Source organism: Agromyces salentinus, from assembly GCF_009749395.1.
GTDB classification, from domain to species: domain Bacteria; phylum Actinomycetota; class Actinomycetes; order Actinomycetales; family Microbacteriaceae; genus Agromyces; species Agromyces salentinus.
In genome coordinates this window covers 55,542-112,571 of the sequence record NZ_WBIR01000002.1, presented here as the reverse complement: position 1 = coordinate 112,571, position 57,030 = coordinate 55,542, and the positions used below count along the sequence as shown (strand labels likewise).

50 protein-coding genes, 1 tRNA gene and 1 other RNA gene (2 of these 52 running past the window's edge) are annotated in these 57,030 nt (G+C 69.2%); 25 read left to right on the top strand and 27 right to left on the bottom strand.

The window, feature by feature from the left end; all coding sequences use genetic code 11:
• Positions 1–247: the start of a PadR family transcriptional regulator gene (locus GQQ95_RS03420; protein WP_157426254.1), read on the bottom strand. It extends 377 nt beyond the left edge of the window; the window shows 247 of its 624 coding nt (coding positions 1–247); its start codon is at positions 245–247; its stop codon lies beyond the left edge, outside the window.
• A 214-nt stretch (positions 248–461) separates the two neighbouring features.
• On the opposite strand from GQQ95_RS03420, the gene GQQ95_RS03415 reads away from it, so the two are divergent.
• Positions 462–983 (top strand): DUF3145 domain-containing protein, encoded by a 522-nt coding sequence (locus GQQ95_RS03415; RefSeq protein ID WP_157426253.1) that lies wholly within the window; start codon positions 462–464, stop codon positions 981–983.
• Positions 984–1,142: 159 nt separating this feature from the next.
• Here the strand turns inward: GQQ95_RS03415 and GQQ95_RS03410 are convergent, their stop codons facing one another.
• The 6 genes from GQQ95_RS03410 to aceE form a co-directional block, all read right to left on the bottom strand.
• On the bottom strand, positions 1,143–2,378 hold the full coding sequence (locus GQQ95_RS03410; protein WP_157426252.1) for a beta-ketoacyl-[acyl-carrier-protein] synthase family protein: 1,236 nt from the start codon (positions 2,376–2,378) through the stop codon (positions 1,143–1,145).
• Positions 2,379–2,457: 79 nt separating this feature from the next.
• Positions 2,458–2,706, bottom strand: a complete 249-nt coding sequence (locus GQQ95_RS03405; RefSeq protein WP_056731598.1) for an acyl carrier protein — start codon at positions 2,704–2,706, stop codon at positions 2,458–2,460.
• 66 nt (positions 2,707–2,772) lie between these two features.
• Positions 2,773–3,777, bottom strand: coding sequence for a beta-ketoacyl-ACP synthase III (locus GQQ95_RS03400; RefSeq protein ID WP_157426251.1), 1,005 nt, complete (start codon positions 3,775–3,777; stop codon positions 2,773–2,775).
• Between the two features lie 32 nt (positions 3,778–3,809).
• Positions 3,810–4,730, bottom strand: a complete 921-nt coding sequence (locus GQQ95_RS03395; protein WP_157426250.1) for an ACP S-malonyltransferase — start codon at positions 4,728–4,730, stop codon at positions 3,810–3,812.
• A 112-nt stretch (positions 4,731–4,842) separates the two neighbouring features.
• The gene (locus tag GQQ95_RS03390) at positions 4,843–6,009 is read right to left on the bottom strand and encodes a PucR family transcriptional regulator (RefSeq protein ID WP_212275253.1); all 1,167 of its coding nucleotides are present in this window, start codon (positions 6,007–6,009) and stop codon (positions 4,843–4,845) included.
• Positions 6,010–6,053: 44 nt separating this feature from the next.
• Entirely contained in the window at positions 6,054–8,780 is a 2,727-nt protein-coding gene (gene aceE, locus GQQ95_RS03385) for a pyruvate dehydrogenase (acetyl-transferring), homodimeric type (RefSeq protein WP_157426248.1), read from the bottom strand.
• A 170-nt stretch (positions 8,781–8,950) separates the two neighbouring features.
• Between aceE and GQQ95_RS03380 the strand changes: the two genes are divergently transcribed.
• The 5 genes from GQQ95_RS03380 (at position 8,951) to rnpB (ending at position 11,662) form a co-directional block, all read left to right on the top strand.
• On the top strand, positions 8,951–9,421 hold the full coding sequence (locus tag GQQ95_RS03380; protein ID WP_157426247.1) for a peroxiredoxin: 471 nt from the start codon (positions 8,951–8,953) through the stop codon (positions 9,419–9,421).
• Positions 9,422–9,496: 75 nt separating this feature from the next.
• Positions 9,497–9,569, top strand: a tRNA-Val gene (locus GQQ95_RS03375).
• A 35-nt stretch (positions 9,570–9,604) separates the two neighbouring features.
• Positions 9,605–10,432 (top strand): Nif3-like dinuclear metal center hexameric protein, encoded by an 828-nt coding sequence (locus GQQ95_RS03370; protein ID WP_157426246.1) that lies wholly within the window; start codon positions 9,605–9,607, stop codon positions 10,430–10,432.
• Positions 10,433–10,469: 37 nt separating this feature from the next.
• Positions 10,470–11,207 carry a zinc ribbon domain-containing protein gene (locus tag GQQ95_RS03365; RefSeq protein WP_157426245.1) on the top strand — a complete coding sequence of 246 codons (738 nt, stop codon included), beginning with the start codon at positions 10,470–10,472 and terminating at the stop codon, positions 11,205–11,207.
• A 79-nt stretch (positions 11,208–11,286) separates the two neighbouring features.
• Positions 11,287–11,662: RNase P RNA component class A (gene rnpB, locus GQQ95_RS03360), an RNA gene on the top strand.
• A 42-nt stretch (positions 11,663–11,704) separates the two neighbouring features.
• Here the strand turns inward: rnpB and ppgK are convergent.
• Both ppgK and map read right to left on the bottom strand, forming a co-directional pair.
• Complete coding sequence (gene ppgK / locus GQQ95_RS03355) at positions 11,705–12,460, bottom strand: polyphosphate--glucose phosphotransferase (protein WP_157426244.1); 756 nt, start codon at positions 12,458–12,460, stop codon at positions 11,705–11,707.
• A gap of 62 nt (positions 12,461–12,522) precedes the next feature.
• Entirely contained in the window at positions 12,523–13,386 is an 864-nt protein-coding gene (gene map, locus GQQ95_RS03350; protein ID WP_157426243.1) for a type I methionyl aminopeptidase, read from the bottom strand.
• 11 nt (positions 13,387–13,397) lie between these two features.
• Between map and GQQ95_RS03345 the strand changes: the two genes are divergently transcribed.
• Complete coding sequence (locus tag GQQ95_RS03345) at positions 13,398–13,583, top strand: SPOR domain-containing protein (protein ID WP_157426242.1); 186 nt, start codon at positions 13,398–13,400, stop codon at positions 13,581–13,583.
• A 15-nt stretch (positions 13,584–13,598) separates the two neighbouring features.
• On the opposite strand, the gene panB is transcribed toward GQQ95_RS03345, so the two are convergent.
• Positions 13,599–14,525: a 3-methyl-2-oxobutanoate hydroxymethyltransferase gene (gene panB, locus GQQ95_RS03340; RefSeq protein WP_157426241.1), complete on the bottom strand. Its 927-nt coding sequence runs from the start codon at positions 14,523–14,525 to the stop codon at positions 13,599–13,601.
• A gap of 86 nt (positions 14,526–14,611) precedes the next feature.
• On the opposite strand from panB, the gene glnA (GQQ95_RS03335) reads away from it, so the two are divergent.
• Both glnA (GQQ95_RS03335) and GQQ95_RS03330 read left to right on the top strand, forming a co-directional pair.
• Positions 14,612–15,949, top strand: a complete 1,338-nt coding sequence (glnA, locus tag GQQ95_RS03335) for a type I glutamate--ammonia ligase (RefSeq protein WP_157426240.1) — start codon at positions 14,612–14,614, stop codon at positions 15,947–15,949.
• 10 nt (positions 15,950–15,959) lie between these two features.
• The gene (locus GQQ95_RS03330; protein WP_157426239.1) at positions 15,960–18,977 is read left to right on the top strand and encodes a bifunctional [glutamine synthetase] adenylyltransferase/[glutamine synthetase]-adenylyl-L-tyrosine phosphorylase; all 3,018 of its coding nucleotides are present in this window, start codon (positions 15,960–15,962) and stop codon (positions 18,975–18,977) included.
• A 104-nt stretch (positions 18,978–19,081) separates the two neighbouring features.
• Here GQQ95_RS03330 and glnA (GQQ95_RS03325) read toward each other — a convergent pair whose 3' ends face one another.
• Entirely contained in the window at positions 19,082–20,506 is a 1,425-nt protein-coding gene (glnA, locus tag GQQ95_RS03325; protein WP_157426238.1) for a type I glutamate--ammonia ligase, read from the bottom strand.
• A gap of 147 nt (positions 20,507–20,653) precedes the next feature.
• On the opposite strand from glnA (GQQ95_RS03325), the gene GQQ95_RS03320 reads away from it, so the two are divergent.
• Positions 20,654–21,088, top strand: coding sequence for an RDD family protein (locus GQQ95_RS03320; protein WP_157426237.1), 435 nt, complete (start codon positions 20,654–20,656; stop codon positions 21,086–21,088).
• 114 nt (positions 21,089–21,202) lie between these two features.
• Here the strand turns inward: GQQ95_RS03320 and GQQ95_RS03315 are convergent, their stop codons facing one another.
• From GQQ95_RS03315 to lipB, 3 genes are all read right to left on the bottom strand, one after another.
• Positions 21,203–21,916, bottom strand: coding sequence for a DUF4191 domain-containing protein (locus GQQ95_RS03315; RefSeq protein ID WP_157426236.1), 714 nt, complete (start codon positions 21,914–21,916; stop codon positions 21,203–21,205).
• Between the two features lie 74 nt (positions 21,917–21,990).
• Positions 21,991–22,980: a lipoyl synthase gene (gene lipA / locus GQQ95_RS03310; protein ID WP_170296946.1), complete on the bottom strand. Its 990-nt coding sequence runs from the start codon at positions 22,978–22,980 to the stop codon at positions 21,991–21,993.
• Positions 22,977–23,618, bottom strand: a complete 642-nt coding sequence (gene lipB / locus GQQ95_RS03305) for a lipoyl(octanoyl) transferase LipB (RefSeq protein ID WP_157426235.1) — start codon at positions 23,616–23,618, stop codon at positions 22,977–22,979. Before lipB ends, lipA begins: the two co-directional genes overlap by 4 nt.
• 151 nt (positions 23,619–23,769) lie before the next feature.
• Here lipB and GQQ95_RS03300 point away from each other — a divergent pair, with 151 nt between their 5' ends.
• On the top strand, positions 23,770–25,347 hold the full coding sequence (locus GQQ95_RS03300) for a hypothetical protein (RefSeq protein WP_157426234.1): 1,578 nt from the start codon (positions 23,770–23,772) through the stop codon (positions 25,345–25,347).
• On the opposite strand, the gene GQQ95_RS03295 is transcribed toward GQQ95_RS03300, so the two are convergent.
• The 3 genes from GQQ95_RS03295 to GQQ95_RS03285 all read right to left on the bottom strand — a co-directional run bounded on the left by GQQ95_RS03295 (position 25,344) and on the right by GQQ95_RS03285 (position 29,874).
• Complete coding sequence (locus GQQ95_RS03295; RefSeq protein WP_157426233.1) at positions 25,344–26,861, bottom strand: 2-oxo acid dehydrogenase subunit E2; 1,518 nt, start codon at positions 26,859–26,861, stop codon at positions 25,344–25,346. The two genes, GQQ95_RS03300 and GQQ95_RS03295, sit on opposite strands and share 4 nt — an antisense overlap.
• A 67-nt stretch (positions 26,862–26,928) precedes the next feature.
• Positions 26,929–28,302 (bottom strand): dihydrolipoyl dehydrogenase, encoded by a 1,374-nt coding sequence (lpdA, locus tag GQQ95_RS03290; protein ID WP_157426232.1) that lies wholly within the window; start codon positions 28,300–28,302, stop codon positions 26,929–26,931.
• Between the two features lie 99 nt (positions 28,303–28,401).
• A complete protein-coding gene (locus GQQ95_RS03285; protein ID WP_157426231.1) occupies positions 28,402–29,874 on the bottom strand; it encodes a leucyl aminopeptidase in 1,473 nt (490 codons plus the stop codon).
• Between the two features lie 87 nt (positions 29,875–29,961).
• On the opposite strand from GQQ95_RS03285, the gene GQQ95_RS03280 reads away from it, so the two are divergent.
• From GQQ95_RS03280 to GQQ95_RS03265, 4 genes are all read left to right on the top strand, one after another.
• A complete protein-coding gene (locus GQQ95_RS03280; protein ID WP_157426230.1) occupies positions 29,962–30,888 on the top strand; it encodes a proteasome assembly chaperone family protein in 927 nt (308 codons plus the stop codon).
• A 328-nt stretch (positions 30,889–31,216) separates the two neighbouring features.
• Positions 31,217–32,527: an RNA polymerase sigma factor gene (locus GQQ95_RS03275; RefSeq protein WP_157426229.1), complete on the top strand. Its 1,311-nt coding sequence runs from the start codon at positions 31,217–31,219 to the stop codon at positions 32,525–32,527.
• 7 nt (positions 32,528–32,534) lie between these two features.
• Positions 32,535–33,806 (top strand): Mur ligase family protein, encoded by a 1,272-nt coding sequence (locus GQQ95_RS03270; RefSeq protein WP_157426228.1) that lies wholly within the window; start codon positions 32,535–32,537, stop codon positions 33,804–33,806.
• On the top strand, positions 33,803–34,546 hold the full coding sequence (locus GQQ95_RS03265; RefSeq protein ID WP_157426227.1) for a type 1 glutamine amidotransferase: 744 nt from the start codon (positions 33,803–33,805) through the stop codon (positions 34,544–34,546). Before GQQ95_RS03270 ends, GQQ95_RS03265 begins: the two co-directional genes overlap by 4 nt.
• 156 nt (positions 34,547–34,702) lie before the next feature.
• Here the strand turns inward: GQQ95_RS03265 and GQQ95_RS03260 are convergent, their stop codons facing one another.
• A complete protein-coding gene (locus tag GQQ95_RS03260) occupies positions 34,703–34,933 on the bottom strand; it encodes a DUF7455 domain-containing protein (protein ID WP_157426226.1) in 231 nt (76 codons plus the stop codon).
• A gap of 146 nt (positions 34,934–35,079) precedes the next feature.
• Between GQQ95_RS03260 and GQQ95_RS03255 the strand changes: the two genes are divergently transcribed.
• Positions 35,080–37,158: a DNA gyrase/topoisomerase IV subunit B gene (locus GQQ95_RS03255; RefSeq protein ID WP_157426225.1), complete on the top strand. Its 2,079-nt coding sequence runs from the start codon at positions 35,080–35,082 to the stop codon at positions 37,156–37,158.
• Positions 37,159–37,266: 108 nt separating this feature from the next.
• Here GQQ95_RS03255 and GQQ95_RS03250 read toward each other — a convergent pair whose 3' ends face one another.
• Positions 37,267–39,741, bottom strand: coding sequence for a DNA gyrase/topoisomerase IV subunit A (locus GQQ95_RS03250; protein ID WP_157426224.1), 2,475 nt, complete (start codon positions 39,739–39,741; stop codon positions 37,267–37,269).
• A 72-nt stretch (positions 39,742–39,813) separates the two neighbouring features.
• On the opposite strand from GQQ95_RS03250, the gene GQQ95_RS03245 reads away from it, so the two are divergent.
• Positions 39,814–40,962, top strand: a complete 1,149-nt coding sequence (locus GQQ95_RS03245; RefSeq protein ID WP_212275251.1) for an alkaline phosphatase family protein — start codon at positions 39,814–39,816, stop codon at positions 40,960–40,962.
• Between the two features lie 113 nt (positions 40,963–41,075).
• Here the strand turns inward: GQQ95_RS03245 and GQQ95_RS03240 are convergent, their stop codons facing one another.
• Positions 41,076–41,657: a DUF3043 domain-containing protein gene (locus GQQ95_RS03240; protein WP_157426223.1), complete on the bottom strand. Its 582-nt coding sequence runs from the start codon at positions 41,655–41,657 to the stop codon at positions 41,076–41,078.
• A gap of 36 nt (positions 41,658–41,693) precedes the next feature.
• Here GQQ95_RS03240 and GQQ95_RS03235 point away from each other — a divergent pair, with 36 nt between their 5' ends.
• The 5 genes from GQQ95_RS03235 to ctaF all read left to right on the top strand — a co-directional run bounded on the left by GQQ95_RS03235 (position 41,694) and on the right by ctaF (position 46,810).
• The gene (locus tag GQQ95_RS03235; protein WP_157426222.1) at positions 41,694–43,124 is read left to right on the top strand and encodes a dipeptidase; all 1,431 of its coding nucleotides are present in this window, start codon (positions 41,694–41,696) and stop codon (positions 43,122–43,124) included.
• A gap of 77 nt (positions 43,125–43,201) precedes the next feature.
• A complete protein-coding gene (erpA, locus tag GQQ95_RS03230) occupies positions 43,202–43,552 on the top strand; it encodes an iron-sulfur cluster insertion protein ErpA (protein WP_157426221.1) in 351 nt (116 codons plus the stop codon).
• Between the two features lie 199 nt (positions 43,553–43,751).
• Complete coding sequence (ctaC, locus tag GQQ95_RS03225) at positions 43,752–44,654, top strand: aa3-type cytochrome oxidase subunit II (protein WP_157426220.1); 903 nt, start codon at positions 43,752–43,754, stop codon at positions 44,652–44,654.
• A complete protein-coding gene (gene ctaD, locus GQQ95_RS03220; RefSeq protein WP_157426219.1) occupies positions 44,651–46,387 on the top strand; it encodes an aa3-type cytochrome oxidase subunit I in 1,737 nt (578 codons plus the stop codon). The genes ctaC and ctaD overlap by 4 nt, the downstream gene beginning before the upstream one ends.
• Positions 46,388–46,810: an aa3-type cytochrome oxidase subunit IV gene (gene ctaF / locus GQQ95_RS03215; protein WP_157426218.1), complete on the top strand. Its 423-nt coding sequence runs from the start codon at positions 46,388–46,390 to the stop codon at positions 46,808–46,810.
• Between the two features lie 170 nt (positions 46,811–46,980).
• Here ctaF and GQQ95_RS03210 read toward each other — a convergent pair whose 3' ends face one another.
• The 5 genes from GQQ95_RS03210 to ctaE all read right to left on the bottom strand — a co-directional run bounded on the left by GQQ95_RS03210 (position 46,981) and on the right by ctaE (position 52,086).
• Entirely contained in the window at positions 46,981–47,673 is a 693-nt protein-coding gene (locus GQQ95_RS03210; protein WP_170296945.1) for a methyltransferase domain-containing protein, read from the bottom strand.
• A gap of 212 nt (positions 47,674–47,885) precedes the next feature.
• The gene (gene qcrB, locus GQQ95_RS03205) at positions 47,886–49,493 is read right to left on the bottom strand and encodes a cytochrome bc1 complex cytochrome b subunit (RefSeq protein WP_157426216.1); all 1,608 of its coding nucleotides are present in this window, start codon (positions 49,491–49,493) and stop codon (positions 47,886–47,888) included.
• A complete protein-coding gene (qcrA, locus tag GQQ95_RS03200) occupies positions 49,490–50,566 on the bottom strand; it encodes a cytochrome bc1 complex Rieske iron-sulfur subunit (RefSeq protein ID WP_157426215.1) in 1,077 nt (358 codons plus the stop codon). Before qcrA ends, qcrB begins: the two co-directional genes overlap by 4 nt.
• Positions 50,567–50,603: 37 nt before the next feature.
• On the bottom strand, positions 50,604–51,398 hold the full coding sequence (gene qcrC / locus GQQ95_RS03195; RefSeq protein ID WP_157426214.1) for a cytochrome bc1 complex diheme cytochrome c subunit: 795 nt from the start codon (positions 51,396–51,398) through the stop codon (positions 50,604–50,606).
• 49 nt (positions 51,399–51,447) lie between these two features.
• Positions 51,448–52,086, bottom strand: coding sequence for an aa3-type cytochrome oxidase subunit III (ctaE, locus tag GQQ95_RS03190; protein WP_157426213.1), 639 nt, complete (start codon positions 52,084–52,086; stop codon positions 51,448–51,450).
• Positions 52,087–52,218: 132 nt separating this feature from the next.
• On the opposite strand from ctaE, the gene trpD reads away from it, so the two are divergent.
• Positions 52,219–53,271 carry an anthranilate phosphoribosyltransferase gene (trpD, locus tag GQQ95_RS03185; RefSeq protein WP_157426212.1) on the top strand — a complete coding sequence of 351 codons (1,053 nt, stop codon included), beginning with the start codon at positions 52,219–52,221 and terminating at the stop codon, positions 53,269–53,271.
• 60 nt (positions 53,272–53,331) lie between these two features.
• On the opposite strand, the gene glpK is transcribed toward trpD, so the two are convergent.
• Positions 53,332–54,846 (bottom strand): glycerol kinase GlpK, encoded by a 1,515-nt coding sequence (gene glpK / locus GQQ95_RS03180; RefSeq protein ID WP_157426211.1) that lies wholly within the window; start codon positions 54,844–54,846, stop codon positions 53,332–53,334.
• A gap of 94 nt (positions 54,847–54,940) precedes the next feature.
• Entirely contained in the window at positions 54,941–55,699 is a 759-nt protein-coding gene (locus GQQ95_RS03175) for an MIP/aquaporin family protein (protein WP_157426210.1), read from the bottom strand.
• A 203-nt stretch (positions 55,700–55,902) separates the two neighbouring features.
• Between GQQ95_RS03175 and dhaK the strand changes: the two genes are divergently transcribed.
• A complete protein-coding gene (gene dhaK, locus GQQ95_RS03170; RefSeq protein ID WP_157426209.1) occupies positions 55,903–56,904 on the top strand; it encodes a dihydroxyacetone kinase subunit DhaK in 1,002 nt (333 codons plus the stop codon).
• Positions 56,905–56,914: 10 nt separating this feature from the next.
• Positions 56,915–57,030 carry the start of a dihydroxyacetone kinase subunit DhaL gene (gene dhaL / locus GQQ95_RS03165; RefSeq protein ID WP_157426208.1) on the top strand. 532 nt of this gene lie beyond the right edge of the window, so the window shows 116 of its 648 coding nt (coding positions 1–116); it begins with the start codon at positions 56,915–56,917; its stop codon lies off the right edge, out of view.

Below are 57,030 nucleotides of genomic sequence, written 5' to 3'. Positions count from 1 at the left end.
CGCCGTCCAGCCACCGTGCCGATGCCGTCCTGCCCGCGGCGGTCAGTCGGTGCAGGGGCAGGCCGTCGGCCGTGTTGCCGGCCGGTTCGATGAGGCCCTGCTTGGTGAGGCGGTCGAGGGTGGCGTAGGTCTGGCCCACGTTGACCGACCGACGGCCGCCGGTGCGCTCGGCGAGGCCGCCGTGCAGGGCGAACCCGTAGGCGGGCCCCATCGTGAGCAGGACGAGGAGCGAGTCGCGAACGGCCACTGGGGCTCCTTCGAATCGGGAAACCGGAACTCTTCACCGAGCATAGTGTTCTTCCGCGGGATGCCGGGATCCTCGCCGTGGTGCGGCGAACCTTGTCAGACCGCCCGATCCGGGGCATAATCGCGGGAGACGGCTCGCCGTCCACAATCGAACACATCGCCAGCCGCAGTTCCGAGGTCGTAGGGGAAGACGCACCTCGAGAACGGAGACGGAGATGGCAGAGACGTTGTCGCGGGTCGTGCGCCCCGCGCAGGGAGTGCTGTTCGTGCACTCGGCACCGCGCGCGCTGTGCCCGCATGTCGAGTGGGCGGCCGGTCGCGCCCTCGGCACGGCGGTGAACTTCGACTGGACCGACCAGCCGGTCTATCGCGGCCTGATGCGCGCGGAGTTCCACTGGGAGGGCGACGCCGGGAGTGGGGCCCGCATCGCGTCGGCCCTGCGCGGCTGGGAGCAGTTGCGCTACGAGGTGAGCGAGGATCCGACCCCAGGCGCAGACGGCGCCCGCTGGATGCACACCCCCGAGCTCGGCGTCTACTTCGCCCAGACGGATGTCGCGGGCAACACGGTCATCGGCGAGGACCGCATCCGGTACGCCATGGAGGTCGCCGGTGCCGACCCCGTCGAGTTGCAGCGGGAGCTCAGGCTCGCGCTCGGGCAGGCGTGGGACGACGAACTCGAACCGTTCCGTCATGCGAGCGACTTCGCCCCGGTCGTCTGGTTGCACCAGGTGGGGTGAGCAGGGCCTCGGCCCGCGTGCTGGCGCCCCGCGCCGTCGGTGAGATGTTCCCGGCGGGCGCACGGACGAAACTCGCGGGCCGTCGACGAGAAGACCCCGGTGCCGAGATCGGCACCGGGGTCTTCGCCTGAGCGGATGCCGCGGCATCCGCTTCGGGGACTACGCCGACCGGAACACCGCGACGGCGTTGTGGCCGCCGAAGCCGAAGGAGTTCGAGATGGCCACCTGGGGTCCGTTGCCGAGCGGCTGGGCCTCACCCGAGACCCGCAGCGGGATGGCCGGGTCCTGCTCGGTGAGGTTGATCGTCGGCGGGGCGAGGCGGTCCTGCAGGGCGAGCACGGTGAAGACCGCCTCGAGTGCGCCGGTACCGCCCAGGAGGTGGCCGGTCGACGCCTTGGTCGCGGACACGGGGATCTCGTGCACCCGGTCGCCGAAGACGTTGCGCAGCGCCGTGTACTCGGCGATGTCGCCGACGGGCGTGCTCGTGGCGTGCGCGTTGATGTGCGTGACCTCGTCCGGCGCGGCGCCCGCCTGGGCGAGGGCATCGAGCACTGCGCGGCTCGCACCCCGTCCCTCGGGGTCGTTGGCCGTGATGTGGTACGAGTCGGCGCTCACGGCGCCGCCGGCCAGCTCGGCGTAGATGCGCGCACCGCGGGCGAGCGCGTGCTCCTCGGTCTCGATGACCAGGCTCGCGGCGCCCTCGCCCATGACGAAGCCGTCGCGGTCGACGCTGTAGGGACGCGAGGCGTGGGCCGGGTCGTCGTTGCGCCGGGAGAGGGCCTGCATCGAGGAGAACGACGCGAGGGTGATCGGGTGGATCGCGGACTCCGAGCCGCCGGCGATCACGACGTCGGCGAGCCCGAGCTGGAGGTGCTCGTAGGCGTTGGCGATGGATTCGGTGCTCGATGCGCAGGCGGAAGCGACCGTGCGTGCGAACGCACGCGCCTCGAAGTGCATCGAGATCGCCGCGGATGCCGCGTTCGGCATGAGCATCGGCACGGTCATGGGCAGCACGCGCCGGGGTCCGCGATCGCGCAGGGTGTCCCAGGCGTCGAGGAGGGTCCAGATGCCGCCGATGCCCGTGGCGTAGTCGACGCCGAGCCGCTCGGGGGCGACGGCGGGAGCGCCCGCGTCGGCCCAGGCCTCCATCGCGGAGATGAGGGCGAACTGGCTCGACGGGTCGAGTCGCTTGGCGACCGGACGCTCGAGCACCTCCTCGGGACGCACCTTCGCCTCGGCGGCGAAGTGGACGGGAAGGTCGTACGTGCCGACCCACTCGTGCTCGAGGGTGCGCGCGCCGGACTCGCCGGCGAGCAGGGCTTTCCAACTGTCACGGGCGGTGCCGCCGAGCGGCGAGGACGCGCCGATGCCCGTGATCACGATCTTCTTGGTCATACGAGAAACACTCCGATGGGAGGAACGATCGAGCTGATCGAGCGGGCCGGGCTACGCCGCGGCCCGCTCCACGCAGCGGCTAGGCCTGGGCCTTGACGATGAAGTCGACGGCGTCGCCGACGGTCTTGAGGTTCTTGACCTCTTCGTCGGGGATCTTGACGTCGAACTTCTCTTCGGCGTTGACCACGATGGTCATCATCGAGATCGAGTCGATGTCGAGGTCGTCGGTGAACGACTTGTCCAGCTCAACCGTGTCGGTCGCGATGCCGGTCTCGTCGTTGATGAGCTCGGCCAGGCCGGCAAGCACTTCTTCGGTGGACAATGCCATGGGTTCTTCTCCTTGATGGTGTCTCGTTTGACCGAGAGCCAGTCTAGATGGACAGGGGTCGGCGGTTCAGGGCAGAACCACCACTTGGGCGCCGAATACGAGGCCGGCGCCGAAGCCGATCTGGAGGGCGAGGCCCCCGGAAAGTTCAGGGTGCTCGTCGAGCAGTCGATGCGTCGCGAGCGGGATCGAGGCCGCGGACGTGTTGCCCGTCGTGGCAATGTCGCGCGCGATGACGACCGACTCCGGCAGCTTCAGCTGCTTGGCGAACTCGTCGATGATGCGCATGTTCGCCTGATGGGGGATGAAGGCCGCGAGGTCGGCGGCGGTCACGCCGGCGGCGTCGAGCGCCTGCTTGGCGACCTTCGCCATGTCCCAGACGGCCCAGCGGAAGACCGTCTGGCCCTCCTGGCGGAGGGTCGGCCACTCGGCGGCGCCGTCGCGGAACTCGGTGAGCGTGCCGTTCATGCCGACCGCGCCCGCCTTGGAGCCGTCGGAGCCCCAGATCGTGCGGGCGATGCCCGGGAAATCGCTGGGGCCGATGACGACGGCGCCCGCGCCGTCGCCGAGGAGGAAGGAGATGGAGCGGTCGGTCGGATCAACCACGTCGGAGAGCTTCTCGGCGCCGATGACGAGCGCGTAGTGGGCCACGCCCGTGCGGATGAGCGCATCGGCCTGCGCGACCGCGTAGGCGTATCCCGCGCAGGCGGCGTTCGTGTCGTAGGCCGCTGCCGGGCTCGCGCCGACGCGGTCGGCGACGACGGCGGACATCGAGGGGGTCTGCTGCACGTTCGAGATCGTCGCGACGATCACGAGGTCGATTAGCTCGGGGGCGACTCCCGACTTCTCGATCGCCTCGCGCGCGGCATCCGTGGCCAGGTCGAGCGCCGAGACGTCCGCACCCGCGCGGGTCCGGGTGATGATGCCCGTGCGCTGCTGGATCCACTCGTCGGAGGAGTCGATCGGGCCGATGAGGTCCTCGTTCGGCACGGCGTTCTCGCCTCGGGCGGCGCCGACCGCGTAGATGCGGGTGTAGGCGGGTCCGTGCGACTGCTGCAGGGTGGGCTTGGTCATGTTCGACATTCTCTCGTGGACGGGGCCGCGCCTCAGGCGGCCTGCTCGATGAGCTCGATCGCGGCCGGAAGGTCGTCGGGCGTCTTGACCGCGACCGTCGGCACGCCCTTCAGCGCGCGCTTCGCGAGGCCGACGAGCGCGCCGGCGGGCGCGAGTTCGATGATGCCCGTGACGCCGGCGTCGGCGAACGAGGTCATGCAGCGGTCCCATCGCACGGGCGAGGAGACCTGGCCGACCAGCAGGTCGACGAATGCTGCGCCGGATGCCACGGTGCTGCCGTCGCGGTTCGTCCAGAGCGTCTGCGCGGGGTCGGTGGGAGAGAGGGTCGCCGCGACCGACGCGAGATGCTCGACTGCGGGACGCATGTAGCGGGTGTGGAAGGCCCCGGCGACCTGCAGCGGGATCACGCGGGAGCCGGCGGGCGGCTCGGCCTTCAGGGCTTCGAGCGCGTCGCTGGCGCCCGCGACCACGATCTGGCCGCCGCCGTTGAAGTTCGCGGGTTCGAGGCCGAGGTCGTCGAGGCGCGCCAGCAGCGCGGTCTCGTCACCGCCGAGGACGGCGCTCATGCCCGTCGGGGTCTGTGCCGCGGCATCCGCCATCGCTCGTCCACGCTCGCCGACGAACCGCATGGCATCAGCGGCATCGAGCACGCCGGCACCTGCGGCCGCCGTGATCTCGCCCACGGAGTGGCCGGCGATGCCGCCAATGCGCTCGGCACGGCCGTCGTCGAGGAGGGCCTCGAGCGTGAGCAGGCCGGCTGCGACGATGAGCGGCTGGGCGATCGAGGTGTCGCGGATGGTGTCCGCATCGCTCTCGGTGCCGTGCAGGGAGAGGTCGACGCCGGCCGCCTCCGAGTAGGCCGCCAGACGCTCGGCCCGCGCGGGGTCGGGGATCCAGGGGGAGAGGAATCCGGGGGTCTGCGAGCCCTGACCAGGGCAGACGACGACGATCACGTCCCTAGTCTGCCAACGACCACGGCGCCATGTGTGTGCCGGTGCGACAAGCTCTCGCAGAAACCTTTGTGCGCGTCACACAGTGGCGTGTCGATCGAGCGGTTGCGCTCGGTCAGTTGGGCCGTCGGCGCGGAGCGTGTTCATGATCGCTCATCGAGCCGATGATGAGCGCGGACTGGAGGATGAGGGCCTCGCGCGCACCGGTCGCGTCCCAGCCGATCACGTCGGAAACCCGCTTCAGGCGGTAGCGCACGGTGTTCGGGTGCACGAAGAGCTCGCGCGCCGTTGCCTCGAGCGAGCGCCCGTTGTCGAGGTAGCTCCACAGCGTGGTCAGCAACTCGGTGGAGTGCGCCTGCAGCGGCCGGTAGATCCGGTGCACGAGGGTGGCCCGTGCGAGGGGATCGCCCGCGAGCGCGCGCTCGGGGAGCAAATCGTCGGCGTGCACGGGACGGGGTGCGTGGCGCCAGGAGCGGGCGACCGCGAAGCCGGCGAGGGCCGCCTTCGCGCTCTTCGAGGCGTCGACGAGGTTCGGCACCTCGTGACCCAGCACGAGGTGCCCCGGCCCGAAGTGGCCCTCGAGGGCCGTCGCGAACTCCATGAACGACATGGCGGGGGAGGTGCCGACCTCGTCGGGCTGGCGGCCGAGATGCTCCGACCTGCCGATGACGAGCACCAGCCGGTTGCCCTGCACGCCGATGAGCACGTCGGCCTGCATGTGCCGGGCGACGCGGCGGACGTGGTCGACGTCGAGCTGCTTGGGCGCCGTACCGACGAGCACCGCGACCTCGCCGTGCCCGTGCCAGCCGAGCGCCGCGATGCGGCTCGGCAGCTCGTCGTCGTACTCGCCCGAGAGGATCGAGTCCACGACCAGCGCCTCCAGGCGAGCGTCCCAGAGGCCGCGGGCCTCGGCCGCTCGCGCGTAGACGTCGGCCGCGGCGAAGGCGATCTCACGCGAGTAGAGCAGGATCGCCTCGCGCAGCGGTTCGCCGCCGTCCTTCACACGGTCCTCGACGACCTCGACCGTGACGCGGATGAGCTGGAGCGTCTGCTGCAGGCTCACCGATCGGAGCAGTTCGCGGGGCGCGGCGCCGAAGACGTCGGCCGCGATCCACGGTGTGGAACGAGGATCCTCGAACCACGCGATGAACGAGGAGATGCCGGCCTGCGCGACCAGCCCGACGGCGGAGCGACGGCTCGGGGGCATGTCCCCGTACCAGGGCAGCGTGTCCTCCAGGCGCTTCAGCGTCTGGGTCGACAGTTCACCCGCGATGGTTCGCAACCATGCGAGGGTCTCATCCTTGGTACGGGGCTTCGCCACCTCCGCTAGCTCTCGCCGCCGGCCGAGCCGGTCGTTCCGGCGCTCACGTCGTGCAGGCGGTACTTCTCGATCGCCTGGGCGGGCACCGAACGGTCGAGCTCGCCGCGCGCGACGAGCTGTTCGAGCGCACGGACCACGATCGACGGTCCGTCGATCTTGAAGAACCGTCGGGCTGCGGCGCGCGTGTCCGAGAAGCCGAAGTCGTCGGCTCCGAGGGTCGCGAAGTCACCGGGCACATAGGCGCGGATCTGGTCGGGCACGGCGTGCATGTAGTCGGACACGGCGACGAACGGACCCGTTGCGCCCGAGAGCTTCGACGTCACGTACGGCACGCGGGGCTCGGCATCGGGGTTCAGGAAGTTGTGCTCGTCGGCCGCGAGTCCGTCGCGCCGCAGCTCGGACCAGCTCGTGACCGACCAGACGTCCGCCGACACGCCCCAGTCGTTCGCGAGGAGCTGCTGTGCCTCGAGCGCCCACGGAACCGCGACGCCGGATGCCAGGAGCTGGGCCGTGGGACCGTTGCCGTTGCCGGCCGCGACCTTGTGGATGCCGCGGAGGATGCCGTCGACATCGGCGCCCTCGGGCTCGGCCGGCTGCACGATCGGCTCGTTGTACACCGTCAGGTAGTACATGACGTTCGGGTCGGAGTGCGAGCCGCCGTACATGCGCTCGAGTCCGGCGCGCATGATGTGGCCGATCTCGTAGCCGTAGGCGGGGTCGTAGCTGACCACGGCGGGGTTCGTCGACGCGAGGAGCGGCGAGTGGCCGTCGGCGTGCTGGAGTCCTTCGCCCGTCAGGGTCGTGCGACCCGCGGTCGCGCCGATGATGAAGCCGCGTGCCATCTGGTCGCCCGCTGCCCACATCGCGTCGCCGGTGCGCTGGAAGCCGAACATCGAGTAGAAGACGTACACCGGGATGAGGGGCTCGCCCTGCGTGGCGTACGAGGTGCCGATGTTGGTGAACGCCGCGAACGCGCCGGCCTCGTTGATGCCGACGTGCACGATCTGGCCCTGCGGGCTCTCCTTGTACGCCAGGAGCAGTTCGCGGTCGACCGAGGTGTAGTGCTGGCCGTTCGGGTTGTAGATCTTCGCGGTCGGGAAGAACGCGTCGATGCCGAAGGTGCGGGCCTCATCGGGGATGATCGGCACGATCCGGTGGCCGAAGTCCTTGGAGCGGATGAGGTCCTTCAGCAGTCGCACGAACGCCATGGTCGTGGCGATCTCCTGCGTTCCGGAGCCCTTCTTCGAGATCGCATACGCGGAGTCGTCGGGAAGGGAGATGGTGACCGGGTTGTTGCGACGCTCGGGAACGTAGCCGCCGAGCGCGCGACGTCGCTCCTGCAGGTACTGGATCGCCTCGTCGCCCTGTCCGGGGTGGTAGTACGGCGGCAGGTACGGGTTCTCCTCGAGCTGCGCATCCGCGATGGGGATGCGCATCTCGTCGCGGAAGGTCTTGAGGTTGTCGAGGGTCATCTTCTTCATCTGGTGGGTCGCGTTGCGCCCCTCGAAGGCCTTGCCGAGGCCGTAGCCCTTGATGGTCTTCGCCAGGATGACGGTGGGCTGGCCCTTGTGCTCGGTGGCCGCCTTGAACGCCGCGTAGATCTTGCGGTAGTCGTGGCCGCCGCGCTTGAGGCCCCACACCTCGTCGTCGCTGAGGTGCGACACGAGCTCGAGGGCACGCGGGTCGCGGCCGAAGAAGTTCTCGCGCACGTAGGCGCCCGACTCGGTCTTGTACGTCTGGTAGTCGCCGTCGGGCGTGACGTTCATGAGGTTGCGGAGCGCACCGTCGTGGTCGCGGGCGAGCAGGTCGTCCCACTCGCGGCCCCAGACGACCTTGATGACGTTCCAGCCGGCACCCCGGAAGAAGCTCTCGAGCTCCTGGATGATCTTGCCGTTGCCGCGCACCGGTCCGTCGAGGCGCTGGAGGTTGCAGTTGATGACGAAGTTGAGGTTGTCCAGGCCCTCGTTCGCGGCGACCTGGAGCTGGCCGCGGCTCTCGACCTCGTCCATCTCGCCGTCGCCGAGGAACGCCCAGACCTGCTGGTCGGATGCGTCCTTGATGCCGCGGTTGGTGAGGTAGCGGTTCAGCTGGGCCTGGTAGATCGCGTTGATCGGGCCGAGACCCATCGACACCGTCGGGAACTGCCAGAACTCCGGCATGAGGCGGGGGTGCGGGTAGGAGGACAGCCCGTGCGGGGCACGCGACTTCTCCTGGCGGAACCCGTCGAGGTCGGCGTCGCTGAGGCGGCCCTCGAGGAAGGCGCGGGCGTACATGCCGGGGGAGGCGTGGCCCTGGAAGAAGACCTGGTCGCCGCCGCCGGGGTGGTCCTGGCCGCGGAAGAAGTGGTTGAGGCCGACCTCGTAGAGCGAGGCGGCGCCGGCATACGTGGAGATGTGACCGCCGACGGCGATGTCCGGGCGCTGCGAGCGGTGCACGAGCACCGCGGCGTTCCAGCGCAGCCAGGCGCGGTAGCGGCGCTCGACGTCTTCATCGCCGGGGAATTCGGGCTCGTTCTCGGGCGCGATCGTGTTCAGGTAGTCCGTCGTGGGAACCATCGGCACGCCGAGGTGGAGCTCCTTCGAGCGCTTGAGCAGGCTCAGCATGATCTCGCGGCCACGCTGATGACCCTTCTGCGCGACGAGGGCGTCAAGGGACTCCGCCCACTCGGATGTCTCATCCGGGTCGGAGTCCAATGCCTCGACGGAGTAGGGGTCCTGGTCGTTGACAGTCACACTCGACCTCTCTCTTCTGCGGCTCGTGACCGCTGGGGTGTGGGGGTGCTCACGTCGAGGCGAACCGCCTCGCGGTCGCATGGCACCACGCCATCCTAGTGATTCTACGACCGTATCGCGGGGGCTAGGCTTGGCGCCGCACACCCCGCCCAGAGGAGAGTTGCGAGACGATGACGATCCTTCCCCATGGCACGCGAGCCCCTCGGTTCGAGCTGCAGGATCAGCACGGTCGCACGGTCGCGCTCGACGACTTCCGCGGGTCCGCTCCGGTCGTGCTCGTCTTCTTCCCGCTCGCGTTCTCCCGCACGTGCGAGGGCGAGCTCGCAGCCCTCCGCGACGCGTCCGACCTCTTCGCCGCGTTCGGCGCGCAGGTGCTCTGCGTCTCGGTCGACTCGAAGTTCGCGCTCCGCGCGTGGGCGGAGGAGCAGGGATACGCGTTCCCACTGCTGGCGGACTTCTGGCCGCACGGCGAGGTCGCGGCGGCATACGGCGCCTTCCTCGAGCAGCGCGGGCATGCGGCGCGCGCGACCTTCGTGATCGACGACGCCGGCACGATCAGGGCGAGCTTCGCGACCGGCCCGGGCGAATCCCGCAGCATCGCGCAGTACCGCCTCGCGCTCGAGGCCCTGCCGCAGGCCTGAGGTCGTCCCCGCGTGAACCGTGCGCGTCGCGGCATCCGGCACTCGGGGTAGCATGGCGATGCGTCGCACCGCGACGGGCCTTTAGCTCAGTTGGTAGAGCGCCACGTTTACACCGTGGATGTCGTCGGTTCGAGCCCGGCAGGGCCCACGAGTCGATGACCGGCCCGGCGCTAGGCTGGGCGCATGCCCGCTCTCCTGGACGTCCTCTCCACGATCGAGCGGCTCTGGCCCGCCGCGGGCGCGGAGGCCTGGGACTCCGTCGGCCTCGTCACGGGTCATCCGGATGCCGCGGTCCAGCGGGTCCTGCTCACCGTCGACGCCGTCGGCGAGACCGTCGACGAGGCACTCGACTGGAACGCCGATCTCGTCGTCGCGCATCATCCGCTGCTCCTCCGCGGCGTGACGACCGTCGCCGAAGACCGCTACAAGGGCTCGCTCCTCGCTCGGCTCATCCGTGGCGACTGCGCACTCGTCGCGGCGCACACGAACGCCGACGTCGTCGAGAGCGGGACCTCGGCGGTGCTCGCCGAGCGGCTCGGGCTCGTCGGATCCGTCCCCATCGTGGCGAGCAGCGGCCCGGGCGCCGACCTGGGGCACGGCCTCGGGCGGGTCGGGCGCCTCGCAGAGCCGACGACGCTCGGGCGTCTCGCGCGGCACCTCGCCGAGATCCTCCCCCCGACCGCCACGGGCGTGCGCGTGGCGGGCGGCTTCGACGACGTGGTCGAGACCGTCGCGCTGTGCGGGGGAGCGGGCGACTCCCTGCTCGGCGATCCGGCCGTGCGCGCGGCCGACGTCTACATCACCGCGGACCTCCGCCACCACCCCGTCTCCGAGTCGCGCGAGCAGTCGCGGCTGGGCGGCGGCCCCGCCCTCATCGACGTCTCGCACTGGGCCAGCGAATGGCTGTGGCTCGACGCCGCGGCTGCGCAGTTGGCGGCGGCCCATCCCGAGCTCGAGATCCGGGTCAGCGACCTGCGCACCGACCCCTGGGACTTCCAGGTCGTGCAATGATGACCATTCCCACCGCGAATCCCACAAGGAGCACCACGTGAAGGCCAGCCCAGCCGACCAGCAGCAACTTCTGCGCCTCCAGGCCGTCGACACGCGCCTCCAGCAGATCGCGCATCGGCTCGGGACCCTGCCGCAGACCGCTCCGATCGCCGAGCTCGCGTCGCGCGACACCGCGGTCCGCTCGCGCAGGGCCGAAGCGCTCGGCACCTTCGAGGACGCGCGCACCGAGCTGAAGCGCATCGAGTCGGATGTCGCGGTCGTCGAGGCGCGCATCGCACGCGATGCCGACCGACTGCAGCACACGTCCTCGACCAAGGACGTCGCCGCGCTCGAATCCGAGATCGTGTCGCTGAAGAAGCGGCTCTCAGACCTCGAGGACCAGGAGCTCGTCGTCATGGAGCGCGTCGAGGAGGCCGAGCGCGCGGTCGCCGCGATCGACGCGGAACGTGCCGTGATCGCCGAGGAGACGGCGGTGCTCGAGAGCGCCCGCGACGAGGCATCCGCGGGGCTCGTGGTGGAGCGCGACGGCGCCGAGCGGGACCGCGCCGTCGTGGCCGGCGAGGTTCCGGCCGAGCTCCTGGCGTACTTCGAGCAGCGCCGCACCCGCGGCGGCGGCATCGGCGCCGCGCTCCTGCGCCAGCGCACCTGCGGAGGGTGCACGATCACGCTCACCGGGTCCGACCTCGAGACCGTCCGCAAGGCCGCGCCCGACGAGGTGCTGCTCTGCCCCGAGTGCGACCGCATCCTCGTCCGCACCGAGGAATCCGGCATCTGAACGGGTCGACCGCGCCGTGCGGCGACCGGGCTCGGGCGGCGGGTCCTGCCAGCTTCGACCTGTAGGCTGCAACGGTGAGCGGGTCGGCAAGACGACCGCGTCATCCGAGCGATCGGGTGCCGAGGAACGTCCGGGCTCCGCAGGGCAGGACGGTGGGTAACGCCCACCCGGGGCAACCCGCGAGACAGTGCCACAGAAAGCAGACCGCCTCCCGCGCGAGCGGGCGGTAAGGGTGAAACGGTGGGGTAAGAGCCCACCAGCGGCCGCGGTGACGCGGCCGGCTCGGTAAACCTCGTCCGGAGCAAGGTCAGACAGGGAACGATGGGGCTGCCCGTCCCGTTCCCGGGTAGGCCGCTGGAGGGGCACGGCAACGTGTCTCCGAGAGAGATGGTCGTCCAGCCGGTGTCGCGCAAGCGCCCGGTGAACAGAACCCGGCGTATCAGCCGGCCCGCTCACACCTCGCGACGTCCGCGTTCCGCGCGGGCGCGGGCCGACGGTCAGTCCAAAGCGAGCGCCGCCGCGCCGATGATGCCCGCGTTGTTGCGGTGCACGGCCGGGACGATCGGGGTCTTCATGTCGAGTCGGGGCAGGAAGTGCTCCTGATGCTTGGAGACGCCGCCGCCGACCACGAAGAGGTCGGGGGAGAACAGGAACTCGACGTGCGCGTAGTAGCGCTGCAGTCGCTCCGACCACTGCTCCCAGCTGAGTTCCTCCCGCTCCATTGCGGAGTAGGCGGCCCGGTGCTCGGCGTCGTCGCCGTCGAGCTCCAGGTGGCCGAGCTCGGTGTTGGGGATGAGCACGCCGTCGTAGAGGAACGCCGACCCGATGCCCGTGCCGAGCGTGGTGAGGATGACGAGCCCGTCGACGTCCTTCGCCGCGCCGAAGCGCATCTCGGCGATGCCGGCGGCATCCGCGTCATTGACGAAGTGGATGTCACGACCGAGCGACTGCTCGAAGAGCTCCTCGGCGGGCAGCCCGATCCATTCGTCGGAGATGTTCGCGGCGGACAGCGTGCGCCCGCGCTTCACGATGGCCGGGAAGCAGACGCCGAGCACGAGGCCCTCGATGTCGCCGTCGCCGCCGATCGTCTCAAGCAGCTCGGTCGCAGCGGTCAGGATGTCGGCCGGCTTGCCGCCGTCGGGCGTCCGCACCTTGCGGCGCTCGCTGAGGAGTGCGCCGGTCGCGAGATCGACGATCGCCCCCTTGATTCCCGTGCCGCCGACGTCGATCCCGATCGCGTGCTGAGTCGCCATGCCGTCAGACTATCGCGGCGCAGGATGGCGATCTGCCTCGGGTGCTGGGCTCGGGCCCACGCTCAGGGAAGGGTGAGGATCTCGGCGCCGCGCTCGGTGACCACGAGCGTGTGCTCGAACTGGGCGGTGAGCGACCGGTCCCTGGTGACGACCGTCCAGTCGTCGGCCCAGAGGTCCCACTCGACCGAGCCGAGGGTGAGCATCGGCTCGATCGTGAAGATCATGCCGGGCTCCATGACGGTGTCGAACTGGGGCGCGTCGTAGTGGGGGATGATCAGCCCCGTGTGGAACGCCCGGCCCACGCCGTGCCCGGTGTAGTCGCGCACGACGCCGTAGCCGAAGCGCTTCGCGTAGGCCTCGATGGCCCGGCCGATCACGTTCACCTGCCGACCGGGAGCGACCGCGCGGATGCCGCGCGCGAGCGCCTCGCGCGTGCGCTCGACGAGCAGCGACGCCTCCTCCGACGCGTCGCCGACCAGGAACGTGTGGTTGAGGTCGCCGTGGTAGCCGTCGAGGTAGGCGGTGACGTCGATGTTCACGAGGTCGCCGTCGGCGAGCACGGTGTCGTCGGGGATCCCGTGGCAGATGACCTCGTTCACCGAGGTGCACGAGGACTTCGGGTATCCGCGATAGCCGAGCGTCGACGGATACGCGCCATGGCCGACGACGAACTCGTGCGCGATGCGATCGAGTTCATCGGTCGTCACGCCGGGACGGATCGCGGATGCGGCGGCCGCGATCGCCTGCGCGGCGATGCGTCCGGCGGCCCTGACCCGCTCGACCTCGTCGGGCGTGTACCGGTCCCCGGCGGTGTACGCCGCCGGCGCGGCCCGACCGACGTACTCGGGCCGGGCGATCGAATCGGGCACGGATCGCATCGGCGACAGGCGTCCGGCAATCAGGTGGCCAGCGGCATCCTTCGGCATAGGATCAGCCTATGGCCGAGGATATCGAGCACCGGTACTGGTACAACCTCAACACGGGCGAGGTCGAGCAGGGCTTCCAGTCGCCCTCCGTCGATCGCGTCGGTCCGTTCGACACGCGCGAGGAGGCCGGTCGTGCCCTCGAGATCCTTCGCGCGAACAGCGCGAAGTGGGCCGAGGAAGAGGCCGCCGAGGACTGAGTCCGCGGCTCCCGCTCACTCGTAGCTGTGCTCGGGGCTCGGGTAGGTGCCGTTCGCGACGTCGGTGCGCCACTCGGCCGCCGCTCGGCCGAGGATGCCGGCGAGGTCGGCGTACTGCTTCACGAACTTCGGCACACGCCCCGTGGTGAGCCCGGCCCAGTCGGTCCAGACGAGGAGTTGTCCGTCGGTGTGCGCGCCCGCGCCCACGCTGATCGTGGGGATCTCGAGCAGTTCGGTGACCTGCCGGGCGGCGTCGGACGGGACCATCTCGAGCACGACGGCGAACGCTCCGGCCTCCTCGACCGCCTTCGCGTCGGCGAGGAGCCGCTCGACGGCGTCGCCGCGGCCCTGGATGATGTGCCCGCCGAGGCCGTGCTCGCTCTGCGGCGTGTAGCCGATGTGCGCCATGACGGGGATGCCTGCCTGGACGATGCGGCGGATCTGCTCGGCGCTGCGCGTTCCGCCCTCGAGCTTGACCGCGTGCGCCCCGGTCTCCTTCATGAACCGGATGGCGGTGTGCAGGGCCTCCTCGGCGCCCACCTCGTACGACCCGAACGGCATGTCGGCGACGACGAACGCCCGCTTGACCGCCCCGGCGACGGCGCGGGTCAGCGGGATGAGCTCGTCGACCGTGACCGGGAGGGTCGTCTCGTAGCCGAACACGTTGTTGCCGGAGGAGTCGCCGACGAGGAGGAAGTCGATGCCCGCCTCGTCGAAGATGCGGGCCGTCAGCTGGTCGTAGCTCGTGAGGCCCGTGATCTTGATGCCGTCGCGCTTGGCGTTCTGGAAGTGACGCGTGCGGACCCGCCTCGGTCCGCCGGATGCCGCCGCGCCGCCGTACGGCGTCGCCTCGACGACCGTCTCGCCACCGGGCGAGGATTCGCCCGACGGTGCTGTTGACGACGGGTCGGCGGCGGACGTGGTCTCGGACTGGTCGGACATGCCGCCAGTCTTCCACACGGGATCGGCCATGCGGCGGCTCGTCCCCGCCGGAACCGCTACCCTGAGAGTTGCGAGAGAGGGTGTGGATGGATAAGCAGCGCGACTTCGTTCTTCGCACGATCGAGGAGCGGGGAGTCAAGTTCGTCAGGCTCTGGTTCACCGACGTCGTCGGGACGCTCAAGTCGGTGGCGATCGCCCCGGCCGAGGTGGAGGGCGCCTTCACGGAGGGCATCGGCTTCGACGGATCCGCGATCGAGGGGCTCACCCGGACCTACGAGTCCGACCTGTTGGCCTACCCCGACCCCACGACGTTCCAGACGCTGCCGTGGCGGGGCGACATCGACCCGACCGCCCGGATGTTCTGCGACATCACCACCCCTGACGGCGAACCGGCCGTGGCCGACCCGCGCAACGTCCTCAAGCGCACGCTCGCGCGCGCCGCCGACCGGGGCTTCACGTTCTACACGCATCCCGAGATCGAGTTCTACCTGCTCAAGTCCTCGAAGTTCGGCCCCGAGGGGCCTCAACCCGTGGACTCGGCCGGGTACTTCGACAACGTGCCGGGAGGCACGGCCCACGACTTCCGCCGGCGATCGGTGCGCATGCTCGAGGACCTCGGCATCTCGGTCGAGTTCAGCCACCACGAGGCCGGCCCCGGCCAGAACGAGATCGACCTGCGGTACGCCGACGCGCTCACGACCGCCGACAACATCATGACCTTCCGCACGGTCATCAAGGAGGTCGCGATCGAGCAGGGCGTGTACGCGACCTTCATGCCCAAGCCGTTCTCGCAGTTCCCCGGCAGCGGCATGCACACGCATCTCTCGCTCTTCGAGGGTGACGCCAACGCGTTCTACGAGGCCGGGTCGCAGTACCAGCTCTCGAAGATCGGCCGGCACTTCATCGCGGGCCTCCTGCGCCACGCACACGAGATCTCGGCCGTGACGAACCAGTTCGTCAACTCGTACAAGCGCCTCTGGGGCGGTGACGAGGCGCCCAGCTTCATCTGCTGGGGCCACAACAACCGCTCCGCCCTGGTGCGGGTGCCGCTCTACAAGCCCAACAAGGGCCAGAGCGCACGCGTCGAGTACCGCGCGATCGACTCGGCCGCGAACCCCTACCTGGCCTTCTCGCTGCTGCTCGCAGCTGGCATGAAGGGCATCGAAGAGGAGTACGAGCTTCCCGCAGAGGCGGAGGACGACGTCTGGGCGCTGACCGACAGCGAACGCCGCGCGCTCGGCTACCACCCGCTGCCCGCCAGCCTCGATCACGCGATCGAGTACATGGAGAACTCCGAACTCGTCGCCGAGACGCTCGGCGAGCAGGTCTTCAACTACGTGCTGGCGAACAAGCGCGCCGAGTGGCGGGACTACCGGACGCAGGTGACGCCCTTCGAACTGCAGCGCAACCTCGAGATCCTCTGACCCGCGCCGGATGTCACGCCAGACACCGACGCTCGGACGCCTCGCGAGGGCCGGCTTCGACGACCTGTCGGCGGCCTCCGCGAGGCTCGGAGCCCTCGCGGAGTCGACCTCCCTCGACGAGGAGCACCTGCTCACGGCGTTCGCCCACGCTGCGGATCCAGACGAGGCGCTGATCGCGACGGAACGGCTCTACGCGCGTGCGCCGCAGGAGGTGACCGTCACGCTCGAGCAGCCGGCCTCGGCTGAACGATACGCCGGCCTGGTCGGAGCATCCCGTGGGTTCGCGGAGTTCCTCCTGCGGCATCCGTCGGAGCTCGCGCTCTTCCAGGAGGTGCCGGCGCCGCCCTTCACCTCGGCAGAGGCTCGGGTGTTGCTGCTCGACGCCGTCGACCGCGCGTGGGCTGCACCGGGATCGTCGCTCGACACGGCGTCCGCCGCGCTCCGGGTGCGATACCGGAGCCTGCTCGCACGGATCGCGGTCTACGACCTCACCCGTCTCGACGCGGTCGACGCGGTCGAATCCGTCGCCGCGGGGCTCGCCGACCTCGCCGGCGCCACGCTCGACGCCGCGCTGCGTGTTGCCAGGCTCGCGAGTTCCCGCGTCGATGGCGCACCGGCCGCGCCGGGCCTGTTCCCGGCGGCCGAGGTCGAGGCGACGAGGCTCGCGATCATCGGCATGGGCAAGGCGGGCGCCAGGGAACTCAACTACGTGAGCGACGTCGACGTCATCTACGTGGGGGAGTCGGCGGACGAATCAGTCGTCTCCACCGCTCGTGCACTCGAGATCGCCACTCGCCTGGCGATGGTCCTCGCGCGCGTCATCTCGGAGTCCGGCATCGAGCCGCTGCTCTGGGAGGTCGACGCGAACCTCCGACCGGAGGGCAAGGACGGTGCGCTCGTCCGGACGCTCGAATCGCACCTGCAGTACTACGACCGGTGGGCCAAGAGCTGGGAGTTCCAGGCGCTGCTGAAGGCACGACCGATCGCCGGCGATGCCGAGCTCGGCGCCCGGTACGCCGCGGGCGTCGGTCCGAAGGTGTGGACCAGTTCCGGACGCGACGGCTTCGTCGAGTCGGTGCAGCGCATGCGCGAACGGGTCACCGAGTTCATCCCGGCAGACGAGGTCGCCTACCAGGTGAAGCTCGGGCCGGGCGGGCTGCGCGACATCGAGTTCACCGTGCAGCTCCTGCAGCTCGTGCACGGGTCGACGGACGAGGCGATCCACCAGCGGGGCACCCTGCCCGCCCTCCAGGCCCTCGCGGACGCGGGCTACGTCGGCCGTGAGGAGGCCGCGGAGTTCTCCCGCGACTACCGGCTGCTGCGAGTGCTCGAGCATCGGCTGCAGCTCGAACGACTCCGTCGCACGCACCTCATGCCGCGCGACCAGGCCGGCATGCGGCGGCTCGCACGCGCGTCGGGCCTGGCACCCGACGCCGAACGCCTGGGCGAGGTGTGGCAGACCGTGCGCCAGCGTGTCCGCGGCCTTCACGAACGCCTGTTCTACCGTCCGCTCCTCTCCGCCGTCGCGGCACTGCCTGCATCCGGCCTCGAACTCACGAGTGCGCAGGCCGAGGCGCGCCTCGCGGCCATCGGGTTCCGCGACCCCCGCGGCGCGCTCGCCCACATCGGCGCGCTGACGGCCGGGGTGTCACGACGGGCGCAGATCCAACGCCATCTCATGCCGGTGCTCATCTCCTGGTTCGCCGACGGCACCGATCCCGACTTCGGTCTGCTCTCCTTCCGGCGTCTGAGCGACACCCTCGGCACGACGCACTGGTACCTCCGGCTGCTCCGCGACTCCTCGGATGCCGCGCTGAACCTGACCAGGGTCCTCTCCGGGTCACGATTCGCCGCCGCGCTCCTCGAGCGCAGTCCCGAGGCGGTCGCATGGCTCGAGGACCTCGAGGAACTCCGGCCGCGGAGCCTGGCGGCGCTCGAGGAGGAGGGGCGCGCGGTCCTGGCGCGCCATACCGAGCCCGATGCCGCCGCGAACATCTTCCGCGCCATTCGCCGTCGCGAGGTCCTGCGGCTCGCCCTGGCCGCGATCCTCGACGTCGTGACCGTGGAGGACCTCGGCCGTGCGCTCAGCGACGTCACGGAGAACCACATCGCCGCGTTGCTCGCCGCCATCCGCGGCGCAGCTCCCGACGGCATCGAGTTCGCCGTGATCGGCATGGGGCGGTTCGGTGGTCGCGAGCTCGGCATCAGCAGCGACGCCGACATCATCTACGTGTATCGCCCCGCGGATGCCGCGCCCGACGTGGCCCACTCGCAGGCGCTCCGCATCGTCGCGGAACTCGTGCGCCTGAGCGAGGATGCGCGACTCCCGTTCGAGCTCGACGCCGACCTCCGCCCCGAGGGGCGGAACGGTGTCGTGGCGCGTTCGCTCGACGCCTATCGCGCCTACTACGCCCGGTGGTCGCTCACGTGGGAGGCCCAGGCGCTGTTGCGCGCGCGCGGGGTGGCCGGCGACCACGCGCTGATCGAGGACTTCACCACGCTCGCCGACACCGTCCGGTACCCGGCGGAGATCTCCGATCGCGACATCCGCGAGGTGAAGCGCATCAAGGCGCGTGTCGAGAACGAGCGACTCCCGCAGGGGGCGGACCCCACGCGGCACCTGAAGCTCGGGCGGGGGTCGTTGAGCGACGTCGAATGGTACGTGCAGCTCGTCCAGCTCGAGCACGCCGCCGCGATCCCTGCGCTGCGGACGACCTCGACTCTCGACGCGCTCGGCGCCAGCGTCGAGCACGACCTCATTCCGGCGCCCGACGCGGAGACTCTGCGCACTGCATGGGTGCTCGCCTCACGCGCCCGTTCGGCGCTGACGCTCTGGCTCCAGCGCACCACCGACGTGCTGCCGGTCGAGCGTACGCAGCTCGAGGGCGTTGCCAGGATCATGGGCTACCCGCCCGGCTCGGCGACGCAGCTCGAGGACGACTACCTCGCGGTCACGCGGCGCTCTCGTGCGGTCTTCGAGCGCGGGTTCTACGGCGAAGAGGAGCGGCGCGAGCCGTCGACCCGCTGACGCGCCGACCCGTTGACCGGGGCCGGATCATCCCGCTGAACGCGAAAAGGGCCCGTGCCGCCGAAGCGACGCGGGCCCTTCCGGGACTGCGGGGAGCGCTCGAATCAGACGCCGTAGTACAGCTCGAACTCGAACGGGTGCGGACGCTGGGCCAGGGGCTTCAGCTCCTTCTCGCGCTTGTAGTCGATCCAGGTCTCGATGAGCTCCTTGGTGAACACGCCGCCCTCGAGGAGGAAGTCGTGGTCGGCCTCGAGCGCGTCGAGCGCCTCACCGAGGGAGCCGGGGACCTGGGGGATCGCCTTGGCCTCCTCGGGCGGAAGCTCGTAGAGGTCCTTGTCGACCGGCTCGTGCGGTTCGATGCGGTTCTTGATCCCGTCGAGCCCGGCCATGAGCTGCGCGGCGAACGCGAGGTACGGGTTCCCGGAGGCATCAGGCGCGCGGAACTCGATGCGCTTGGCCTTGGGGTTCGTGCCCGTGATCGGGATGCGGATGGACGCCGAGCGGTTGCCCGCCGAGTAGACCAGGTTGACGGGGGCCTCGAAGCCAGGAACGAGGCGGTGGTACGAGTTCACCGTCGGGTTCGTGAACGCCAGCACCGCAGGGGCGTGCTTGAGGAGGCCACCGATGTACCAGCGGGCCAGGTCGGAGAGCCCGCCGTAGCCGGCCTCGTCGTAGAAGAGCGGCTTGCCGTCGCTCCAGAGCGACTGGTGGGTGTGCATGCCCGAGCCGTTGTCGCCGAAGAGCGGCTTCGGCATGAACGTCGCGCTCTTGCCCCACTGGTCGGCCGTGTTCTTGACGATGTACTTGAACTTCAGGATGTCGTCGGCCGCGTGCACCATCGTGTCGAAGCGGTAGTTGATCTCCTGCTGACCGCCCGTGCCGACCTCGTGGTGCGAGCGCTCGAGCACGAAGCCGGCGTCGATGAGCTTGAGCGTGATGTCATCGCGAAGGTCGGCGGTCTTGTCGACGGGGCTGACCGGGAAGTACCCGCCCTTGTACGGCGTCTTGTTGCCGAGGTTGCCGCCCTCTTCCTTGCGGCCCGAGTTCCAGGCGCCCTCCTCGGAGTCGACCGAGTAGAAGCTCGAGTGCTGGTTGACCTCGTAGCGCACGTCGTCGAAGATGTAGAACTCGGCCTCGGGGGCGAAGAACGCGGTGTCGGCGATGCCCGTCGAGGCGAGGTACTTCTCGGCCTTCTTGGCGACCTGGCGCGGGTCCTTCGAGTAGATCTCGCCGTTGCGCGGGTTGTAGATGTCGAAGACCATGATGAGCGTGCGCTCGACGCGGAACTGGTCGATGTACGCCGTCGTCACGTCGGGGATGAGCTGCATGTCGGACTCGTGGATGTTCGCGAATCCACGGATCGAGGAGCCGTCGAACAGCTGCCCCACCGTGAAGAACTCCTCGTCGACGGTCGACGCCGGGATGTTGAAGTGCTGCTGCACACCCGGGAGGTCGGTGAAGCGGATGTCGAGGAACTTGACATCCGTCTCCTTGATGAACTTGAGCACTTCAGAGGAATCACTGAACATGGGTTGGAATCTCCAAGGGGGCGAGTTGAACCGGCGGGGCCGGACGGACGTGCACAGCCATTGTCGACCGTACAGAGGGAGGGTTTCTCTACCGTGACGCAGTTGTTTCCGGCATGTTACGCAGGGTGCCGCCGGTAGAATCCATGGGTGCCTGACTCTACACGGACCACCTTCGGCCAGCTCGAACCCAGCCGGTGGCCGGGCCAGCGGCTCGGACTTCCCGAGGAGGGCCGGGGATCCGTGGCGCGCATCGGACGCCGCATCGTCGCGATCGCCGTCGACTGGGCCGCAGCGCTCGTCATCGCCCTGCTGTTCGCGCCCTATAGTTCGGTGCTGCACTCTTGGCTGACGCTCGGACTCTTCGTCCTGATGCAGGCCGTCTTCATCCCGACCATCGGCGGGAGCCTCGGACATCGGCTGCTCGGCCTGCGCATCGTTCCGCTCACCGGCGGCTGGGTCGGACCTTGGCGCCCCGTCGTGCGGACGCTGCTGCTCGCGATCGTCGTGCCGGCCCTGGTCTGGGACTCCGACCAGCGCGGGTTCCACGACAAGGTCGCGGGCACGGTGCTCATCCGCGCCTGACGGCTGTTCCTCGGCCGCGGCTCATGCTGGTGGAGCCGACCGTTCCCGCGGCGGAACGACGGAAGCGGCATCCGACTCGTGTCGAATGCCGCCTCCGGACTGGTCGTGCGGGTCTCAGCGCATCTTCCCGCGCTGCGGGCGCGCCTTCATCGGGTCGATGCCCTTCGGGATCGGCAGGGAGTTCTGCAGCGAGTTGAGACGGTTCGAGACCGCGAGGACCTCGGGCTTGGTCAGGGTGCGCTTGATCTTGCGCAGCGCGGACGGGAGCCGGTGCAAGGCGATCGAGTCGTCATCGGTGCCGACCGAGAGCAGCGTGATCGGCACGTTCGGAAGGATGCGCGCGACCTTGCGCTTCTCGTCGTCGAGCATGCGCTGGGTGCGCGAGAGCGGGCCCTCGCTGATGAGGGCGACGCCGCCCCGACCGACCGAGCGGTAGACGGCATCCTGCGTCTTGCCGTTGACGGCGACCGGCATCTCGTTGCCGATCCAGCCGCCGCGCAGGCCGCTGCGGAGGACGGCGCCGACGGCTCCGGGCTGGCCCTCGATCTGCGAGTACGCGGCACGCTCGGCGCGACGGCCGAGCACGATGAGCGCCAGCAGCAGACCGGCGAGCACGCCCGCCACGATCCACAGCGCGATCGTGAAGCCGTTGCCCTCGCTGAGCCAGAGCGCCAGGCCGAGGCCGACGATGACGGGTGCGAGGAACACCAGGAGCATGAACCACTGGGCCGTCGGGTCGTAGCGGCGGGTCATCTGGAAGACCTGCCACATCTGCTTCAGACGGCCGGGTTCCTTCGGAGCAGACGACGAGTCCTTGGTGCGTGCCATGCACACAAGGATAGCGGCGCGCGCGACCGCCTCCGACCGTGTTCTCGACGGGCGAAGGCGGTCTTGCGGATGCCTCAGCCGACGGCCTGCGCGAAGCCTGCCGTCGTGTCTGCGAGATGAGCGAGTTCGGGGGGCAGCGCGCGGCCCTTGGCATGCATCGACTGCGCCCAGAGACGGCCTGCTCGATACGAGGAGCGGACGAGTGGGCCGGCGAGCACGCCGAGGAATCCGATCTGCTCGGCCTCCTCCTTGAGTTCGACGAACTCCTCCGGCCTCACCCAGCGGTCGACCGGCAGATGCCGCGGGCTCGGCCTGAGGTACTGGGTGATCGTGATGATGTCCGTGCCGGCGTCGTGCAGGTCCTGGAGCGCTTGCGACACCTCGCCTCGCTCCTCGCCCATGCCCAGGATGAGGTTCGACTTCGTGATGAGGCCGGCCGCCCGGCCCTGCGTGATCACGTCGAGCGAGCGTTCGTACCGGAAGGCCGGTCGGATCCGCTTGAAGATGCGGGGCACCGTCTCGACGTTGTGGGCGAAGACCTCCGGCCTCGCCGAGAAGACCTCTGCGAGGTGCACCGGGTTCCCGGAGAAGTCGGGCACGAGGATCTCCACGCCGGTCCCTGGCGACTGCCGATGGATCTCGCGGATGGTCTCGGCGTAGAGCCATGCGCCCTCGTCGGGCAGGTCGTCGCGGGCGACGCCCGTGACCGTCGAGTACCTCAGGTTCATCCGCAGCACCGATTCCGCGACCCGGCGTGGCTCGTCCACGTCGTAGTCGGCCGGCTTTCCGGTGTCGATCTGGCAGAAGTCGCAGCGTCTCGTGCACTGGGAGCCGCCGATGAGGAAGGTGGCCTCCCGGTCCTCCCAGCACTCGTAGATGTTCGGGCAGCCGGCCTCCTGGCAGACGGTGTGCAGGTCCTCGCTCTTCACGAGGCTCTGCAACTGGCGGTACTCCGGCCCCATCTTGGCCCGGGTCTTGATCCACTCGGGCTTGCGTTCGATCGGCGTCTGGGCGTTGCGGACCTCGAGGCGCAGCATCCGGCGCCCCTGCGGTTCGGCGCTCACGCGGCGACCGCACCCTCGAACGCGGCGCGGAACTGCGCGATGACCGGCTCGATGACATCCTCCGGCGTCGTCTCGAGTCCGGTCACCTGCGAGATGGTCGTGATTCCGGCATCACGGATGCCGCAGGCGACGATCTTCTCGTAGGGGGCGGTCGAGTTCGAGCAGTTGAGGGCGAACCCGTGCATCGTGACGCCGTCGGCGACCCGGATGCCGATCGCGGCGATCTTGCTCTCGTGGCCGTGGGAGCCGACCCAGACACCGGATCTGCCGTCGACCCGGCGGCCCTCGACGCCGAACCCGGTGAGGACGTCGATGAGGACGCCCTCCAGCCGCCGGACGTAGGCGACGACGTCGACGGGTTCGGAGAGGCGGATGATCGGGTACCCGACGAGCTGGCCAGGACCGTGCCAGGTGATCTTGCCGCCTCGGTCGACGTCGATGACCGGGGTCCCGTCGGTGGGCCGCTCGTCGTGCGCGGTCCGCTTTCCGGCGGTGTAGACGGGTGGGTGCTCCAGGAGGAGGACGGTGTCGGGGCGTTCGCCCCTGACGACCGCGCGATGGACGGCGCGCTGAAGGTCGAGACCCTCGAAGTACGGCACGGAGTTGGCGCTTAGCCCCGCGACGACGAAGTCGAGCATGTCGCCCAGTCTAGACAGCGGATGGCGCGGACGGCGGCGCGACCTGATGGAAGCACCCCATCCCGTCCTCGACAGGAGCGCACGTGTCGCCTTGCGCCCGGCACGACCGCGATCAGCGTGGCGCGTGGTGTCGGTCGGCCACGCTGATCGGATGACGCGACGCACCCGACGACGTTCCGCTCGCCAGCCCGACCCGGCGCCGGAGGACCCACGGGCCGACTCCGGCACGCGGATCGCCGGCTATCGCGTGGTCCGTCGTATCTCGTCGGGCCAGCGCGCGGACGTCTTCCTCGCGGTGGCGGCGCGTGGAGCAGGCGAGGGCGGCTGGGGGCCGCCCACCCGATCGGGCGAGTCGGTCGACGCGGGCTCCGCACCGCTGGTCGCGTTGCGCGTGTACCGGGACGACGTGGACGACGTGAGCATCGCGACCGAGCTCGCCGTCATGGAGGAGGCGGCGGGCGCGGGTGTGCCCGCGCTGATCGACGTCGCGACCTCGACCGACGGCGCCCGGGTGCTCGTCGTGGAGCGGATTGCGGGGCCGACGGTCGGACAGCTCCTCATCGACCGGGCGATCGAGCCCGGAGAGGCGGTCACGCTGGTCGCGCCCGTCGTCGACGCCGTGGCGAGGCTTGCCGACCGGGATTTCGCGCACGTGGACCTCACGGCGTTCGACGTGCGTCTCGACGCGGCCGGCCGGCCGAGGCTGCTCGGGCTGGACGGAATCCGACGGATGCCATCCAGCGGGGCGGAGCGAACCGCCATGAGGCGCGATGCGCTGCTCGCGATGTCGGGCTACGTCGAGGCGGTGATCGCCGCGGTCCGCCCGGCGGGGGTCTTCGAGGATGCGCGCCGTCTCATGGGCCGTCCACTCGAGGCGCGGCCGTTCGAGCCCTTCGAGCGCGAACTCGAGCGAGCCATGTTCGCGGCGGCCGCAGCGGTGCCGATCAGCGGCGCCGTCGTCGCGCGCGCACCGCGGGTGCCGACCCGGATGGTCCCGCCACTGCCGAGCACCGAGCCCGACGCCGCACCTGGGGCCGGCGAGCACCCGGTGCGTTCTCGCCGGGGGGCCGGCCTCATGACGGCCGGCGGCGGCCTGCTCGACGTGGCCGAGATGCCCGCCCCGCTTCTGGAACGCCTCGCCGACTCGGTGGACGGTGCGCGATTCGCGCGGCCCCGCGTCGCCGTCTCGGCGTGGATGCGTCGCCACCGCCGAACGTTCGTCGTGGCGGCGCTCGTCGGCGCTGGAGCGCTCGTGGTCCTCCTGACCGCCGTGCCGCCCGCACCGGGCGGCGGCGGGACGAAGCCGGACGCGATCGTCACCGTGCCGTCCGAGGCCGCCGAAGCGCCCGACCGGCCCCCGTCGCCGACAGCGGGAGCCGTGGAGCAGACCGGCGAGCCGGACGGCCTCTCGGGCTCGGTCGCTCCGGCCGATGCCGCAGCGCTGCTCATCCGCCGACGCGCAGCATGCTTCGCGGATCTCGACCCCGAGTGCCTCCGTCCGCTCGTTCAGCCGGGGTCCGCCATCGAGGCGTCCGACTGGCATTCGATGATCGCGGCGCGCGATGGCGGTCCCGAGGTTCCGGAACTGGACCCCGAGTACGTCGAGGTCGTCGCGGAGATGGGCGCGGCGGTCCTCGTGCGAGTTGCTGCTGCCGGTCAGACGGAACCGGCCTCGCTCCTCATGGTGAGGAGCGAGGCCGGTTGGCGTCTTCGCGAGATGTTCGACTAGATGCCGAGATCCGCCTCGAAGTCGCCCGACTCGAGGCGATCCTTGACGGCCGTGAGGAAGCGGGCCGCGTCGGCGCCGTCGATGATCCGGTGGTCGTACGACAGCGCGAGGTAGACCATGGAGCGGACCGCGATGGCCTCGGAGCCGTCGGTCGTGACGACGACCGGGCGCTTCACGACGATGCCCGTGCCGAGGATGGCCGACTGCGGCAGGAACACGACCGGGGTGTCGAACAGCGCGCCGCGCGAACCCGTGTTGGTCAGCGTGAACGTGCCGCCCGAGAGCTCGTCGGGCTTCAGCTGGTTGTTGCGCGTGCGGTCGGCGAGGTCGGCGATCTGCGCTGCGAGGCCGGCGATGTCGAGTTCGCCCGCGTTGCGGATCACCGGGGTGAGCAGGCCGCGCTCGGTGTCGACGGCGATGCTCACGTTCTCCTGAGCCGGGTAGACGATGGTGTCGCCGTCGACCGTGGAGTTGATGATCGGGAAGGCGCGGAGCGCCTCGGCCGTGGCGAGTGCGAAGAACGGCAGGAAGCTGAGCTTGTTGCCGGTCTTGGCGAGGAAGTCGCCCTTGACCTTGTCGCGGAGGCGGGCGACCTTCGTCACGTCCACCTCGACCACCGAGGTGAGCTGGGCGGTGGACTGCATCGAGACCACGGCTCGTTCTGCGACGACCTTGCGGAGCCGGGTCATCGGGACGGTGGTGCCGCGCAGCGGCGACGTCTCGAGCGGGGTGCGCGCCGGGGCGGCCTCCGCCTTCGGCGCGGTCTGCGCCGAGATGACGTCCTGCTTGCGGATGCGTCCGCCGACGCCCGTGCCGGTCACGCTGGAGAGGTCGACGCCCTGGTCGTTCGCGAGCTTGCGCACGATCGGGGTGACGTATCCGGGAGCGCCGGCGTGCGAACCGGATGCGGCGGGAGCCGCGGCCGGTGCTTCAGCGGCGGGTGCGGGTGCGGCCGGCGCGGCGGGTGCCGCAGCCGTGGGCGCAGGTGCGGCCGGAGCTGCCGGTGCCGCCGGCGCGGCGGGCGCTTCGGCGGCGGGCGCAGCGGGAGCTTCGGGTGCGGGGGCAGCAGGAGCTTCCGGCGCCGGTGCTGCGGGCGCTTCGGCGGCCGGGGCCGGTGCAGCGGGAGCCTCGGGCGCCGGTGCTGCCGGAGCTTCGGCGGCCGGTGCCGCGGGGGCCTCGGGTGCGGGAGCCGGTGCTGCGGGGGCCTCGGCGGCGGGAGCCGGTGCTGCGGGAGCCTCGGCGGCAGGAGCCGGTGCCTCCTCGGCCGGCGCGGCAGAGCCGTCACCGATCGTCACGAGTGCGGTGCCGACCTCGACGGTCTCGTCCTCCTGGACGAGGATCGCCTCGATGACACCGGCGACCGGCGACGGGATCTCGGTGTCGACCTTGTCGGTCGAGACCTCGAGCAGCGGCTCGTCGACCTCGACACGGTCGCCGACGTTCTTCAGCCATCGGGTGACCGTGCCCTCTGTGACACTCTCACCGAGTGCCGGGAGGCTGACGGATTCGCTCATGCGCTTGTCTCCTTCACAGCGTTGGGACGCTTTCTAGCTTATTGCAGTCGAATGGGGGTTGCGTGGATCAGAGGGCGTGCAGCGGCTTGTCGGCGAGCTTCAGGAACGCCTCGCCGAGGGCCTCGTTCTGCGTGGGGTGCGCGTGGAGGAACGGTGCGATGTCCTCCGGGTAGGCCTCCCAGTTCACGGCGAGCTGTGCTTCGCCGATCAGCTCGCCGACCCGGCCGCCGATCATGTGCACGCCGACCACCGGACCGTCGTTGACGCGGACGACCTTGATGGATCCGCTCGTCTCGAGGATGTGGCTCTTGCCGTTGCCGGCGAGGTTGTACTCGTACGAGGAGACCTGGTCGGCACCGAACTTCTCGGCCGCCTTCGCCTCGGAGTAGCCGATGGAGGCGATCTCGGGCTCGCAGTACGTGATCTTCGGGATGTTGACGTCCTCGACGATGATCGGGTTGAGGCCCGCGATCTCCTCGGCGACGAAGATGCCCTGCTGGAATCCGCGGTGGGCGAGCTGGAGGCCCGGAACAATGTCGCCGACGGCGTACAGGCCGGGGACGCCGGTCGAGAGGCGCTCGTCGGTGATCACGAAGCCGCGGTCGACCGTGACGCCCGCCTCTTCATACCCGAGCCCCTGCGTGACCGGGCCTCGACCGACGGCGACGAGCAGGAGCTCGGCCTCGACCGTGTCTCCGTTCTCGAGCGTGATGACGACACCGTCATCGTGCTGGCTCACGGACTGGAATCGGACGCCGAGCTTGTACTCGATGCCGCGCTTGCGGAAGGCTCGCTCGAGCTGCTTGGAGATCGACTCCTCCTCGTTCGGAACGAGGTGGGGGAGCGCTTCGATGATCGTGACCTCGGCGCCGAAGGACTTCCAGACGCTCGCGAACTCGACGCCGATCACGCCGCCGCCGAGGATGGCCACCTTGCCCGGGACGAAGTCGAGTTCGAGCGCCTGCTCGCTCGTGATGACGCGGCCGCCGATCTCGAGGCCCGGGAGCGAGCGCGAGTACGAGCCGGTCGCGAGGATGACGTTCTTGCCGACGATGCGCTGGTCGCCCACCTGGACCGCGTTGGGGGCGACGAGTCGTCCCTCGCCCTCGATGACGGTGATGCCGCGAGCCTTGATCAGGCCTTGGAGACCCTTGTACTTGCTCGAGATGATGCCCTCGCGGTACGCGGTGACGGCGGGGACGTCGATGCCCTCGAACGTGGCCCGGACACCGAACCTCGCGGCATCGCGGGTGTGCTCGGCGATCTCGGCGGCGTGGAGCAGTGCCTTGGTGGGGATGCAGCCGCGGTGCAGGCAGGTGCCGCCGAGCTTGTCCTTCTCGACGAGGCCGACGGTGAAGCCGAGCTGGACGGCGCGAAGCGCCGCCGCATAGCCTCCGCTGCCGCCACCGAGGATGACAATGTCAAAGTTCTGCTCGGACAACCGGAATCTCCCTTGCGCAACTGTTCTGCAGCACGAACCGCCGTTGGTGGGTCACCGAGGACGGAGTGATGGACGAAGAACTCGCCCCCAAAGACCCTACTACTCCGCGGCGAGCTCCTCGCTCAGGCCGATGAGCGTGCGGACGGCCATGGCGGTGCCGCCGGCGCCGGTGAAACCCCAGGGTGCGCTGGTGTTGTATCCCGGTCCGGCGATGTCGAGGTGGGCCCAGGGGATGCGGTCGCCCGACTCCGGGTCCGTGCCGACGAACTCGCGGAGGAAGACGCCGGCGACGAGCATTCCCGGGATGGTCGTGCCGAGCTTGGCGTTCGCGAGGTCGGCGACGTCCGACTTCAGGTACGCGATCAGGTCGCCGGGCAACGGCATCGGCCAGAAGGCCTCGCCTGCGGCATCCGCCGCCCTGCGGACGCGCTCGACGAGCGCGTCGTCGCCCATCAGCCCGCCGATGCGATGGCCGAGGGCGACGACCTGCGCACCGGTGAGCGTGGCGACGTCGATGATCGCGTCGGGCTGCTCCTCGCTCGCGGCGACGAGCCCGTCGGCCAGCACCAGCCGCCCCTCGGCGTCGGTGTTGATCACCTCGACCGTCGTGCCGCCCCGCATGCGCAACACGTCGTTCGGCCGCATGGCGGTGCCGGAAGGCATGTTCTCGGCGAGGCACAGCCAGCCCGTCACGCGGACGGGGACGCCCAGCGTGGCGAGGGCGAGGATGGCCGAGAGCACGGTCGCCGCGCCGGCCATGTCGGACTTCATGCCGACCATCGAGCCCGCCGGCTTCAGCGAGAGTCCGCCCGAGTCGAACGTGATGCCCTTGCCGACGAGCGCGAGGTGCGTGCTCGCGGATTCCGGTGCGTACTCGAGTCGGACGAGTCGCGGTCCTCGCACCGACCCCTGTCCCACCCCGAGGATCCCGCCGAACCCGTCGGTCTCGAGCGCCTCCTCGTCCCACACGGTCGTGGTGACGCCGACCGCGTCGGCTGCATCGACGGCGATCTCGGCGAATCGAGCGGGGGAGAGATCGGCCGGCGCGGTGTTGACGAGGTCCTTCGTCCGCCGCGCGGCATCGGCGACGGCGCGGACGCGGTCGAGACGGACGTCGGCCGACGGTGCCGCGACGTGCAGGGTGATCCGTTCGACGGCCGCGGTCGGGTCCGTGCGATACGCGGTGAAGGCGTAGGCGCCGAGCGCGGCGCCTTCGAGCATCGCCTCCGCGAGGCCGGCCACCTCGATCGGCACCGCGACGGCGACGTGACCCTGGCCGGCGAGCCTGCGCAGGGCGCCGCCGAGGGCGAGGCGCATCGACGCGGCATCCGCGTGCTTCCCGAGGCCGGCGACCGCGACGACGGCCGGGCCATCGGTCTGGGAGGGGAGCCGGACGAGTTCGTCGACGGAGCCCTTCGCCCCCAGCCGGGTGAGCGACGGAGCGACCCAGTCGTAGCCTTCGACGGCGAGGAGCACGGCCCCGTCGTCGCCCGCCGTCGCGGTGAGGACGAGGACGTCGGCGTCGGAGGTCGCGGGCGACTGGTCGCTGAGGCGAAGATCGGGAGAGCTCATGCAGCGAATGCTACGTGTTCGCTCTGAGCATCTCGCCGGTCGGGCGATCAGGGCCGGGCTCGCCGGTGCGCTCAGTAGGCTGGAACCATGCGCGATCCACGTTCCCTGTACGAGCTCAGCCCCGAGGTCGAGGTGCCTCGCGGCCTGCCGCTCATCGCCGGGTTGACCGGGTTCGCCGACGCCGGGGGAGCCGTCGCGCAGACCACCGACTACCTGCTCGCAACCCTCGAGAACGTCGTCGTCGCGACGTTCGACGCCGACGAGCTGCTCGATTATCGCGCGCGCCGTCCGGTCATCCTCTTCGAGGAGGACCACATCACCGACTATCGTCCGCCGCGCCTCATGCTCTCGCTCGCGCGGGACGAGATCGGCCAGCAGTTCCTCCTGCTCACGGGCTACGAGCCCGATTTCCAGTGGGAGCGCTTCGGAGCGGCGGTCCTCCAGCTGATCGATCGGCTCGGCGTGTCGTCGACCACCTGGCTGAATGCCATCCCGATGCCCGTGCCCCACACCCGTCCGGTGAGCATGACGGTCAGCGGAAACCGTGGCGAGCTCGTGGAGGCGCTCTCGGTCTGGCGGCCGACCACCGAGGCGCCTGCGAACGCGCTGCACCTGGTGGAGTACCGGCTGTACGAGAGCGGGCAGCCGATCGTCGGGTTCGTCCTGCTCATCCCGCACTACCTGAGCGACACCGAGTACCCCGCCGCGGCCGTCGCCGCGCTCGAGGCCGTGAGCAAGGCCACCGGCCGCATCTTCCCGACCGACAGCCTGCGCGAGCAGAACCGGGACTTCGTCGCGCGAATCGACGAGCAGGTCGCCGGCAATGCGGAGCTCGCCCGGCTCGTCGGCACGCTCGAGGAGCGTCACGATACCTATATGGAGGAGACGACCCTCCGGTCGCCCCTCACCGACGAGGGCGGCGAGCTGCCCTCCGCGGACGAGATCGCCGCCGAACTGGAGAAGTTCCTGGCCGTGCGCCGCAGGCACGACGACGAGTCGCCGCTCGGCAGCTGAGAAATCTCTCGCCGGCGAGGGCCGGGACTCCGGTCGATCGCGCTGGCGGGTGCGTCGATCGGGAATGCGTGGCCTGCCCCAGTCGTTGCATCACTCATACCGGTGGGCGTGCGCGGGTCGGGCACGGACGGCGCGCTGCCGGACGTGTACGGCAGTGGAGCGCTGCGCCTGTATAATGAGGGAAGGACCCGTTCTGGTCCGCGGGCACGATTTCGTGCGAACACCTCGCGGACTTGACATGGGTCCTCATAGTGTCCGAAATCTTCGGACCACCACGATCCGCGATCCCCACCGGGCACGCGACGTGCGATGTAGGAGAGGTTCACCAATGGCAACGACGAAAGCTGCGACGCCGGCGAAGGCCGAGGCTGAGACGCCTGCCGCCCGCACGACGGCCGCGAAGTCGACCACGAAGGCGGCTGCGACGAAGACCGCCGCGAAGGCCACCCCGGCGAGCAAGACGCCGCGCAAGACGACCGCCAAGGCGACGACGAAGCCGCGCGGCGCCGCGAAGTCCGGCGATGACGAAGAGGACGACGCCGAGCCCGGAGACGTCGAGGTCGAGGTCGAGGCAGTGGTCGTCGACGAGGCGGATGCCGCGACGACCGAAGAGGACGAGGAGGAGAAGCCCGTCGCCGTCGAGCCCCACCCCACCGGCGCCCTCGTCCTGCGCGCGGTCGACGACGAGGACGATGTGCCCGTCTACTCGAGCGCCATCACGGGGGCCACGGCGGACCCGGTCAAGGACTACCTGAAGCAGATCGGAAAGGTCGCACTGCTGAACGCGGCCGAAGAGGTCGAGCTGGCGATGCGCATCGAGGCGGGACTGTTCGCCGAGGAGAAGCTCTCGCACATGACCGATGCCGAGAAGCGCTCGCAGCTCGGTCGCGAACTGCAGTGGGTCGCGAAGGACGGCCAGCGTGCCAAGAGCCACCTGCTCGGCGCGAACCTCCGCCTCGTGGTCTCGCTCGCGAAGCGCTACACGGGTCGCGGCATGCAGTTCCTCGACCTGATCCAGGAGGGCAACCTCGGCCTCATCCGTGCGGTCGAGAAGTTCGACTACACCAAGGGCTTCAAGTTCTCGACGTACGCGACCTGGTGGATCCGTCAGGCGATCACGCGCGCCATGGCCGACCAGGCCCGTACCATCCGCATCCCGGTGCACATGGTCGAGGTCATCAACAAGCTCGCCCGTGTCCAGCGCCAGATGCTGCAGGACCTGGGCCGCGAGCCCACGCCCGAGGAGCTCAGCCGCGAGCTCGACATGACCCCTGAGAAGGTCATCGAGGTCCAGAAGTACGGGCGCGAGCCCATCTCGCTGCACACCCCGCTCGGTGAAGACGGCGACAGCGAGTTCGGCGACCTCATCGAGGACACCGAGGCGGTCGTCCCGGCCGACGCGGTGGGCTTCACGATGCTGCAGAAGCAGCTCGAGTCCCTCCTCGACTCGCTGAGCGAGCGTGAGGCGGGCGTGATCCGCATGCGCTTCGGTCTCGGTGACGGCATGCCGAAGACGCTCGACCAGATCGGCGACACCTTCGGCGTCACGCGTGAGCGCATCCGCCAGATCGAGTCGAAGACGATGGCCAAGCTCCGCCACCCGTCGCGGTCGCAGTCGCTGCGCGACTACCTCGAGTAGGCCGGCGGTGCCAGCTGGAGCCCTCCGCTACGCGCCGGCGATCCTCGTCGGCAGGCTCACCCGATTCGCCGCCCGGCTGCGCAAGCCCGGCGGCGGATCGGCTGTTCCGGGCCTCGTCGTCAACCGCATCGCCCCGAACTACCTCAAGCGCACGCTCTCCGGGTTCCCCCAGGGGCTCGTCGTGGTCTCGGGCTCGAGCGGCAAGTCGACGACCACGAAGATGCTCGTGGCGATCCTGCGCGCGCACCACGTCGACGTGTTCACCAACCCGTCGACGGCGAACATCAGCCAGGGGTTGACCTCCGCCCTCCTCGAGCGCGCCGACTGGCGTGGTCGGGTTCCGGGGGAGATGGCCGTGCTCGAGATGGACGAGGGCCACGGCGCGCTGGTCATGCAGGGCGTGGACGCCCGAGCCGTCGCGCTCATGAACGTGATGGTCGACCAGATCGACCGATTCCACGATTCCGAGATGGTCGCCGGCATGCTCGAACGCATCGCCGCCCGCGCCCTGGAGACGGTGGTGGTGAACGCCGACGACGCGTACCTCGAGCGGCTGGCCCTGAAGGTCGGGCCGGATGTCGCGGTGCGTCGGTTCGGCGTGTCCGAGGCCGTGCTCGCGGCGGCACCGCGCGGCCTCGGCCATGCGCAGACCGCCGCCGGACGCCTGCAAGCGGGCGACGGCGTGCGCCTCGAGCGCGTCGACGGACGTTCAGCCGTGATCGAGGATCACGGCACCGTCGTGGCCGTCGGCCTTCCGGCCCGCGGCATCCACTACGGCGTCGACGCGACGGCCGCGTACACCACCGCGAAGGCGGTGCTCGGCGATCGGTTCGATCGGCAGACGGCGGCCGACGCCCTCGGCGCGATTCCGGCGGTCTTCGGCCGTGGCGAGCGCGTGCTCGTGCGCGGGCAGGAGGTCGATTTCGTGCTCGTGCAGAATCCGGCGAGCTACCAGCTCAACGTCGACAGCATCGAGCCCGGAACCACCGATGTCCTCTTCGCCATCGGCTCCGACGTCCGCGACCCGTCGTACTTCTGGCCGACCGATGCGTCCTCCCTCGGCCGCGTCGCGATCGTCTCCGGCTCGAAGGCGGCGGAGGCCGCCCTGATGCTCGCCTACGACGGGGTGGAGATCGACCGGGTCGAGCCCGACCTCGGCCGCGCCCTCGACGACTTCCTCGCGGCGCCGGCGCCGGCATCGGGCACGAAGACCATCGTCTTCTCGGCCGATTCCATGCGGCGCACCCGCGCGCACCTCGGACTCACGGGAGCGGAATGACCTTCACGATCATCACCTTGGTCCCGTCGTTGCAGAACACGAACGGCGACGCCGAGAACGCCGCCGTGCTGGCCCGGCGCGCGGCCTGGGCCGGCATCGACGCGCGCGTGGTCGCCGTCGAGGCCCGAGCCGACCTGCCCGACCGCGTCGATGCGGTCGTGCTCGGCTCGGGCAGCGACGCCTCGCTCGAGCGCAGTCGCGACCTGCTGCTCGAGCTGCACGACGAGCTCCGCCGTTGGGGCACCGAGGGCGTCCCGATCCTCGCCGTCGGCACGGGGTGGGAGCTCCTCTCATGGGGCATCGAACACCCCGACGGCTCCAGCATCGAGGGCCTCGGCATCCTGCCCGGTCGTGCCGTGCCTCGGCCCGGCGGTCGCGTGACCGACGACCTGGTCGTCACCGAACTCGGAACGGGCCGGACGCTCGTCGGGTTCGAGAACCATGCCCGCGACTACGTCGGGGCGGAGGCGTCGCCGCTCGGCCGCGTCCGGGCAGGCCACGGCAACGGTCGGGGCTCCGGTCAGGAGGGTGTCGTCATGGGCGAGGTGATCGGGACGCATCTTCACGGACCGGTGCTCGCCAAGAACCCCGAACTTGCGGACCGCATCCTCGCGACGATGGCCGAGCGGGCCGGAGTGGCCTACGAAGCGGGCGAACGAGCACGCGTCGTCGACGGGTATGCGGATGTCGCACGCCGGGCGCAGCTCACGGCGGCAGGCGTCCAGGACGCCGTCGCCTGAGGCCGAGCACGGGTGCGCCGGACCTTCGGGTCCCCGTCGATCGGCGGTCGAGCAGTCCGGGGCATCCGCACCACGCCGGGAATGCGAAACGCCCCGAGATCGGATCTCGGGGCGTTCGCTGCGTTCGTGGAGGCCCTCAGGGAGCCGTGCCGGGCGTCAGGGACGCTCGTTGAGACGAGACGACTCGTCGTGCCAGCTGTGCGCGATCTGGGAGAGCTTCTCCTGGTGCTTGCGACCGTGGTGGGCGCAGAACAGCAGTTCTCCGTTGCCGACCGCCACGCGGATGTACGCCTGGGCGCCGCACGCGTCACAGCGATCGAGCGCAGTGAGCTCGTACGGGGTCTCGAGTTCCTCGACCGCACCGTTGGTTTCGGTGTACTGCGTCATGGCTCCTCCTCCTGGCTCACGTTCGCGAATTCCGTTCCTCAATGTAAACACGTCCTGAGCCCGTGCCCTTCCGTTGGACCGGGCATTTCGCTCAGCGCGTAGCGCCTGCGCTCGAGGGTCGGTGGCGCTCAGTAGGCTTGGTCGACGTGAGCTCCGACTATTCCGCCCGCCATCTCTCCGTGCTCGAGGGCCTCGAGGCCGTCCGCAAGCGACCAGGCATGTACATCGGCTCGACCGATTCCCGAGGGCTGATGCACTGCCTCTGGGAGGTCATCGACAACTCCGTCGACGAGGCGCTCGCTGGTCACGGCAGCGAGATCGGGGTGCGGCTCCACGCCGACGGCAGCGTCGAGGTGCGCGACCGGGCTCGCGGCATCCCCGTCGACATCGAGCCGAAGACGGGGCTCTCGGGGGTCGAGGTCGTCTTCACGAAGCTCCACGCCGGCGGCAAGTTCGGGTCGGGCTCGTATGCCGCGTCCGGTGGCCTGCACGGCGTCGGCGCCTCCGTGGTCAACGCCCTGTCCGAGCGCCTCGACGTCGAGGTCGACCGCGACGGCAAGACGTGGGCCATGTCGTTCCACCGCGGCGAGCCCGGCATCTTCGCCGATGCGGGTGAGCCGTCGCCCGACGCCGCGTTCACGCCCTTCGAGGACCGCAGCGAGCTCCGGGTCGTCGGCAAGGTCGCCAAGGGCGTCACCGGCACGCGCATCAGGTACTGGGCCGACCGGCAGATCTTCACCAAGGGCGCCGAGTTCCAGACCGACGACCTCATCGGCCGCGCCCGTCAGACGGCGTTCCTCGTGCCGGGGCTCGCGATCGACGTCACCGACGAGCGCGGCGATGAGCCGCGCACCACGTCCTTCCAGTTCGAGGGCGGCATCTCCGAGTTCGCCGAGCACCTCGCGGTCGACTCGCCGCTGACCGACATCTGGCGCCTCACCGGCAGCGGCACCTTCTCCGAGACGGTCCCCGTCCTCACCGAGGGCGGAGCGATGGTTCCGACCGAGTTGAAGCGCGAGTGCACCGTCGACATCGCCCTGCGCTGGGGCACCGGCTACGAGACGGTGGTCAAGTCCTTCGTCAACATCATCGCCACGCCGAAGGGCGGCACGCATCAGGCCGGCTTCGACCAGGGGCTCCTGAAGTTCCTCCGCCAGCAGGTCGAGCAGAACGCACGCCGCCTCAAGGCTGGCAGCGACAAGCTCGAGAAGGACGACGTCCTCGCGGGCCTCACCGCCGTGATCACCGTGCGCCTGCCCGAGCCGCAGTTCGAGGGCCAGACGAAGGAGGTGCTCGGAACCCCCGCCGTCCGGGCGATCGTCGCCAACGTCCTCACCAAGGAGCTGGGAGCCCGCTTCACCTCGACCAAGCGCGACGACAAGGCGCAGTCCTCGCTGGTACTCGACAAGGTCGTCGCCGAGATGAAGTCCCGCATCTCGGCGCGTGCGCACAAAGAGACGCAGCGTCGCAAGAACGCGCTCGAGAGCTCGTCCCTTCCGGCGAAGCTCGTCGATTGCCGATCGACGGATGTCGCACACAGCGAACTGTTCATCGTCGAGGGCGACTCCGCCCTCGGCACGGCCAAGCTGGCGCGCGACAGCGAGCATCAGGCGCTCCTGCCGATCCGAGGCAAGATCCTGAACGTGCAGAAGGCCAGCGTCGCCGACATGCTCGGCAACGCGGAGTGCGCCTCGATCATCCAGGTCATCGGAGCCGGCTCCGGGCGGAGCTTCGACATCTCGGCGGCGCGCTACGGCAAGGTCATCATCATGAGCGACGCCGACGTCGACGGCGCTCACATCCGCACCCTCCTTCTCACGCTCTTCTTCCGGTACATGCGGCCCATGATCGAGGAGGGCCGCGTGTTCGCCGCCGTCCCGCCGTTGCACCGCGTGGTGGTCATGAACCCGGGCTCGAAGCCGAACGAGACGATCTACACGTACTCCGAGGCTGAACTCGCCGGCGTATTGGCCACGCTGAAGAAGCAGGGCAAGCGCTACCAGGATCCGATCCAGCGTTACAAGGGCCTCGGCGAGATGGATGCCGACCAACTCGCGACCACCACGATGGACCGTCGCCAACGCACCCTCCGCCGCGTCGGCCTCGGCGATGCCGAGAACGCCGGCCGCGTCTTCGAACTGCTCATGGGCAACGAGGTCGCACCGCGCAAGGAGTTCATCGTGGTCAGCGCCGACGGCCTCGAGCGCGAGCGCATCGACGCCTGACGAAGCGCCCCGGTGAGCGGGGCTGCAGACCGAGAGGACGCGGCGGCCGACAGGCCACCGCGTCCTCGTGCATGTGCTCGGCGCGCGTGGCGCGGGAGCACCGCGACGTCAGGCGATGCGAGTGCCGACCGCGGCGACGTGGGCCTCGAGCGGTTGACCGGACGCGTCGCGCTTGGCACCGGGGTCCGGCAGTTGCCTGGCGGTGCCGTCGGCGGCCACGGCCAGCGCGGGGGCGGGGCCCGCCCACGCGAGCTGAAGGGCGTCCTCGCCCTTGAGGAAGCGCTGGGCCCGCACGCCGCCGGTCGCCCGGCCCTTGGCGGGGAACTCCGAGAACTCGCTGACCTTGGCACTGCCGGCCTCGACGCCCAGGAGCGTGTCGCTGGCGGCCGCGATCGTGACCACCACGGTGGTGGCGAGGGCCTCGGCCGGCAGGCTCGTGAAGTGGATGACCTGCGAGCCGGAGCCCAGCTTGATGCCCGCCATGCCTCCGGCGGGACATCCCTGCGGTCGAACCGTCGCGGCGGGGAAATGCAGGAGCTGGGCGTCGGATGCCACGAACACCAGCTCGTCGCCCTCCTCGCCCTGCACTGCGCCGACGACCTCGTCGCCGGCCTTGAGACCGATGACCTCGAAGTCGGGCTTGTTCGGGTAGCCCCCTGCCGAGACCCGCTTGACGATGCCCTGGCGGGTGCCGATGGCGATCGAGCGATCGGAGGTGAGCGAAACCAGCGCGAGGACCCTCTCGTCGCGATCCGGCAGCGCGAGGTAGTCGCCGATCCTCACGCCGGCACCGAGCTGCACCGAGCTCGGCGGCAGCATCGGGACGTCGACCGCGGTGAAGCGGACGAGATGGCCGCGGTTCGTCACCGCGCCGATCTCGGCGCGGCTCGTGGTGTCGAGCGTGGACAGGATCGCGTCGTGCTTGCTCCGTCGCGACGGCACGGTGACGGCGGGAGCCCCGGACTCGCCGGCTTGCAGGTCGACGCGGGCGATGCGGCCGGTCACCGAGAGGAACACGCGACACGGCACATCCGCCACCTCCAGCACGGCGGCGGCGCGCTTGGCAGCTGCGCCGGTGGGGATGGGCCGGGCATCGGTGAGGAGGGTGCGACGAGGGGTGCCGTACTTCTCGGCGACCTCGGCCAGCTCGTCGGAGACGAGGGCCTCGATGCGATGACGACTCGCGAGGATCGCCTCGAGCTCCTCGATCTCGGCTCGGAGCTTGTCGCGCTCGGCCTCGAGCTCGATGCGCGAGAACTTCGTGAGGCGGCGCAACTGGAGTTCGAGGATGTAGTCGGTCTGCACGAGGCTGAGGTCGAAGACCTCCATCAGCCGCGTTCGCGCCGCAGCGGTGTCGTCGCTCGACCGGATGACCTGGATGACCTCATCGATGTCGAGGATCGCGATCAGCAGGCCGTCGACGAGATGCAGGCGCTCCCGGCGCCGCGCGAGCCGGTACTGGGACCTGCGCGTGACGACGGAGATGCGGTGGTCGACGTAGACCTGCAGCAGCTCGCGCAGTCCGAGCGTCTGCGGCCCGCCGTTGACGAGGGCGACGTTGTTGATGTTGAAGGAGTCCTCGAGCGGCGTGAGGCGGTAGAGCTGCTCGAGCACGGCATCGGGGCTGAATCCGGTCTTGATGCCGATGACCAGTCGGAGCCCGTTCGTGCGGTCGGTGAGGTCGGTGACGTCCGAGATGCCGCTGATCTTCTTGGCGTTGACGCCGTCCTTGATCTTCTCGATGACCTTCTCGGGCCCGACGAGGTAGGGGAGTTCGGTCACCACGAGGCCGGTCTTGCGGGCCGTGATCGGCTCGATGCGCACCTTCGCGCGGGTCTTGAAGCTTCCGCGGCCGGTGGCGTAGGCGTCGCGGATGCCGGCGAGTCCGACGATCGTGCCGCCCGAGGGCAGGTCGGGTGCCGGCACGAACTCCATGAGGTCGTCGAGCGTGGCGTCGGGATTGGCGATGAGGTGACGGGCCGCCGCGATGACCTCGATGAGGTTGTGCGGGGCCATGTTCGTCGCCATGCCGACCGCGATGCCGCTGGCGCCGTTCACGAGCAGGTTCGGATAGGCGGAGGGCAGGACCGCGGGCTGCATGAACTGGTTGTCGTAGTTGGGTACGAAGTCGACGACGTCCTCGTCGAGCCCGTCGTTCATGGCGATGGCGGCCGCGGTCAGTCGCGCCTCGGTGTACCGGGAGGCCGCGGGGCCGTCATCGAGGGAGCCGAAGTTGCCATGCCCGTCGACGAGGGGAACGCGCAGCGTGAAGGCCTGCGCCATGCGGACGAGGGTGTCGTAGATGGCGGTGTCACCGTGGGGGTGGTACTTGCCCATCACCTCGCCGACGACCCTCGAGGACTTCACGTGGCCTCGATCGGGGCGCAGGCCCATCTCGTTCATGCCGAACAGGATTCGTCGCTGCACCGGCTTGAGGCCGTCGCGGGCGTCGGGGAGCGCGCGCGAGTAGATCACGGAGTACGCGTATTCGAGGAACGAGCCCTGCATCTCGGTGGCGACGTCGACGTCTTCGATGCGCTCGACGATCGGTTCTTCAGCGGGCGGGTTCTTGGCTCGGGTCATCCGTGTTCTCTGCTGCTGGTGGGCTCACGCCGGGAATGAAGGGCGCGCCCTGCCTGTGCGAGACTGGGCGCGATGCCTGCCATGCTACCGGTGCCCGCCGACGGGGTCCCGCGCCTCACCGACGTGCTGGCCAGTTCGACGGCCAGCCTCGCCGGCCGCGAGAACGCGTTCGGCCTGCCCGCGGCATCCGGCGTCGTGATCGTGCTCGTCGACGGGCTCGGTGCCGCCAACCTGCAAGCGAGGGCCGGTCACGCCAGGTTCCTCGCGCCACGCATGGCCAAGCGCGACGTCATTCGCACGGTACTTCCCTCGACGACGGCCGCCGCACTCGCGAGCCTGACGACCGGCCGGCTCCCGGGCGCGCACGGGCTGGTGGGCTATCGAACCCTCGACGCCGGGAACGATCGCCTCGTGAATCAGCTGAGCGGCTGGGACGCCGCGATGGTGCCCGAGACGTGGCAGCGGTGCCCGACGCTCTTCGAGAGTGCAGGGCTGGCGGGCGTCGACGCGATCGCGATCGGTGCTGCTCGCTACGCCGACTCCGGGTTCACCCGCGCAGTGCTGCGCGGCGCCGAGTACCGCGTGGCCGCGTCGATGCCCGACCGGTTCGCGGCAGCGCTCGACCTCCTGCAGACGCGCGCCGCGCCGCTCGTCTACCTCTACGTCCCCGAGCTCGACCAGGCCGCGCACGCGCACGGGTGGGAGTCGGACCGATGGCTCGGCCTCTTGGAGCAACTCGACGCCGAGGTCGCCTCGTTCGAGCGGCGGATGCCACGTGGCGCCGGGCTGCTCGTCACGGCCGACCACGGCGTGGTCGACGTTCCCTCGCACCGCCATGTCTTCATCGACGCGAAGCCCGAGCTCGTCGAGGGCGTGCGGCACGTCGGCGGCGAGCCGCGATTCCTGTCGCTCTACGTGGAGCCCGGACTCGGTGCGGGGGAGCGCGACGCCCTGCTGGCGCGGTGGCGGGCGGCCGAGGAGCATCGAGCGTGGGTCCTCTCCCGCGACGAGGCGATCGAGGCGGGCCTCTACGGGGCCGTCGCCGAGGAGGTCCGCCCGCGCATCGGCGACATCCTCGTCGCGGCGCGCGCCGGCATCGCGTACTACGACCGCCGCGAGGCGAACCGGCAGGCGGAGGCCATGATCGGCCAGCACGGGTCGCTCACCGACGAGGAGACGCGCGTGCCCCTGATCCGCGGCGGGGTGTTCGGGCGCGCCTGAGCGCGTCCCTCGGCGGATGCCGCAGCGAACCTCACGACGGTGCCCTTGCATCTGCGGACGACGACGGCCGGGGCATCCGCCACCGGCCGTCGTCTCGGGTCTGCTGCTGGGTGTCAGTTCGGGTACTGACCGCGCTTCACCTGGGGCTTGGGCAGCCGCAGCATGCGCAGCTGCAGGGCGCGCATCGCCGCGTACCACCGCACGCGCTCGGCGTTCTCGCCGTACTTCGCGCGCAGCTTGCGGGTGAGCAGCTGGCCGAGGATGACGACGTCGACGATCGCGATGAGGAAGAACGACCAGAGCGCGAGGATGCCGATCGCCTGCACCTGCGCGCTGGGGATGAAGGTCAGGATGATCACGGCGAACATCACCGGGATCAGGATCTCGCCGATGCTGAAGCGCGCGTCGACGTAGTCGCGGACGAACTTCTTCTGCGGTCCGCGGTCGCGCATCGGCAGGTAACGCTCATCGCCGAGGGCCATGCCGACGCGTGCGCGTTCGCGCGCCTCGGCCTCCTTCGCCTTCGCCGCCTTCGCCGCCTCCTTGCGGTCGTTCGGCACGAGCGGCCGCTTGCGGGCCGCCTCCTGCTCGGCGCGACTCGGCGTGGGAACGCCCTTGCCGGCCTTCAGTCGCGCCTGGGTCTCTTCGAGCGTCTCGGCGCTCGGGTCTTCGCTGTTGGTGGGTTGCTTTGCCACGGGGTCCCTCGAATCGGTTCCCTTAAGATTACCGGCATGACCGAGCCCACACCCACCGGCCCCGCTTCCCCTTCGACCGGCGACCTCGTCGACGCGATCCGCGACGCCGTCGACGTCGGATTCCCGTCGACGGTCGCCGATCTCGCGAACCTCGTCCGGATCCCGTCCGTCTCCTGGCCCGCCTTCGACCCGGAGCATGTCGCGACGAGCGCCGAGGCCGTGGCCGGGCTGCTCCGTGACACCGGCGTCTTCGACCTGGTCGACGTGCGGCGTGCGCTGGTCGAGGACGGCTCCGAGCTCGGTCATCCCGCCGTGGTCGCGAGCCGGCCCGCGCGCAACGGGCGTCCGACCGTGCTGCTCTACGCCCACCACGACGTGCAGCCGCCCGGAAAGGACGAGGACTGGGACACGCCGCCGTTCGAGCCGACCCAGCGCGGCGACCGGCTCTACGGTCGCGGCGCCGCCGACGACAAGGCCGGCGTCATGGCCCATGTCGGCGCGATCCGGGCATTCGCGGATGCGGCGGGGGACTTCGACCTCGGCCTCGCCGTGTTCGTCGAGGGCGAGGAGGAGTGGGCCTCCCGCTCGTTCGCGAACTTCCTGCGCGAGAACCGCGACCACCTGGCGGCCGACGCGATCATCGTCGCCGATTCCGGAAACTGGGACCTCGAGACACCGGCGATCACGGTCGCCCTCCGTGGCGCGGTGGCGTTCAACGTCCGGATCCGCACGCTGTCGCATGCCTCGCACTCGGGGATGTACGGCGGTGCCGTGCCGGATGCCATGCTCGCGGCCATCCGCGTGCTCGACACGATGTGGGCCGAAGACGGGTCGGTCGCCATCTCCGGCCTGACGAGCGCCGACCTCGTGCCGCCGGCCTACGACGAGGCGCAGCTTCGAGAGGAGACCGGTCTCGTCGACGGCGTGAGCCCCATCGGCCGTGGCTCGATCCTCTCCCGCATCTGGGCGCAGCCCGCGGTCACCGTCACCGGCATCGACGCACCGGATGTCGCGAACGCCTCGAACACCCTGGTTCCCGAGGTCAGGGTCCGCATCAGCGCGCGCATCGCGCCCGGGCAGGATGCGGGGGAGGCCTACGAGGCGATCCGCGCGCATCTCGTCGAGAACGCCCCCTTCGGCGTGCAACTCGGCTTCGAGGACGTCGACAAGGGCCAGGCGTTCCTCGTCGACACGAGCGGGTGGGCCGTCGAGGAGACGCGGTCCGCGATGTCGGACGCTTGGGGTCGGCCGCCCGTCGACATCGGCGTGGGCGGCTCCATCCCGTTCATCGCGGAGCTCGTCGAGGAGTTCCCGGAGGCGCAGATCCTCGTGACCGGCGTGGAGGACCCCGACTCCCGGGCGCACAGCCCGAACGAGTCGCTGCACCTCGGAGTCTTCAAGCGGGCCCTGTTGAGCGAGGCGCTCCTCTTCGCGCGGCTCGAGGCGCGAGGCCCGTCGGAATCCTGACTTCCGGGCCGACACGCAGCCGCACCGGGTAGAATCCCATCAGACATGAGGCGTTCTTCGACGCACCGAGGAGAGACATGAGCGACACCATCACCGACACCGCACACGGTGTGAAACTGAGCGATCCCGCGGCCGACAAGGTGCGGAGCCTCCTTTCGCAGGAGGGCCGTGACGACCTGCGTCTGCGCGTCGCGGTCCAGCCCGGCGGATGCTCGGGCCTCATCTATCAGCTCTACTTCGACGAGCGGCTCCTCGACGGCGATGCCGTGGTCGACTACTCGGGCGTCGAGGTCGTCGTCGACAAGATGAGCGTTCCCTACCTCGACGGAGCCTCGATCGACTTCGAGGACACCATCCAGAAGCAGGGCTTCACGATCGACAACCCCAATGCACAGGGAAGCTGTGCATGTGGTGACTCGTTCCACTGAGCACCGAGATCCGACTCCGGAAGGGAGGCTGCCGACGGCAGCCTCCCTTTCTTGTTTCTCCAGATGATCGCGGAATTACGCACCCGGATCCGCGGAAAACGAGGCTCCCTTGCACGCCAGCCCGGTCGAGTCGGAGTAGGCTGTCCAACGATCATGCGCTTCACTGTGAAGCGCCTTCGAGTCTCCCGAAAGGTCACCGGTGCGCCACAATCGCCGTCTCCGATGGGCTGCTATCCCGATCGCAGCGTCGCTCAGCCTCGTCCTCGCAGGGTGCACGCAGGCTCAGCTCAACGGGTTCCTGCCGGGCTTCGAGGAGGGGCAGCCTCCCGTCACGAACCACACCGAGCGCGTCTCGGGCCTGTGGGTCACGTCGTGGATCGTGCTGCTCGTCGTCGGCGTCATCACCTGGGGCCTGACGATCTGGGCGGTCATCGCCTACCGTCGTCGCAAGGGGCAGACCGGTCTTCCGGTCCAGCTCAGGTACAACATGCCGATCGAGGTCTTCTACACGATCGTCCCGCTCATCCTGGTGCTCGGCTTCTTCGCCTTCACCGCCCGTGATCAGCAGGTCATCGAGCAGCGGTTCGCCGAGGACCAGATCGACGTCAAGGTCGAGGTCATCGCCAAGCAGTGGGCGTGGGACTTCAACTACGTGAACGAGGACGTCTACTCGCCCGGCATCCAGGGCCAGCTCTCGAACGAGGGGCCCAAGGGCTCGCTCGTCGCCTCCGAGGTGCCGACCCTCTACCTGCCGGTCGGCAAGAACATCGAGATCGAGCTCGAGTCGCGTGATGTCATCCACTCGTTCTGGGTCGTGGACTTCCTCTACAAGAAGGACATGTTCCCCGGCAAGACCAACTACATGTCGTTCGTCCCCGAGCGTGAAGGCACCTACGAGGGCAAGTGCGCCGAGCTCTGCGGCGAGTACCACTCGTTGATGCTCTTCAACGTGAAGGTCGTCTCCGAGGGCGAGTACGAGGACTACATCGACTCCCTGCGGGACCTCGGCCAGGAGGGGCAGCTCTCCAACGAGTACGACCGCAACCAGAACCTGCCCGGCACGGGCGCGCCCGAACTGAAAGAGGAGCACGAAGGCGAATGAGCACCACGACCGCACCGGCTCGGCCGCAGTCGAGCAGCCTTCCCTTCGGCGCTTCGAAGGTCGAACGCAAGGGCAACGTCCTCGTCCGGTGGATCACGTCCACCGACCACAAGGTCATCGGGTACATGTACCTGATCACCTCGTTCGTGTTCTTCTGCATCGGCGGCGTCATGGCGCTGATCATCCGCGCCCAGCTCTTCGAGCCCGGCCTGGAGATCGTGCAGACGCGTGAGCAGTACAACCAGCTCTTCACGATGCACGGAACGATCATGCTGCTCATGTTCGCGACGCCGCTCTTCGCCGGCTTCGCGAACGTGCTCATGCCGTTGCAGATCGGTGCTCCCGACGTCGCCTTCCCGCGACTGAACGCCTTCGCCTTCTGGCTGTTCGCCTTCGGTTCGCTGATGGCCGTCTCCGGATTCTTCACACCGCAGGGCGCGGCATCCTTCGGATGGTTCGCCTACCAGCCATTGGCGTCGACGACGTTCTCACCTGGCGTGGGCGGCAACCTCTGGATGCTCGGCCTCGGCCTCTCCGGCTTCGGCACGATTCTGGGCGCCGTGAACTTCATCACGACCATCATCACGATGCGCGCTCCCGGCATGACGATGTTCCGCATGCCGATCTTCACGTGGAACACGCTGGTCACCTCGATCCTCGTGCTGATGGCCTTCCCGGTCCTCGCCGCGGCGATTCTGGCGGCGGGCGCCGACCGCGTCTTCGGGGCCCACATCTACGACCCGGCCAATGGCGGCGTCATCCTGTGGCAGCACCTGTTCTGGTTCTTCGGGCACCCCGAGGTGTACATCATCGCCCTGCCGTTCTTCGGCATCGTCTCCGAGATCTTCCCCGTCTTCAGCCGGAAGCCGATCTTCGGCTATTCGACGCTCGTCTACGCGACCATCGCGATCGCGGCGCTCTCGGTCACGGTGTGGGCGCACCACATGTACGTCACGGGTTCGGTCCTCCTGCCCTTCTTCGCACTCATGACGATGCTCATCGCGGTGCCGACCGGCGTGAAGATCTTCAACTGGATCGGCACGATGTGGCGCGGCTCGATCACCTTCGAGACGCCGTTGGTGTGGTCGATCGGCTTCCTGATCACCTTCGTGTTCGGTGGCCTCACCGGCGTGATCCTGGCATCGCCGCCGCTCGACTTCGCGGTGTCCGACACCTACTTCGTGGTCGCCCACTTCCACTACGTGGTGTTCGGCACGGTCGTCTTCGCGATGTTCGCGGGCTTCTACTTCTGGTGGCCGAAGTGGACCGGCAAGATGCTCAACGAGACGCTCGGCAAGTGGCACTTCTGGCTGCTCTTCATCGGCTTCCACACCACCTTCCTCATCCAGCACTGGCTTGGCGTGGTCGCGATGCCGCGGCGGTACTACTCGTACCTGCCCGAGGACAACATCACGTGGATGAACCAGCTCTCGACGATCGGTTCCGCGATCCTCGCGATCTCGCTGATCCCGTTCTTCCTCAACGTGTACATCACGGCGCGCCGCGCTCCCAAGGTCACGGTGAACGACCCGTGGGGGTACGGCCGTTCGCTCGAGTGGGCGACCAGCTGCCCGCCGCCGCGGCACAACTTCACCTCGATCCCGCGCATCCGCTCGGAGTCGCCGGCGTTCGACCTCAACCACCCCGAGGCCGGCATCCCCGTCGGCATCGGCCCGGGCAAGGATGCGCCGGACGCACCCGTGTTCGACGTCGAGACGAAGGAAGTCAAGTAAGTGCGCGCGAATGTGATTCTCTTCTGGATCCTCTCGGGATTCTTCGCGATCGCCGCGGCCATCTACATCGCGTGGACGGCTGTCGACGACCTCGAGCCCGGAGTCGAGTGGGTCGGCCTCGTGGCGATCTCGTTGAGCGCCGTGCTCGCCGCCTTCATCGCGTTCTACCTCGGGCGTGTGCACAAGGCACAGGGTTCGGAGCTCCCCGAAGACCGGCTGGATGCCAACATCGACGACGGCGACCCCGAGCTCGGCTTCTTCAGCCCGTGGAGCTGGTGGCCGATCATGCTCGCGGCCTCGGCCGCTCTGCTCTTCCTCGGCCTGGCGGTCGGGTTCTGGATCAGCTTCATCGCCGTCGGCCTCGGCGTCATCAGCCTCGTGGGCTGGGTCTACGAGTACTACCGCGGGAACTTCGCCCGCTGACCGGTCTCCTACGCTGAAACGGCCCTCACACCGGGTGTGAGGGCCGTTTCGCGTGTGGAGGTACTCCGGCGGGTTCCGCGGGTGCCCGAGCCGACTCCGGGCGTTCTCGCGACCCATGTCAGGTGCCCGTGTCGTGCCAGTCCTCATGCCGGCGTCGTATCGGCGCGGGCTCAGGCCGGGCGTCGACGTTCGAACGTGAGGACCTCGACCGAGACGGTGACGCTCATGGCGCCGACGGACTCGTCGAGTCGATCGGATTCGCCCTCGCGAGCGTGATGGGCCGTGGGCCCCATGGCCGTGAGCAGACGGCGCTGGGCAGCATCGACGAGAGCTTCGTACTCGAGCCCGGTTCGATCCAAGGCATCGAATCCGACCTGGCCCAGGGCGGTTGCGACCTGGAGTTCCTTGCCCTCGGGTATGGACAGCATGTCGCCACGCTGCTGGAGCTCCTCGAGGTGGTTCTCGCGGGGAACGACCACGACGAGGATGCCTGCCTCGCGGATGACCCGAGCGTACTCCGATGGATTCCTGGGCGCGAAGATGTTGAGGGCGATGTCGACGACGCCATCTCGCAGGGGGAGTGGTCGCCAGATGTCGAGGACGACACCGGTGGCCCCCTCGACCGCGCGAACTGCCATGCGTGCCGCAACCGGGGACCGATCGGTCACCAGGACGTCGGCAGCCGGATGCGCCCGCGCGACCGCAGCCGTGTAGTAGCCGGTGCCGCACCCGAAGTCGGCGATACGCGGCGACATGCGCTGCCGGCCGGGCTCAGGCTGCCAGCGGAACGTCGCGTCCACGACGGACTCGGAGATCGGCGCGTAGACGCTGCTGTCGAGCAACGACGAGCGTGCCGTGAGCATCTCCCGATCATCGCCCGTGGTTCGAGGCGCCTTCGGCGGAAGCAGGGTCACGGTTCCGTACTTGGACACATCGAAACGGTGACCGGTCGCGCAGCCGATCACGAGTGGGCCGACCTCGTGGAGCGGCTCCACGCAGTTCGGGCACCGGAGCCACGTCGTGTCGAACGACATGGTCCCGATGCCCGAATCTGCAGTGCGGTTCAGCTGCGCGGTCAGTGGTGTTCGCCGTGACCGGACTCGAGTTCGCCCTTCGTGACCGGCGCGATGCGGTCCTCGAAGAACCAGCGCGAGAGCGAGGCCCGGAACTTCTGGCCCGCGGTGATCTTGCCACGCGCGTTCGGACGAATCATCAGCGGGGCGTACGACTCGAAGCTCACCAGCCGCCAGCGGTCGTACTCGTCGAGGGGCTCGTGCACCTCGATGTACTCGCCGCCCGGCAGCCGAACGATGCGCCCGGACTCGTACCCGTGGAGCACGATCTCGCGGTCCTTCTTCTGCAGTGCGATGCACACGCGCTTCGTGATGAAGTACGCGATGAAGGGGCCGATGATGACCACTGCCTGGAGCGCGTGGATGACGCCCTCCATCGTGAGCCAGAAGTGCGTGGCCAGGATGTCCGAGCTCGCCGCGGCCCAGAGGCCCGCGTAGAAGGTCACGCCGGCTGCGCCGATGGCCGTTCGGGTCGGAGCGTTGCGGGGACGGTCGGCGATGTGGTGCTCGCGCTTGTCGCCGGTGATCCAGGCCTCGATGAACGGGTACATCAGCACCAGGACGATGAAGATGCCGATCGCGATCAGCGGGACGAGGATGTTGAACGACCAGGTGCGGTCGAGCCACACGAACTCCCATCCCGGGGGAATGAGTCGAAGCGCGCCATCCGCGAAGCCGATGTACCAGTCGGGCTGCGTTCCTGCAGACACCGGCGATGGGTCGTACGGGCCGTAGTTCCAGATCGGGTTGATCGTGAAGAGCGCGGCGATCAGCGCCAGCACGCCGAAGATGATGAAGAAGAACCCACCGGCCTTCGCGGCGTAGATCGGGAGGATGGGGGGACCGACCGCGTTCTGCGGGGTCTTGCCCGGCCCGGCGTACTGCGTGTGCTTGTGGACGACCACGAACACGAGGTGCAGGGCGATGAATGCGATCACGAGCGCAGGCAGGATCATGATGTGCAGCGAGTAGAGGCGGCCGACGATCTGCGTGCCCGGGAACTCACCACCGAAGATGAGGAACGAGGTCCACGTTCCGATGACCGGGATGCCCTTGACGAGGCCGTCGATGATGCGCAGGCCGTTGCCCGAGAGCAGGTCGTCGGGCAGCGAGTACCCCGTGAAGCCTTCGGCCATCGCGAGGATGAAGAGCGTGAAGCCGATCACCCAGTTGAACTCGCGCGGCTTCCGGAACGCACCCGTGAAGTAGATGCGGAGCATGTGCAGACCGATGGCCGCGACGAAGAGCAGGGCCGCCCAGTGGTGCATCTGCCGAACGAACAGGCCGCCGCGAATGTCGAACGAGATGTCGAGCGTCGATGCCATCGCGACCGACATCTCGACGCCCTTGAGGGGGACGTACGACCCGTCGTAGTGGACCTCGGCCATGGACGCCTGGAAGAAGAACGTCAGGAACGTGCCCGAGATCAGGATGACGACGAACGAGAAGAGGGCCACCTCGCCGAGCAGGAACGACCAGTGGTCGGGGAACGCCTTACGGCCGAGCTCCTTGACGAAGCCGGCGATGCTCGTGCGCTCGTTCACATAGACGGCCGCGGACGTCGTGAACGACCGCTTCGGCGTGCCGGTGGTGGGCGATGCGGTGCTCAATGGCGCTCCCAGAAGCTCGGGCCGACGGGTTCGGTGAAGTCGCTCTGCGCGATGAGGTAGCCCTCATCGTCGATCGCGATGGGCAGCTGCGGCAGCGGACGCTTGGCCGGGCCGAAGATGACCTCGCAGTGGTTCGCCACGTCGAACTGGGACTGGTGGCAGGGGCAGAGCAGGTGGTGCGTGTGCTGCTCGTAGAGCGCGACAGGGCAGCCGACGTGCGTGCAGATCTTGGAGTACGCGACGATGCCGTCGTAGGACCAGTCCTTGCGCTCGGGCAGTTCGTTCAGTTCGCTCGGCTCGAGGCGCATGAGGAGCACCGCGGCCTTGGCCTTCTCATCAAGTTTGCCGTGCTCGAGGTCGTTCAGGCCCTCGGGGATCACGTGGAACGCGCTGCCGATCGTGACGTCGGAGGCCTTGATCGGCGCACCGCTCGGATCGAGCGCGAGACGCGTGCCCTTGCGCCACATCGTGTGGCTCAGCAGCGGCACGGGAAGCTGGTCCTGAGGAGCAAGCCCGCGGAACAGGACGAGTGCCGGCAGGGGGAACACGACGATCGCACCGATGAGGCTGTTGCGGATCACGCTTCGACGCGTGAAGCCGGACTCGCGGTCGGAGTCGGTGAAGACCTTCACCGCGGCAGCCTGCGTCTCGGGGGAGCCGCCGATCGGGTGGCGTTCGTCGACGAGCTCGACGTCCTCCATGACGGACTTGCCCCAGTGGACGATGCCGATGCCCAGGGCAAGAAGCGCCAGGGCGGCACCGAGGCCGATGAACAGGTTGTTCAGTCGGACGTCGCCGGGGTTGTTCGACTCCATCGGGAAGAGCATGTAGGCGGCGACCGCCCAGAGGCTTCCGAGAATGGAGAGGTAGAAGAGCGTGTAGACCGTGCGCTGCGCGCGCTTCTCCCGCTGGGGATTCTCGTCGGTCACGCGAGGCCGGTGTGCCGGGAAGCCCGGATTCTCGAACGCGTCCTGAACGATCAGTGCGGTGCCCGGAGAGGCATCGGATGCGTGCGCGGCATGCGACGAGTCGGCAGCGGCGAGCTCAGCGCCGCTGTTGTCGTCCTGGGCCATGGTTCTCCTTCTTCAGGTACTTCGGTACCGACGTGCGCTAGTTGGACTTGGCCGTGATCCACACGGTGATCGCGACGATCGCGCCGAGACCGAAGATCCAGATGAACAGGCCCTCTGCAACGGGGCCGAGCGAACCGAGTTCGAAGCCGCCGGGCGACCGGTTGTCCTGCACGTACTTGAGGTACGTGATGATGTCGCGCTTGTCCTCGGGCGAGATGTTCAGGTCGTTGAACACGGGCATGTTCTGCGGACCGGTGACCATGGCCTCGTAGATGTGCACGCCGGAGACGTCGGTGAGCGGGGGAGCGAACTTGCCTTCGGTGAGAGCGCCACCGGCTCCGGCGACGTTGTGGCACATCGCGCAGTTGATGCGGAACAGCTCGGCACCGTTTGCAGCGTCGCCGCCGCCGTTGACCAGGTGGTCATCGGGGATGTCGGGGCCGGGGCCCAGCGAGGCGACGTAGTAGGCGAGCTGCTTGACCTGCTCGTCGGTGAACTGGACCGGCTTCTCCTGCGCCTGCGGGCCCTGCATCTGCATCGGCATGCGACCGGTCCCGACCTGGAAGTCGACCGCCGCAGCGCCGACGCCGACGAGGCTCGGACCCGTGTCGGTGCCCTCCGCGGACAAGCCGTGGCAGGTGGCGCAGTTGGCCTGGAAGAGCTTCTTGCCCTCTTCGATGGTCTGCTGCGAGGTGGAGTCGGCTTCGGCCTGGGCCGTCGTGCCCGCACTCAGCGCCGCATAGGCGCCACCGGTGAAGACGAGACCGATCGCGAGCAATGCGACCGTTGCGAGCGGGTGCCGGCGGCCGGTGCGTCGCTTCTGGCGGTTCATTGGGTTCTTCCTGTTCGCGGGCATGCTGGGTGGGCGCTCCTGCTTGCGGCTATTTGAGGACGTAGATGACAAGGAAGAGACCGATCCAGACGACATCGACGAAGTGCCAGTAATAGGACACCACGATGGCGCTCGTGGCCTCCTTGTGCCCGAAGTTCTTGACGGCGAAGACGCGGCCGATCACGAGCAGGAAGGCGATGAGCCCGCCCGTGACGTGCAGGCCGTGGAAGCCGGTCGTGAGGTAGAACGCGGAGCCGTACGAGTTCGAGTCGAGGGCGATGCCCTCGGAGACGAGCGTTGCGTACTCCCACACCTGTCCGGCGACGAAGACGGAGCCCATGGCGAAGGTGAGGAAGAACCACTCGACCATTCCCCAGTCCCACGGCTTCCAGCTGGTGCCGTAGGGCTTCATCTTCTCTGCAGCGAAGACGCCGAACTGGCAGGTCACCGACGAGAGTACGAGGATGATCGTGTTCGTCAGCGAGAACGGGAAGTTCAAGACGCCGGCTTCCGCGGCCCACAGCTCGGGCGACGTCGACCGAAGCGTGAAGTAGATCGCGAACAGGCCGGCGAAGAACATGACTTCGCTCCCGAGCCAGACGATCGTGCCCACCGCAACGGTGTTCGGTCGCTTGATCACGGGCGCGCTCGCCTGGAAAGTCATAGAGGTGCTCGTCACGCTCACCATTATGGCTGAAATCAGGGCTGAGTTTTCGTCATCCTCGTTGCTCGTGTCGCACCGTCGGCACTAAGGCGAGCCTTACTTGAGCTGCCGAAGTGCCGTGAATCGCCCGTGAATCCCCTCGCTAGGATCGACTCCATGCCCGCGGACACCAATTGGCCAGACATTCTCACCGCCCTCCTCAATGGGGAAGATCTCAGCGTCTCGGACGCGGCGTGGTGCATGGAACAGGTCATGACGGGAGCTGCGACCCACGCCCAGCTCGCCGGGTTCCTCGTGGCGCTCCGGGTGAAGGGGGAGACCGTCGACGAGGTCGTCGGGTTCCGGGACGCGGTCCTGGAGCATGCCGTACCGCTTCCGGTGGATCCGATGGCATTGGACATCGTCGGGACGGGCGGGGACCGATTCGGCACGGTCAACGTCTCCACGATGGCCTCCGTGGTCGCGGCGGCATCCGGCGTCCCGGTCATCAAGCACGGCAATCGCGCCGCGAGCTCCGCGTCCGGTTCATCCGACGTGCTCGCGGCGCTCGGCATCGACCTGACGATGTCGGCCGACCGCGTGGCCGCCGTGCTCGAGGAGGCGGGCATCACGTTCGCGTTCGCGTCGGCCTTCCACCCCGGGTTCCGGCATGCCGGCGCGGTGCGTGCCGAGCTGGGCGTCCCGACGGTGTTCAACTTCCTCGGGCCGCTCTGCAATCCCGCCAGACCCGAGGCGTCCGCGGTCGGCGTCGCGCACCTCGATCGCGTGCCGCTCATCGTGGGCGTGTTCCAGACACGCGGAGCCACCGCGCTCGTGTTCCGCGGTGACGACGGCCTCGACGAGCTCACGACCACCGGCCACAGCCACATGTGGGAGGTCTCGCTCGGCACGGTGAAGGAGCACGACCTCGACCCTCGCGACCTCGGTATCGCGCGAGCGAAGATCGCGCAGCTCCAAGGGGGAGACGCCGCACACAACGCGCAGGTCGTTCATCGCGTGTTCGCAGGCGAGACCGGTCCCGTCCGAGACATCGTCGTGCTGAACGCGGCCGCGGGACTCGTGTCGTTCGAGCTCGCGAAGGATCCGTCGCAGGTGCTCCGGCCGATCCTCGATCGCTTCGCCGAGAAGATGGTCGTCGCCTCGGACGCGATCGACAGCGGATCCGCCGCGCGCAAGCTCGACGAGTGGATCGCGGCGACGCGACGGTGAACACGCGAACGTCGGGCCCTGCGACATCCGCAGAGCCCGACGACGTGATGCGAAGGGTGATCAGTCCACGTCGTCGTCGACCCAGTCGAACGTCTTCGTGACGGCCTTCTTCCAGAGGCGGATCTGGCGGTCGCGCTCATCGGCGTCCATCTTGGGCTCCCAGCGCGAGTCCTCCTGCCAGTTGGCGCGAAGCTCGTCCAGGTCGGACCAGAACCCGACGGCGAGGCCCGCCGCGTATGCGGCCCCCAGGGCAGTGGTCTCCGCGACGACCGGTCGGACGACCGGCACGCCGAGGATGTCGGCTTGGAACTGCATGAGGGTGTTGTTCGCGATCATGCCGCCGTCGACCTTCAGCTCCGTGAGGTCGACTCCCGAGTCGGCGTTGACGGCGTCGAGCACCTCGCGCGTCTGGAATGCCGTCGCCTCGAGGGCCGCCCGCGCGATGTGTCCCTTGTTCACGTAGCGGGTCAGGCCCACGAGTGCGCCGCGGGCGTCGGGCCGCCAGTACGGGGCGAAGAGCCCCGAGAAGGCCGGCACGAAGTAGGCGCCGCCGTTGTCCTCGACGCTGTTGGCGAGCGTCTCGACCTCGGGAGCGGAGGAGATGAGGCCGAGGTTGTCGCGCAGCCACTGGATCAGCGACCCGGTGACCGCGATCGACCCCTCGAGCGCGTAGTGGGCCGGCTCGTCGCCGAGCTTGTAGCCGAGGGTCGTGAGCAGCCCGTTCTTGGAGTGGATGATCTCGGTGTCGGTGTTGAAGATGAGGAAGTTGCCGGTGCCGTAGGTGTTCTTCGATTCGCCGGCATCGAACGCCGCCTGCCCGAAGGTCGCGGCCTGCTGGTCGCCGAGAATGCCGGCGACGGGCACCTCGCGAAGCAGGCTCGACGGCTCCACGGTGCCGTAGACCTCTGAGGAGGAGCGGATCTCGGGCAGCATCGACTTCGGCACGCCGAACGCCTCGAGGATGTCGTCGCGCCAGGAGAGCGTCTCGAGGTCCATGAACATCGTGCGTGACGCGTTGGTGACGTCGGTCGCGTGCACGCCGCCGTCGACACCGCCGGTCAGGTTCCAGAGCACCCACGTGTCGGTCGTGCCGAACAGCAGGTCGCCGGCCTCGGCCTTCTCACGGGCGCCCTCGACGTTCTCGAGGATCCAGACGATCTTCGTGCCCGAGAAGTACGTCGCCAACGGCAGGCCGACGACCGGCTTGAACCGCTCGACGCCGCCGTCGGCCGCGAGCCGGTCGACGATCGACTGGGTGCGGGTGTCCTGCCAGACGATCGCGTTGTACACCGGCTCGCCGGTGTTCTTGTCCCAGACGACGGCGGTCTCGCGCTGGTTCGTGATGCCCACCGCGGCGATGTCGTGACGCGTGATGTCGGCCTTGCCGAGGGCCTGGCCGATGACCTCGCGTGTGTTGCGCCAGATCTCGGCCGGATCGTGCTCGACCCAGCCCGCCTTCGGGAAGATCTGCTCGTGCTCGAGCTGCCCGGTCGCGACGATCGAACCGGCCTTGTCGAAGATGATCGAGCGGGTGCTCGTCGTTCCCTGGTCGATCGCCAGGATGTAGTCGGCCATGACTTCCTCTCGTTGCTGCGCCCCGATCGCCGAGGCGCGATTCAGTGATGTTCAGGGGCCGCCCGGCTCTTCAGGAGCCGGGCGGCGGTGCACGCTATCCGAGCACGGGAAGGAGGGCGAGCGCCGCCCAACCCGCGATGAGACCGCCGATGATCGGGCCGACCACGGGGACCCACGAGTACGACCAGTCGCTGCCGCCCTTGCCCTTGATCGGCAGCAGGGCGTGTGCGATGCGGGGTCCGAGGTCACGGGCCGGGTTGATGGCGTACCCCGTCGGGCCACCGAGGGAGGCGCCGATCGCGATCACGAGGAACGCGACGGGGATGGCTCCGAGTTCGGCCGGCGTGCCGCCGTACGAGAAGCCGAGGATGACGAAGACCAGCACGAAGGTGCCGATGATCTCGGTGACGAGGTTCCAGCCGTAGGAGCGGATGGCCGGACCCGTCGAGAACACGCCGAGCTTGTTCGCGGGCTCGGGCTCATCGTCGAAGTGCTGCTTGTATGCGAGCCAGCAGAAGACGGCGCCGATGATCGCACCGATGAGCTGAGCGCCGATGTAGGTGAAGATCGATGCTCCATCGATCGGGATGCCGGGCACGAATTCAGACTCGCCCTTGCCGAGGAAGTTCACCGTCAGACCCAACGTCACCGCAGGGTTCAGCTGGGCACCGGACGCGTACGAGACGATGACGCCGGAGAAGACCGCGAGGCCCCAGCCGATGTTCACCATCAGAAACCCGCCGTTGAAGCCCTTCGTCTTGGTCAGGGCGACGTTCGCCACGACGCCGCATCCGAGCAGGACCAGCATCGCCGTGCCAACCATCTCCGAAAGGAAGATGACTCCGAGATTCATTGCTACCCCCTTCGCGTGCGCCGCCGCGTTGCGGTCGCACAGTCACACTATCCCCGAGGCCCATACGGGGGGAATGGCCGCGCGGGACATCCGGGAACCCCTTCCACCGCAGTCCGCTGCTGGCGTAGGTTGGCCGAGGGAGTGCTGCGTCGGGGTCGATGCACGGCCGCTCGGCATCTCGCAGCCCAGGGGAGAGGACGAGCGTGAAGAAGATCATCAACGACCCGAAGCGGGTCGTGGACGAGTCGGTCGCAGGATTCGGGCTGGCGCACGCCGACATCGTCAGGGTCGAGCTCGACCCGGTCTACGTGGTCAGGGCCGATGCCCCGATCGCCGGGAAGGTCGGCATCGTCAGCGGTGGCGGCAGCGGCCACGAACCGCTCCATGCGGGGTACGTCGGCTTCGGCATGCTCGACGCGGCGGTGCCCGGCGCGGTGTTCACGTCGCCGACCCCCGACCCCATCCTCGCCGCCACGAGGGCGGTCGACGGGGGAGCCGGCGTGCTCCACATCGTCAAGAACTACACCGGCGACGTGCTCAACTTCGAGACGGCGGCCGAACTCGCGGCGATGGAGGACATCACGGTTCGTGCCGTCGTCACCGACGACGACGTCGCCGTCAAGGATTCGCTGTACACCGCCGGGCGGCGAGGCGTCGCCGGAACGGTGCTCGTCGAGAAGATCGCGGGCGCGGCTGCCGAGCGGGGCGACTCGCTCGACGAGGTCGCCGCGGTCGCCGAACGCGTGAATGCGAATGCCCGCTCCATGGGGCTCGCCCTCACGGCGTGCATCGTCCCGCACGCCGGGGAACCGAGCTTCGACCTGGGCGAGGACGAGATCGAGATCGGCATCGGCATCCACGGCGAGCCGGGCCGCGAGCGCGTGGGCCTCGAGCCCGCCGACCGGCTCGTCGACCGTCTGCTCGAGCCGATCCTCGGGGACCTCCCGTTCAGCGACGGGGACCGGGTGCTGCTCTTCGTCAACGGCATGGGCGGCACGCCTCAGATCGAGCTGTACCTCGCGTACCGGCGCGCCGCGGAGTCGCTCGGGGAACGCGGCATCGAGGTCAGCCGCTCGTTGGTCGGCAACTTCATCACCGCTCTCGAGATGCAGGGGATGTCGATCACGCTCCTGCGCCTCGATGACGAGATGATCGAACTCTGGGACGCGCCCGTGCAGACCGCGGCGCTCCGCTGGGGCCGATAGGAGCGCGCGCGTGGGACTGGACATCACCTGGGCAGTCGACTGGGTCAGACGAAGTGCCGAGGTCGTCGCGGAGCATCGCGTCGAGCTCATCCGATTGGATCGCGACATCGGCGACGGAGACCACGG

Bases quoted from the DNA above. Each gene is read 5' to 3' on its own strand.
- GQQ95_RS03370 (WP_157426246.1), top strand. From the start codon at position 9,605: ATGCCCGCTCTCCTGGACGTCCTCTCCACGATCGAGCGGCTCTGGCCC.
- panB (WP_157426241.1), bottom strand. From the start codon at position 14,525: ATGTCCGACCAGTCCGAGACCACGTCCGCCGCCGACCCGTCGTCAACA.
- glpK (WP_157426211.1), bottom strand. From the start codon at position 54,846: ATGGCCGACTACATCCTGGCGATCGACCAGGGAACGACGAGCACCCGC.
- GQQ95_RS03405 (WP_056731598.1), bottom strand. From the start codon at position 2,706: ATGGCATTGTCCACCGAAGAAGTGCTTGCCGGCCTGGCCGAGCTCATC.
- ppgK (WP_157426244.1), bottom strand. From the start codon at position 12,460: ATGGCGACTCAGCACGCGATCGGGATCGACGTCGGCGGCACGGGAATC.
- GQQ95_RS03380 (WP_157426247.1), top strand. From the start codon at position 8,951: ATGACGATCCTTCCCCATGGCACGCGAGCCCCTCGGTTCGAGCTGCAG.
- GQQ95_RS03400 (WP_157426251.1), bottom strand. From the start codon at position 3,777: ATGACCAAGCCCACCCTGCAGCAGTCGCACGGACCCGCCTACACCCGC.
- GQQ95_RS03315 (WP_157426236.1), bottom strand. From the start codon at position 21,916: ATGGCACGCACCAAGGACTCGTCGTCTGCTCCGAAGGAACCCGGCCGT.
- map (WP_157426243.1), bottom strand. From the start codon at position 13,386: ATGCCGAAGGATGCCGCTGGCCACCTGATTGCCGGACGCCTGTCGCCG.
- GQQ95_RS03260 (WP_157426226.1), bottom strand. From the start codon at position 34,933: ATGACGCAGTACACCGAAACCAACGGTGCGGTCGAGGAACTCGAGACC.
- GQQ95_RS03235 (WP_157426222.1), top strand. From the start codon at position 41,694: ATGACCGAGCCCACACCCACCGGCCCCGCTTCCCCTTCGACCGGCGAC.
- GQQ95_RS03265 (WP_157426227.1), top strand. From the start codon at position 33,803: ATGACCTTCACGATCATCACCTTGGTCCCGTCGTTGCAGAACACGAAC.
- GQQ95_RS03410 (WP_157426252.1), bottom strand. From the start codon at position 2,378: ATGACCAAGAAGATCGTGATCACGGGCATCGGCGCGTCCTCGCCGCTC.
- GQQ95_RS03275 (WP_157426229.1), top strand. From the start codon at position 31,217: ATGGCAACGACGAAAGCTGCGACGCCGGCGAAGGCCGAGGCTGAGACG.
- GQQ95_RS03210 (WP_170296945.1), bottom strand. From the start codon at position 47,673: ATGCTCACGGCACGCTCGTCGTTGCTCGACAGCAGCGTCTACGCGCCG.
- erpA (WP_157426221.1), top strand. From the start codon at position 43,202: ATGAGCGACACCATCACCGACACCGCACACGGTGTGAAACTGAGCGAT.
- ctaD (WP_157426219.1), top strand. From the start codon at position 44,651: ATGAGCACCACGACCGCACCGGCTCGGCCGCAGTCGAGCAGCCTTCCC.
- GQQ95_RS03250 (WP_157426224.1), bottom strand. From the start codon at position 39,741: ATGACCCGAGCCAAGAACCCGCCCGCTGAAGAACCGATCGTCGAGCGC.
- GQQ95_RS03245 (WP_212275251.1), top strand. From the start codon at position 39,814: ATGCCTGCCATGCTACCGGTGCCCGCCGACGGGGTCCCGCGCCTCACC.
- qcrA (WP_157426215.1), bottom strand. From the start codon at position 50,566: ATGGCCCAGGACGACAACAGCGGCGCTGAGCTCGCCGCTGCCGACTCG.
- glnA (WP_157426238.1), bottom strand. From the start codon at position 20,506: ATGTTCAGTGATTCCTCTGAAGTGCTCAAGTTCATCAAGGAGACGGAT.
- lipB (WP_157426235.1), bottom strand. From the start codon at position 23,618: ATGCTCGACTTCGTCGTCGCGGGGCTAAGCGCCAACTCCGTGCCGTAC.
- GQQ95_RS03295 (WP_157426233.1), bottom strand. From the start codon at position 26,861: ATGAGCGAATCCGTCAGCCTCCCGGCACTCGGTGAGAGTGTCACAGAG.
- qcrC (WP_157426214.1), bottom strand. From the start codon at position 51,398: ATGAACCGCCAGAAGCGACGCACCGGCCGCCGGCACCCGCTCGCAACG.
- GQQ95_RS03175 (WP_157426210.1), bottom strand. From the start codon at position 55,699: ATGAATCTCGGAGTCATCTTCCTTTCGGAGATGGTTGGCACGGCGATG.
- ctaE (WP_157426213.1), bottom strand. From the start codon at position 52,086: ATGGTGAGCGTGACGAGCACCTCTATGACTTTCCAGGCGAGCGCGCCC.
- GQQ95_RS03280 (WP_157426230.1), top strand. From the start codon at position 29,962: ATGCGCGATCCACGTTCCCTGTACGAGCTCAGCCCCGAGGTCGAGGTG.
- GQQ95_RS03300 (WP_157426234.1), top strand. From the start codon at position 23,770: ATGACGCGACGCACCCGACGACGTTCCGCTCGCCAGCCCGACCCGGCG.
- glnA (WP_157426240.1), top strand. From the start codon at position 14,612: ATGGATAAGCAGCGCGACTTCGTTCTTCGCACGATCGAGGAGCGGGGA.
- GQQ95_RS03330 (WP_157426239.1), top strand. From the start codon at position 15,960: ATGTCACGCCAGACACCGACGCTCGGACGCCTCGCGAGGGCCGGCTTC.
- GQQ95_RS03415 (WP_157426253.1), top strand. From the start codon at position 462: ATGGCAGAGACGTTGTCGCGGGTCGTGCGCCCCGCGCAGGGAGTGCTG.
- GQQ95_RS03345 (WP_157426242.1), top strand. From the start codon at position 13,398: ATGGCCGAGGATATCGAGCACCGGTACTGGTACAACCTCAACACGGGC.
- GQQ95_RS03285 (WP_157426231.1), bottom strand. From the start codon at position 29,874: ATGAGCTCTCCCGATCTTCGCCTCAGCGACCAGTCGCCCGCGACCTCC.
- trpD (WP_157426212.1), top strand. From the start codon at position 52,219: ATGCCCGCGGACACCAATTGGCCAGACATTCTCACCGCCCTCCTCAAT.